The organism is Streptomyces sp. TLI_146 (assembly GCF_002846415.1).
Lineage (GTDB): Bacteria > Actinomycetota > Actinomycetes > Streptomycetales > Streptomycetaceae > Streptomyces.
The window spans coordinates 1-54,395 of record NZ_PJMX01000002.1; the positions used below are offsets into that span (position 1 = coordinate 1).

At 71.9% G+C, this 54,395-nt stretch carries 61 protein-coding genes (1 of these 61 running past the window's edge); 28 read left to right on the forward strand and 33 right to left on the reverse strand.

Annotation, left to right across the window (positions count from 1 at the left end):
• Positions 1-266 precede the first annotated feature (266 nt).
• From BX283_RS38935 to BX283_RS38950, 4 genes are all read left to right on the forward strand, one after another.
• Entirely contained in the window at positions 267-1,217 is a 951-nt protein-coding gene (locus BX283_RS38935; RefSeq protein WP_180357517.1) for a DNA-binding protein, read from the forward strand.
• Between the two features lie 189 nt (positions 1,218-1,406).
• A complete protein-coding gene (locus BX283_RS38940) occupies positions 1,407-2,123 on the forward strand; it encodes a TnsA-like heteromeric transposase endonuclease subunit (RefSeq protein WP_306822872.1) in 717 nt (238 codons plus the stop codon).
• The gene (locus BX283_RS38945; RefSeq protein WP_101392871.1) at positions 2,120-4,312 is read left to right on the forward strand and encodes a Mu transposase C-terminal domain-containing protein; all 2,193 of its coding nucleotides are present in this window, start codon (positions 2,120-2,122) and stop codon (positions 4,310-4,312) included. The genes BX283_RS38940 and BX283_RS38945 overlap by 4 nt, the downstream gene beginning before the upstream one ends.
• Positions 4,306-5,352, forward strand: a complete 1,047-nt coding sequence (locus tag BX283_RS38950; RefSeq protein ID WP_101392041.1) for a TniB family NTP-binding protein — start codon at positions 4,306-4,308, stop codon at positions 5,350-5,352. Before BX283_RS38945 ends, BX283_RS38950 begins: the two co-directional genes overlap by 7 nt.
• Before the next feature lie 532 nt (positions 5,353-5,884).
• Here the strand turns inward: BX283_RS38950 and BX283_RS38955 are convergent.
• The 3 genes from BX283_RS38955 to BX283_RS38965 all read right to left on the reverse strand — a co-directional run bounded on the left by BX283_RS38955 (position 5,885) and on the right by BX283_RS38965 (position 6,869).
• Positions 5,885-6,079 (reverse strand): hypothetical protein, encoded by a 195-nt coding sequence (locus tag BX283_RS38955; protein ID WP_101392873.1) that lies wholly within the window; start codon positions 6,077-6,079, stop codon positions 5,885-5,887.
• A gap of 263 nt (positions 6,080-6,342) precedes the next feature.
• Positions 6,343-6,684, reverse strand: a complete 342-nt coding sequence (locus BX283_RS38960) for a hypothetical protein (RefSeq protein WP_101392875.1) — start codon at positions 6,682-6,684, stop codon at positions 6,343-6,345.
• Positions 6,681-6,869, reverse strand: a complete 189-nt coding sequence (locus tag BX283_RS38965; RefSeq protein WP_101392877.1) for a hypothetical protein — start codon at positions 6,867-6,869, stop codon at positions 6,681-6,683. The genes BX283_RS38960 and BX283_RS38965 overlap by 4 nt, the downstream gene beginning before the upstream one ends.
• 433 nt (positions 6,870-7,302) lie before the next feature.
• Here BX283_RS38965 and BX283_RS38975 point away from each other — a divergent pair, with 433 nt between their 5' ends.
• A complete protein-coding gene (locus tag BX283_RS38975) occupies positions 7,303-7,725 on the forward strand; it encodes a hypothetical protein (protein WP_257584499.1) in 423 nt (140 codons plus the stop codon).
• A 198-nt stretch (positions 7,726-7,923) separates the two neighbouring features.
• On the opposite strand, the gene BX283_RS38980 is transcribed toward BX283_RS38975, so the two are convergent.
• The 5 genes from BX283_RS38980 to BX283_RS39000 form a co-directional block, all read right to left on the reverse strand.
• On the reverse strand, positions 7,924-8,262 hold the full coding sequence (locus BX283_RS38980) for a MerR family transcriptional regulator (protein WP_101392880.1): 339 nt from the start codon (positions 8,260-8,262) through the stop codon (positions 7,924-7,926).
• A gap of 930 nt (positions 8,263-9,192) precedes the next feature.
• Positions 9,193-9,510 carry a hypothetical protein gene (locus BX283_RS38985; protein WP_143676649.1) on the reverse strand — a complete coding sequence of 106 codons (318 nt, stop codon included), beginning with the start codon at positions 9,508-9,510 and terminating at the stop codon, positions 9,193-9,195.
• Positions 9,511-9,782: 272 nt separating this feature from the next.
• Positions 9,783-9,989 carry a hypothetical protein gene (locus BX283_RS38990; protein WP_373979813.1) on the reverse strand — a complete coding sequence of 69 codons (207 nt, stop codon included), beginning with the start codon at positions 9,987-9,989 and terminating at the stop codon, positions 9,783-9,785.
• Between the two features lie 163 nt (positions 9,990-10,152).
• Complete coding sequence (locus BX283_RS38995) at positions 10,153-10,560, reverse strand: DUF2178 domain-containing protein (RefSeq protein ID WP_101392886.1); 408 nt, start codon at positions 10,558-10,560, stop codon at positions 10,153-10,155.
• Positions 10,550-10,741, reverse strand: coding sequence for a helix-turn-helix transcriptional regulator (locus BX283_RS39000; RefSeq protein WP_101392888.1), 192 nt, complete (start codon positions 10,739-10,741; stop codon positions 10,550-10,552). Before BX283_RS39000 ends, BX283_RS38995 begins: the two co-directional genes overlap by 11 nt.
• 185 nt (positions 10,742-10,926) lie before the next feature.
• Here BX283_RS39000 and BX283_RS42270 point away from each other — a divergent pair, with 185 nt between their 5' ends.
• Complete coding sequence (locus tag BX283_RS42270) at positions 10,927-11,970, forward strand: MBL fold metallo-hydrolase (RefSeq protein ID WP_306822873.1); 1,044 nt, start codon at positions 10,927-10,929, stop codon at positions 11,968-11,970.
• Positions 11,971-12,049: 79 nt separating this feature from the next.
• Here the strand turns inward: BX283_RS42270 and BX283_RS39010 are convergent, their stop codons facing one another.
• The 5 genes from BX283_RS39010 to BX283_RS39030 form a co-directional block, all read right to left on the reverse strand.
• Positions 12,050-12,592, reverse strand: coding sequence for an acetyltransferase (locus tag BX283_RS39010; protein ID WP_101392891.1), 543 nt, complete (start codon positions 12,590-12,592; stop codon positions 12,050-12,052).
• A 280-nt stretch (positions 12,593-12,872) separates the two neighbouring features.
• Complete coding sequence (locus tag BX283_RS39015) at positions 12,873-14,138, reverse strand: ParB/RepB/Spo0J family partition protein (protein ID WP_257584503.1); 1,266 nt, start codon at positions 14,136-14,138, stop codon at positions 12,873-12,875.
• The gene (locus BX283_RS39020; protein ID WP_101392893.1) at positions 14,135-15,418 is read right to left on the reverse strand and encodes a ParA family protein; all 1,284 of its coding nucleotides are present in this window, start codon (positions 15,416-15,418) and stop codon (positions 14,135-14,137) included. The genes BX283_RS39015 and BX283_RS39020 overlap by 4 nt, the downstream gene beginning before the upstream one ends.
• Before the next feature lie 352 nt (positions 15,419-15,770).
• Entirely contained in the window at positions 15,771-16,001 is a 231-nt protein-coding gene (locus BX283_RS39025; protein ID WP_101392895.1) for a hypothetical protein, read from the reverse strand.
• Positions 15,998-16,834, reverse strand: a complete 837-nt coding sequence (locus BX283_RS39030) for a helix-turn-helix domain-containing protein (protein WP_101392897.1) — start codon at positions 16,832-16,834, stop codon at positions 15,998-16,000. The genes BX283_RS39025 and BX283_RS39030 overlap by 4 nt, the downstream gene beginning before the upstream one ends.
• A 464-nt stretch (positions 16,835-17,298) precedes the next feature.
• Between BX283_RS39030 and BX283_RS39035 the strand changes: the two genes are divergently transcribed.
• The 5 genes from BX283_RS39035 to BX283_RS39055 all read left to right on the forward strand — a co-directional run bounded on the left by BX283_RS39035 (position 17,299) and on the right by BX283_RS39055 (position 23,526).
• Positions 17,299-18,294, forward strand: a complete 996-nt coding sequence (locus BX283_RS39035) for a hypothetical protein (protein ID WP_101392899.1) — start codon at positions 17,299-17,301, stop codon at positions 18,292-18,294.
• A gap of 431 nt (positions 18,295-18,725) precedes the next feature.
• On the forward strand, positions 18,726-19,571 hold the full coding sequence (locus BX283_RS39040; RefSeq protein ID WP_101392901.1) for a DUF4344 domain-containing metallopeptidase: 846 nt from the start codon (positions 18,726-18,728) through the stop codon (positions 19,569-19,571).
• Between the two features lie 876 nt (positions 19,572-20,447).
• Positions 20,448-21,497, forward strand: a complete 1,050-nt coding sequence (locus tag BX283_RS39045; RefSeq protein WP_257584504.1) for a bifunctional DNA primase/polymerase — start codon at positions 20,448-20,450, stop codon at positions 21,495-21,497.
• A complete protein-coding gene (locus BX283_RS39050) occupies positions 21,494-23,128 on the forward strand; it encodes a phage/plasmid primase, P4 family (protein WP_101392905.1) in 1,635 nt (544 codons plus the stop codon). The genes BX283_RS39045 and BX283_RS39050 overlap by 4 nt, the downstream gene beginning before the upstream one ends.
• Complete coding sequence (locus BX283_RS39055; protein ID WP_101392907.1) at positions 23,125-23,526, forward strand: DUF6009 family protein; 402 nt, start codon at positions 23,125-23,127, stop codon at positions 23,524-23,526. The genes BX283_RS39050 and BX283_RS39055 overlap by 4 nt, the downstream gene beginning before the upstream one ends.
• 66 nt (positions 23,527-23,592) lie before the next feature.
• Here BX283_RS39055 and BX283_RS39060 read toward each other — a convergent pair whose 3' ends face one another.
• Together BX283_RS39060 and BX283_RS39065 are read right to left on the reverse strand one after the other, a co-directional pair.
• Entirely contained in the window at positions 23,593-24,075 is a 483-nt protein-coding gene (locus BX283_RS39060; RefSeq protein WP_257584505.1) for a carboxymuconolactone decarboxylase family protein, read from the reverse strand.
• 201 nt (positions 24,076-24,276) lie between these two features.
• Complete coding sequence (locus tag BX283_RS39065; protein ID WP_101392909.1) at positions 24,277-24,684, reverse strand: rodlin; 408 nt, start codon at positions 24,682-24,684, stop codon at positions 24,277-24,279.
• A gap of 179 nt (positions 24,685-24,863) precedes the next feature.
• Between BX283_RS39065 and BX283_RS39070 the strand changes: the two genes are divergently transcribed.
• Positions 24,864-25,067, forward strand: coding sequence for a hypothetical protein (locus BX283_RS39070; protein ID WP_101393045.1), 204 nt, complete (start codon positions 24,864-24,866; stop codon positions 25,065-25,067).
• A 117-nt stretch (positions 25,068-25,184) separates the two neighbouring features.
• Here the strand turns inward: BX283_RS39070 and BX283_RS39075 are convergent, their stop codons facing one another.
• Together BX283_RS39075 and BX283_RS39080 are read right to left on the reverse strand one after the other, a co-directional pair.
• The gene (locus BX283_RS39075; RefSeq protein ID WP_101392911.1) at positions 25,185-25,595 is read right to left on the reverse strand and encodes a rodlin; all 411 of its coding nucleotides are present in this window, start codon (positions 25,593-25,595) and stop codon (positions 25,185-25,187) included.
• Between the two features lie 147 nt (positions 25,596-25,742).
• A complete protein-coding gene (locus BX283_RS39080; RefSeq protein WP_101392912.1) occupies positions 25,743-26,150 on the reverse strand; it encodes a hypothetical protein in 408 nt (135 codons plus the stop codon).
• Between the two features lie 194 nt (positions 26,151-26,344).
• Between BX283_RS39080 and BX283_RS39085 the strand changes: the two genes are divergently transcribed.
• From BX283_RS39085 to BX283_RS42275, 3 genes are all read left to right on the forward strand, one after another.
• On the forward strand, positions 26,345-26,755 hold the full coding sequence (locus tag BX283_RS39085; protein ID WP_101392914.1) for a rodlin: 411 nt from the start codon (positions 26,345-26,347) through the stop codon (positions 26,753-26,755).
• Between the two features lie 258 nt (positions 26,756-27,013).
• Entirely contained in the window at positions 27,014-27,238 is a 225-nt protein-coding gene (locus tag BX283_RS39090) for a chaplin (protein WP_101393046.1), read from the forward strand.
• A gap of 175 nt (positions 27,239-27,413) precedes the next feature.
• A complete protein-coding gene (locus BX283_RS42275) occupies positions 27,414-28,787 on the forward strand; it encodes a chaplin family protein (RefSeq protein WP_373979774.1) in 1,374 nt (457 codons plus the stop codon).
• Between the two features lie 222 nt (positions 28,788-29,009).
• On the opposite strand, the gene BX283_RS39100 is transcribed toward BX283_RS42275, so the two are convergent.
• On the reverse strand, positions 29,010-29,633 hold the full coding sequence (locus tag BX283_RS39100; protein WP_101392916.1) for a hypothetical protein: 624 nt from the start codon (positions 29,631-29,633) through the stop codon (positions 29,010-29,012).
• 182 nt (positions 29,634-29,815) lie between these two features.
• Here BX283_RS39100 and BX283_RS39105 point away from each other — a divergent pair, with 182 nt between their 5' ends.
• The 5 genes from BX283_RS39105 (at position 29,816) to BX283_RS39125 (ending at position 33,347) form a co-directional block, all read left to right on the forward strand.
• Entirely contained in the window at positions 29,816-31,192 is a 1,377-nt protein-coding gene (locus BX283_RS39105) for a glycoside hydrolase family 26 protein (RefSeq protein WP_107503704.1), read from the forward strand.
• Between the two features lie 68 nt (positions 31,193-31,260).
• Positions 31,261-31,440 (forward strand): ribbon-helix-helix protein, CopG family, encoded by a 180-nt coding sequence (locus tag BX283_RS39110; RefSeq protein ID WP_101392918.1) that lies wholly within the window; start codon positions 31,261-31,263, stop codon positions 31,438-31,440.
• Position 31,441: 1 nt separating this feature from the next.
• Positions 31,442-31,801, forward strand: coding sequence for a glyoxalase (locus BX283_RS39115; RefSeq protein WP_101392920.1), 360 nt, complete (start codon positions 31,442-31,444; stop codon positions 31,799-31,801).
• Between the two features lie 26 nt (positions 31,802-31,827).
• A complete protein-coding gene (locus tag BX283_RS39120; RefSeq protein WP_101392922.1) occupies positions 31,828-32,697 on the forward strand; it encodes a class I SAM-dependent methyltransferase in 870 nt (289 codons plus the stop codon).
• 71 nt (positions 32,698-32,768) lie between these two features.
• Entirely contained in the window at positions 32,769-33,347 is a 579-nt protein-coding gene (locus tag BX283_RS39125) for a GNAT family N-acetyltransferase (protein ID WP_101392923.1), read from the forward strand.
• A gap of 15 nt (positions 33,348-33,362) precedes the next feature.
• Here BX283_RS39125 and BX283_RS39130 read toward each other — a convergent pair whose 3' ends face one another.
• Genes BX283_RS39130 through BX283_RS39165 form a run of 8 tightly spaced genes read right to left on the reverse strand, consistent with a single transcriptional unit; the run spans position 33,363 to position 43,044 of the window.
• Positions 33,363-34,478 carry a GNAT family N-acetyltransferase gene (locus BX283_RS39130; protein WP_101392925.1) on the reverse strand — a complete coding sequence of 372 codons (1,116 nt, stop codon included), beginning with the start codon at positions 34,476-34,478 and terminating at the stop codon, positions 33,363-33,365.
• Complete coding sequence (locus BX283_RS39135; protein ID WP_101392926.1) at positions 34,475-35,119, reverse strand: lipopolysaccharide biosynthesis protein; 645 nt, start codon at positions 35,117-35,119, stop codon at positions 34,475-34,477. The genes BX283_RS39130 and BX283_RS39135 overlap by 4 nt, the downstream gene beginning before the upstream one ends.
• Positions 35,116-36,285: a glycosyltransferase gene (locus BX283_RS39140; protein WP_101392928.1), complete on the reverse strand. Its 1,170-nt coding sequence runs from the start codon at positions 36,283-36,285 to the stop codon at positions 35,116-35,118. Before BX283_RS39140 ends, BX283_RS39135 begins: the two co-directional genes overlap by 4 nt.
• A complete protein-coding gene (locus BX283_RS39145) occupies positions 36,282-37,073 on the reverse strand; it encodes a polysaccharide deacetylase family protein (RefSeq protein ID WP_101392930.1) in 792 nt (263 codons plus the stop codon). The genes BX283_RS39140 and BX283_RS39145 overlap by 4 nt, the downstream gene beginning before the upstream one ends.
• A 22-nt stretch (positions 37,074-37,095) precedes the next feature.
• Positions 37,096-39,084 carry a lipid II flippase MurJ gene (locus tag BX283_RS39150; RefSeq protein ID WP_257584509.1) on the reverse strand — a complete coding sequence of 663 codons (1,989 nt, stop codon included), beginning with the start codon at positions 39,082-39,084 and terminating at the stop codon, positions 37,096-37,098.
• Entirely contained in the window at positions 39,081-40,433 is a 1,353-nt protein-coding gene (locus tag BX283_RS39155; RefSeq protein WP_101392932.1) for an O-antigen ligase, read from the reverse strand. The genes BX283_RS39150 and BX283_RS39155 overlap by 4 nt, the downstream gene beginning before the upstream one ends.
• Positions 40,434-40,435: 2 nt before the next feature.
• Positions 40,436-41,923, reverse strand: coding sequence for an exopolysaccharide biosynthesis polyprenyl glycosylphosphotransferase (locus BX283_RS39160; RefSeq protein WP_257584510.1), 1,488 nt, complete (start codon positions 41,921-41,923; stop codon positions 40,436-40,438).
• Positions 41,920-43,044 (reverse strand): glycosyltransferase family 4 protein, encoded by a 1,125-nt coding sequence (locus BX283_RS39165; protein WP_373979779.1) that lies wholly within the window; start codon positions 43,042-43,044, stop codon positions 41,920-41,922. The genes BX283_RS39160 and BX283_RS39165 overlap by 4 nt, the downstream gene beginning before the upstream one ends.
• A gap of 415 nt (positions 43,045-43,459) precedes the next feature.
• On the opposite strand from BX283_RS39165, the gene BX283_RS39170 reads away from it, so the two are divergent.
• The 5 genes from BX283_RS39170 (at position 43,460) to BX283_RS39190 (ending at position 46,429) form a co-directional block, all read left to right on the forward strand.
• Positions 43,460-43,699: a chaplin gene (locus tag BX283_RS39170; RefSeq protein WP_101392938.1), complete on the forward strand. Its 240-nt coding sequence runs from the start codon at positions 43,460-43,462 to the stop codon at positions 43,697-43,699.
• 105 nt (positions 43,700-43,804) lie between these two features.
• Complete coding sequence (locus BX283_RS39175) at positions 43,805-44,044, forward strand: chaplin (protein ID WP_101392939.1); 240 nt, start codon at positions 43,805-43,807, stop codon at positions 44,042-44,044.
• A 284-nt stretch (positions 44,045-44,328) separates the two neighbouring features.
• Complete coding sequence (locus BX283_RS39180; protein ID WP_101392941.1) at positions 44,329-45,051, forward strand: hypothetical protein; 723 nt, start codon at positions 44,329-44,331, stop codon at positions 45,049-45,051.
• 307 nt (positions 45,052-45,358) lie between these two features.
• Positions 45,359-45,658, forward strand: coding sequence for a hypothetical protein (locus BX283_RS39185; protein ID WP_306822875.1), 300 nt, complete (start codon positions 45,359-45,361; stop codon positions 45,656-45,658).
• A gap of 270 nt (positions 45,659-45,928) precedes the next feature.
• Positions 45,929-46,429, forward strand: a complete 501-nt coding sequence (locus BX283_RS39190; protein ID WP_101392945.1) for a DUF5949 family protein — start codon at positions 45,929-45,931, stop codon at positions 46,427-46,429.
• 94 nt (positions 46,430-46,523) lie between these two features.
• Here BX283_RS39190 and BX283_RS39195 read toward each other — a convergent pair whose 3' ends face one another.
• The gene (locus tag BX283_RS39195; protein ID WP_101392947.1) at positions 46,524-46,817 is read right to left on the reverse strand and encodes a hypothetical protein; all 294 of its coding nucleotides are present in this window, start codon (positions 46,815-46,817) and stop codon (positions 46,524-46,526) included.
• Positions 46,818-47,249: 432 nt separating this feature from the next.
• Here BX283_RS39195 and BX283_RS39200 point away from each other — a divergent pair, with 432 nt between their 5' ends.
• A complete protein-coding gene (locus tag BX283_RS39200; protein ID WP_257584512.1) occupies positions 47,250-47,897 on the forward strand; it encodes a tyrosinase cofactor in 648 nt (215 codons plus the stop codon).
• 36 nt (positions 47,898-47,933) lie between these two features.
• Positions 47,934-48,812 carry a tyrosinase family protein gene (locus tag BX283_RS39205; RefSeq protein ID WP_101392951.1) on the forward strand — a complete coding sequence of 293 codons (879 nt, stop codon included), beginning with the start codon at positions 47,934-47,936 and terminating at the stop codon, positions 48,810-48,812.
• Positions 48,813-48,889: 77 nt separating this feature from the next.
• On the opposite strand, the gene BX283_RS39210 is transcribed toward BX283_RS39205, so the two are convergent.
• The 6 genes from BX283_RS39210 to BX283_RS39235 form a co-directional block, all read right to left on the reverse strand.
• The gene (locus BX283_RS39210; protein WP_101392953.1) at positions 48,890-49,156 is read right to left on the reverse strand and encodes a chaplin; all 267 of its coding nucleotides are present in this window, start codon (positions 49,154-49,156) and stop codon (positions 48,890-48,892) included.
• A 110-nt stretch (positions 49,157-49,266) separates the two neighbouring features.
• Positions 49,267-50,007, reverse strand: coding sequence for a hypothetical protein (locus BX283_RS39215; protein WP_101392955.1), 741 nt, complete (start codon positions 50,005-50,007; stop codon positions 49,267-49,269).
• Positions 50,008-50,189: 182 nt separating this feature from the next.
• Positions 50,190-51,491 carry a cytochrome P450 gene (locus BX283_RS39220; protein ID WP_101392957.1) on the reverse strand — a complete coding sequence of 434 codons (1,302 nt, stop codon included), beginning with the start codon at positions 51,489-51,491 and terminating at the stop codon, positions 50,190-50,192.
• 165 nt (positions 51,492-51,656) lie between these two features.
• Positions 51,657-51,866, reverse strand: a complete 210-nt coding sequence (locus tag BX283_RS39225; protein WP_143676651.1) for a hypothetical protein — start codon at positions 51,864-51,866, stop codon at positions 51,657-51,659.
• Positions 51,867-51,990: 124 nt separating this feature from the next.
• Complete coding sequence (locus BX283_RS39230; protein WP_101392961.1) at positions 51,991-52,638, reverse strand: HAD-IA family hydrolase; 648 nt, start codon at positions 52,636-52,638, stop codon at positions 51,991-51,993.
• 126 nt (positions 52,639-52,764) lie between these two features.
• Positions 52,765-53,586 (reverse strand): sigma-70 family RNA polymerase sigma factor, encoded by an 822-nt coding sequence (locus tag BX283_RS39235; protein ID WP_257584546.1) that lies wholly within the window; start codon positions 53,584-53,586, stop codon positions 52,765-52,767.
• A 317-nt stretch (positions 53,587-53,903) separates the two neighbouring features.
• Between BX283_RS39235 and BX283_RS39240 the strand changes: the two genes are divergently transcribed.
• A protein-coding gene (locus BX283_RS39240) for an SDR family oxidoreductase (protein WP_101392963.1) crosses the window boundary here: on the forward strand, positions 53,904-54,395 show its 5' portion. It continues 273 nt past the right edge of the window; the window shows 492 of its 765 coding nt (coding positions 1-492); it begins with the start codon at positions 53,904-53,906; the stop codon falls past the right edge of the window.

The following is a 54,395-nucleotide window of genomic DNA, read 5'->3' on the forward strand; positions in this document are numbered from 1 at the left end:
CAGGCCGGCGCGCGCTAGCGGGACTGTCCGGAGTCGGCGAGGGGACGCTGGCGCGGGCGCTGCCGTCCTGGGGGCACCAGGCTCCCGAGCTCGATGGACCGCAGGACGGTCGGGGGCGAGGGCTGTGGCGGGTCGGGGGTGCGCTGGTGGGGCCCATGGCGTTCGGGTGCCGCCTGTGTACGGCACGGCGTACCGGGGCCGCAGTGCGTGTGGTGCGGTACGCGCAGCGGTGGGAGCGGGTGTGTGTCCGGCACGGGCGGTGGGCCATGGACGCGGATGCCGACCAGCCTCTCGAGCACCTGGATCTGCGCGGGATGCCGGGGGCGGTGGCGGCGCAGCGCCGGTGGACTGGGGTGGCCCGGCGTGCGGTGCGGGCGGGAGCGGAGCCGGGCGAGGTCTTCGCGCTGGCGTATGCGGTGGTGGCCCGGTGGTGGGAGGGGGCGTACGGGTGGGAGCGGGAGGAGATCTGGCCGCGTCGCCTGCACCAGGTCGCGGGCGGCAACGCGGGGACCGATTTGGAGCGTTGGCGGATTGTGGGGCGGGACGCGGTCATCTTCCCGGAGGTGGTGGCCGTCGCGGACGCGCTGCTGGACCCTGCCATGGCGCAGCGGGTATGGGCCGACAGCGGCGGTGAACGGCCGCGGCCGCTGCCTGCGGACGGGGAATTCTGCCGCCGCCTCGGGGAGCGGGTGGAACGTCCATGGCTGGGGCCGCTGGTCGCAGTCGACCACGGGGGCCCGCTGCTCGCGTGGATGGGGACGGTGATCCGCCGGCGCCGCCACCCTGAGGGGCGGTCCGGGCCGTATGCACGGTTCGACGAGAACCCGTGGTGGGTGCGCCAGGAACACCAGCCGTCGACCATGGCCGCCGGGCTGCGTTCCCTGTCCAGGGAGAAGATGACACCCGGTTCCGGCACGAACTGGCGCTCCACGGTGCCCGCCGAACAGCGCTTCCTGATCGAAAACCTGATCAGTGACGCGGAGGAGCAGCTGCAGCAGTTGCGCGGCGCGCAGTACGGCAAGAGCGTCGATGCCGCGCGGCAGCTATTGAGTAACCTCGGCCGTGCCGCCACGCTGGTCGACCAGGCCCTGATTGAGACCGTTTGGGCAGCGGCGAGTGCCGGGGTGCCCCTTGAGGAAGTGTCCCAGTGGGCAGGGCTGCCTGCAGAGGCAGTGGTGGAAGTGCTGGCTAGTGGTCCGCAGGATGACGATGGCTGACGCCCGCGGTCAAAGGCGCAAGTTGTCGGGGATGTGGGCCGTTCGGCATGCAGACCACGGTTCCTGGTTGATCGCTAGGGCGCGTTCGCTCGTTGGGGTGAGGCCGCCGGAATTCTCCCTCCCTGGCCGCCACCGCTGTTCTTGGCTGCCGGTGTGGGACTCCATGGCAATGCGGGGCGTGCGGAAGCAGTGTTCGTCGACGAGTCGGGGCATCTGACGCAGAGACCCTGGACCGCGGCCGCGACCGAGGTGCGTTTTGAGCATGCGCCGCCGGTGTCCGCGTTCCCGATCATGCCGGGTCGGCGGTGGGGCCCTGGCTGGTGGTGGTCGGCCACCATGGGCCGGCATGTGGCACACGGGTCGGCTGCGATGCGGGCGCAGTTGATGCTCCTGGACCGCAACCGGCGGGTCGTGGGGTTGTCGGCGCGTCCGGTACGGGTGGTGTGGCGCGATGAACGCAGCCGCGTACGGTCATGGATCCCGCAGCTGTTCGCCCGGTACACCGACGGGACCGGGCTGCTGGCTGACTGCCCCGCCGCTGAGGACGCCGGCGGGGTCCGGGCGCAGCACGCCCAGGCGGTGCTGGACGCAGCATGTGGGCTGGTGGGGTGGCAGTACCGGCGCCTTAGGCCGCCGGATGCGGTGATGGCGTCGAATGTGGCCTGGCTGGCCGGCTACCGGCATCCGCGCTACCGCGGTCACGGTGACCTGGAGGAGGCAGTCCTGGACGCCTTCGCGCAGCCTCGGCCGCTGATCGAGGGGGCGGTCATGGTCGGGGATCCGCTGCAGGTCTTGCCGGTCGTGTATCACGCGCTGTGGGCGGGGCGGCTTGAGACGGCGCTCGAGGTGCCCCTGCACGAGCAGGTGCTGGTCCGACGCACAGCGGCTGGGGAGCGGGAGCGATGACGGAGGCGTCCGGGGGCTGGCGGGCCGAGGTCGGGGCCCATGTCGTGTTCGAAGCCGTCACATGGCAGATCGTCGCTCTGGTAGGGCAGGCGGTGCGGCTGGTCGCCGAGGACGGGACGACCGCGTCGGTGCTGGCGGCGCACCTGTGCGCCGATCCCGGCTTTCGCGTCGTCAGAGACGATGCGCGTCCCGAAGTGCCGCAGTGGGGCCTGTTCGAAGGCATTGACGCAGCCGCGCGGGAGCGCGCACTGGCCTGGCAGCGGCACATCCGTGAGATCGAGTACGGTCTCCCCGCAGGTCCCGGCAGCCCAGGAGCACCTCGGCCGCAGTTCGATCCCGAGCGATACTCGCTGGCCGAGCGGGAGCGGGCCAAGGCCGAAGAGCTGGCCGCACTGGGGTGGGCGAAGGCGAGTGTGCCCACGGTGCGGCGGATGCGGGCCCGCTACCGCGACGGCGGGCTGTGGGGGCTGGTCGACGGACGCAAGCGGCGGCCGACGAGAGCGACCGGGCGCGCGGACGAGCGGGTCGTGGCTGCGGTGCTGGAGGCGGTGCGGCGCCAACGGGGGCGTTCCAGGGGGACGCGGAAAGGGCTGCGGACCTTGACCGGACAGATCCTGGACGACGCCCACGGAGCAGGCCGGGTGAAGGTGCCTCCCGAGTCGACGTTCAACCGGCTGGTGAACGCACTGGTCGATACCCGTGAGCTGCCCGGGCGTCCGGCCGGTGGCGCGGCGGTGCCGACGGGGCCGTTCACGCCGACCCGGGCACTGCGGCCGGGCGAGATGGTACAGGTCGACACCACCCGGCTGGATGTGATGGCCATCAACGACGACGGGCGTCCGGCGCGGCCGGAACTCACCATCGCCGTCGACGTGGCCACGCGCTCCATCCTGGCCGCCGTGCTGCGCCCGCAGGGGACGAAAGCGGTCGACGCGGCACTGCTGCTCGCCGAGATGGCCGTGCCCCACCCGATGCGGCCCGGATGGGACACCGCGCTGCGGCTCGCGTACGCGGCGGTGCCCTACGAGCGGCTGCTGCCACTCGATCACCGGCTGGACGGGGCGGCAGCGCGGCCGGTGGTCGTACCCGAGACCATCGTCGTCGACCGCGGCAAGGTGTTCCTCTCCCAAGGGTTCTCGGCCGCGTGCGAAACCCTGGGGATCAGTGTGCAGAGCGCCCCACCCCGCCGGCCGAGTGCGAAGGGCTCGGTGGAGCGGACCTTTGGTGCGATCAACACGCTGGTCGCTCAGCATGTCGCCGGCTACACCGGATCCGACGTCACCCGCCGCGGACCGCGCGTGGAGAGCGAGGCCTGCTGGAGCGTTGCGCAGCTCCAGGACCTGCTGGACGAATGGATCATCTGCGGGTGGCAGTCCCGTCCCCACGACGCGTTGCGTCATCCCGTGCTGTCCCGGACGGTGCTGTCACCGAACGAGATGTGGGCCGCGCTGCTCGGCGTGTGCGGATACGTGCCACTGCCGTTGTCCGGGCGGGACTACCTGGCGCTCCTGCCGGTGCGCTGGTGCGCCATCACCGGCCGCGGCATCCGCATCGACCACCGCACCTACGACGATGCGGTGCTCAACGAACACCGCGGCCAAAGCTCCGGCATCCCGCTGCGCGGCGGAAAGTGGGAGGTCCACCACAACCCCCACGATCTACGGCAGGTCTGGGTACGGCTGCCCGACGGCAGCCTGGCCGAAGTGCCGTGGATCCACCGCGACCACGTCCACGAACCCTTCGGCGAACAAGCCTGGAGGCTCGTGAAAGCAGCCGTGGAACAGCGGGCCGGGCGGGAGCAGCACGAGGCCGACCTCGCCGACTCCCTCGATCAGCTCCTGCGCCGCGCCCGCACCACCGCAGACGCCGCGCCGCTTCCGCCGGGCGCAGCGGGGCAGAAAGCCGAACAGACCGGCGAGGAAAGGGCGGGCGTCCAAATCGCGGCATCCGCCCCAGACAGGAGTGAAGGAGTCCTCCTCTCCGCTGGTTCCCTGACGCATGCGCTTCCCCAGCAGCACAGCGGCACCGCGGTCGATCACGACGCAGCCAAGGGCATCGAATGGGAAGAAGCAGACAGCCTCGACGACCTGGCCGCCCAAGGCGACAGCGACACAGAGCCGCCGGGCGGCAGCCGGCCCGATCGTGGGTTCGCGTTGTGGAACGCCTACGAGGAGGCACAGCGATGGTGAGTGGGCAAGAAGCCGTTCCGGTTTCCGCCGAACCGGCAGCGGTCACTACCTGGCAGGGATTCGAGGCGTTCGCCACCACTGCCCCGCCCGCCCCGCCGACGGCAGGGGCACCACAGCGCAGCGTGGACGAACGCCTCGCCTACCACTCGGCGTTCGTCACCATCCGCACCCCAGCCGTCGATGCCCTGGCCCGCAACGTCCGCACCCTGATGATCCTCGGACAGCACCAGCACATCACCGCACGCCCCAGCCTGATCGTCACCGGCCCCGCCACTACCGGCAAGACCACCGCGCTCCTCGAAGTCGGTCGCGTCTGCCACCTCGCCCACACCGCACGCAGTCCCCACCCCGGCATCAATCACACCGCTTCTGTGCCGGTCGCCTACGTCCTGGTCCCGCCCGCCGCCAGCGCGAAAACCCTCGCCGCCGAATTCGCCCGCTACCTCGGCATCCCCACCACCATCCGCATGACCCAAGCCCAGATCACCACCGCCGTGTGCACCACCTACGCCAAAGCCAGCGTAAAACTCGTCCTGATCGACGAAATCCACCGGCTCAACCCCCACACCACCACCGGCGCCGAAACCGCCGACCTCCTCAAAGACCTCACCGAACGCATCGGCGCGACGTTCGTGTACGCGGGCATCGACGTGACACGCAGCGAGCTGTTCAGCGGGGTACGTGGTGCCCAACTCGCCGGTCGGGCCAGCCTCATCGACTTCAGCGCCTTCCCCGCCCGCCTCGGGGAACAAGAGCCGTTCAAAGAACTGATCACGTTGATGGAACAAGCCCTCGACCTTGAGAACCACAAGACGGGCAGTCTGCCCCGCCTTGCCTCATATCTTCACGAGCGCACCGGTGGGAAGATCGGCAGCCTCTCGCGCCTGATCCGCCACGCCGCGATCGACGCGATCTGCGACGGCAGCGAACGCATCACCAAAACATCCCTCGAAGCCATCCAGCTCGACCACCTCGCCGAGGAACACTACCGACCCCACACCCGCCACTCCCCCACGCCACCCGGGCGGTCACGCCGGTGACAGCGCTACCGCGCCGACACTGAGTACACAGACCGGGACGGCACCCGCGACGTGCACGCAAGCCCCGGCTGCCTTACGGCCCACCAGTGCAACTGCACAGACAAGCCATACCCGCCCAACCAACCTGCACAACACCCGACAATGCCCAGGCCACGACAACAGCGACCCCCACCCAGCTCAGCAACATCCAGGCCCCGAACCGGACTTGAACCCCCGCTCCGAACCAGAAGATCACCCAGCCAAACCGCGAAACCCCACCTCAAAGGACCACTACCTACGCAGACTCACCGCCCCGCGACACTTGCTCCGCAATCCCCAGCAGAATTCACTCCGTGAATTCCCTTGTCTGGCTGAGAAGTTGGGGGCCCTCGGATTCCTGACTACCTTTCACTCATTGACCTGACAGGTAGTCAGGTCAATGAGTGAAAACCCACCCACTCCTCTTCCCCCGCTCAAACCCTCAACGCCTCCACTCACGCATCAGCTCTACGATCCCAGCTGCCGTACAGCGAGAGCTGTTCAACCCAGAGTGTCAGGAGCGGAAGCGCTCACGCTGGCAGTGCAGACACATGTAGCCCGTGCGCAGCACCAGCTTCATGGCGACCGGGTCCTTGTGGATCTGGCACAGCCATGACAGCTCGGAGTTCTTCGGCAGATCGCGTTTCAGGAACTGGCGGGCTGTCGCGCGAGCGCTCCCGTCGCCTGAGCGGGGGGTGTTACTGGTCATCTCCGTTACCGTTCTCGTCGGGCTCCGGCTCCGGCTCGGTCGGGGTGATGATCTCTTCGCCCGCCACGTCGTAGCCGTTCACTTCATCCCTGCCGTGGACCTCCATCGCTGTGAACACACGGGGTTGTGCCGAACCGCCCCGCCCTGGGCGGCTTAGGCCCCCGGGGCGGGCCTCTCGCCGTTCCGGGAATGGACCTCATCCCTAGACCGGAATGGGAGCTGAACCCGCCCTCAGCCCGGGGCGGGAGTCTGGGGGTCGGGGTCTACAGGCCGTGGGCCCGCGTGTGCTCGATACTCTCCGTGCCGCCGACCGACCGCTGCCGGGCAGCGTGATCCATCCGGTGGGCCTGGGCCCGGCGGTCCTGTTCCTGACGGCTGCTCAGCACCACACACGCCATGTCTTCCACCGCGCGGGTGAACAGGCCGTGCCCGGTCGCGGCCGCGTGCTCGATGATCGCGACGCCCCCGGCGCCCAGGTCGCTGATTGCGTCCAACATCCATCCGCAGCCGTCGCCGGACAGGCAGTGAGCGGTCATGGTCACCTCGCTGTCAGAGTGCCGCAGCAGCCGGTAGACCACGCCCCGCAGCGTGCTCCTGATGCTCACCGGGCCACCACCTCCCCACCGGGCCATGTGCGGTGGGCCGGGTGGCGGATGATCTCCGTGTTCGCCTGCCGCACCCTCCGCTGCGCCCGCCCCTCGCGGGCCACCTCCCGCTCCGTGCGCCACGCGTCGCACAGATCACAGCCCGGCGGGCCCTCCGGTTCCAGGCCGTAGGCCGCATCCCGCACACTCGTGATCCCTGGGCCACACTTTCGCTCCCGGGGCGGTCCCACCGGCGGTGCCCACATCAGCACCGCCCCCGCACGGGCACCGGGATATCGAGGACGCGGGCTCGCACCAGTTCCTCGGGGCGTGCGTCGCGCAGGGCCTCCGGCGCCGTGGCCCACTGCCGGCCACCTCCTGGCGGGCGCAGGTAGACACTCCCCTCATAGCGCTCCACCACCCCCAGCCTCCCGCTGGCGGTATCCACTACGTACTGCGGGCTGCTTTCCACGCCGTCCCGCCATCCTCTCTGCTGGCCATGGCCCGCGCCCGCCTCAACACGACCGCAGTGCCTCTTGCCAGCAGTCAACGCCCATAGCCGCAGGGGGCCTTGCACACTGTTTGCACAGATGCGGTGCGGGTACGCAGACGGCTTGCGAACAAACGCGGCTCCTGGCCGTGCTCCCCGACCTGCTCAGGGACGCCACCACACATGCCCACCGCGCGAACACGCCCGAAGCGTGGATGATCCTGGCGGAGGCGTACAGCATCACCTACTGGCTCGCGGCGCGGCACCAGTGGATGGACACGGCTGAACTCGCCGTGACCCGCCAAAGGTGGGCCGTCGAGCAGCAGCCCAACCCCCTGGGCGCCGCCGTCGCGTCCCGGGACCGCGCCGGGACCTACCTGAATTTCGGGGACACCGAGCGCGGCCTGACCCTCGTGGACCGCGCCATTGCCGACGCGCAGCAGAGACTCGACAGCACCGACCGCGACCTAGCCGTCTGCATCCTGAACCTTCGCGGAATGACACTGGCAGGCAGGCTACGAGACAAGCGCGAGGTAGCCCGAGAGGCCGGCTTAGCCGACCGTGATCAATAGCAACCGACACTTTCGGTACCGCGACTACTCACGAATATCCAAGCCGAGCCGTCCACCCCATCTTCGGTGGAACGTCCTTCATGCGAGACCAGCTGCCCGCGCCCTTCCACGACGACGCCCCGAAGTGCTCGGGCAGGTCCATCCACGGGGTGCCGATACGGTGACTGAGATTGGCTGGTCACCCGCTGATCAGCCCGTTCAAGTGGTGGCCGTGGGGTTCGAGGGTTCGGCGGCCTTGCGGTATTCGGCGTTGATCCGCTGGGCCTCTTCGAGCTGGTCTTCCAGGATGATGATGCGGCAGGCGGCCTCGATGGGAGTGCCCTGGTCGACGAGTTCGCGGGCGCGGGCGGCGATGCGCAGCTGGTAGCGGGAGTAGCGGCGGTGTCCGCCGGCCGAGCGCAGTGGGGTGATCAGGCGGGCTTCGCCGATGGCACGGAGGAAGCCCTGGGTGGTGCCGAGTATCTCGGCGGCCCGGCCCATGGTGTAGGCGGGGTAGTCGTCGTCATCGAGACGGCTGAAGGAGTCGTCTGCGGTCATTGCACCTCTCTATGAAACACGTTGAGGGGCCCGGGAGCATGTGGCTCCCGGGCCCCGAAGGAACAGCTACACCATCTGCCGGCTCCGATACTGCGCCGGCCTTCTGTTTCCGCCCGCCCGGCCTGAACTTCGCCGGGGTCGCGGGGATCGCGGATGCGTGACCGGAGACCACCTCACTATCGATGTCCTGCGGTACCCGGACCCGTGTGGCGTCCGGGCGATCCTGATGGGGCTGGTTCCTCCGTTCTTTCCTCTGGGTCAATCACTTACGGGAACTGCGTACTGCTGTTACTGCGTACTGCTGGTGTTGCGTACTGCTTGTGGCCTCTCACAGCGCCACTTCGGCAGCCAGCCCCGTCGCCCGTCCTGCATCTGCTCTGGCTTGGAACCCCACTGCCGAACCACCCGGGTGCGCGCGCCCGCAGCCGACGCCTTCACCGAGGTACCACTCACTGACTTCACTGCTGGGTACTGCGAACTGCACTTACTGCGGGTACTGCCACTGCGGTACTGCTCACGGCGGCCCCTGATCACTGCGGGCCACCCGGTCCGGTCACCAGTCCCGTCGCCGTCCTGCAACCAACCTGGCTTCGAAACTCCGTCACCGCACCGTCCTGCGTACTGCAACTGCGGGTACTGCGATCCTGCTGCCCGGCAGTTCGTCTCTGCCGGCCCTTTTGACCTCTTCGGGCTACGACAGAAACCATAACCACACCACCGCCCAATGTCTACTCCGGCCGATATAGATTTTCGTCTGCCGTGTGGAGAGGTAGTCGGTCCTGGACAGGAGGGGCGGGCTACCTACCGGCAGTGCCCTCCACGTTCCGGCGCCTGCGGGTGAAGGGGCCCTCCGCGCCCGCAACGCGGAACCGGCCCGCCCCCCACCGCTGCACGCGGGGGGAACGGGCCGGTCCATCAGGCCGTAGCGGCTCAGCCGTACGTCTCGACCCACATGTTCACGGCGCCGCCGCCCATCCCGCATTCGAGGATGGACGCCCACTCCTTGCCCATCGAACGGCCGCCCTCGGACCCGGTGTACGGGCCGCGCACGCCGCCGACATTGGCGCAGTAGCCGTGGACGCGCCAGCGGCCGTTGCCGCTGTCGCACCAGCCCACACCGGCGCCGTCGTTGCGGTTGTAGGCGTGGCAGCTGCTGGACGCGCTCGCGGACGGCGCGGCCAGGAGCATCGCCCCGGCCGCCACCGCCAGCGCGGTGGACACGGTCCCTGCCATGCGCAGTCGCTTCATGACATTCCCCCTTCTGGAACGGCCTCCGCGTCTCCCCGCGGTCACCCGGGGCACGCGGAACCAACGGAATCGGTGCGGCCGAAAGAGCCGGCCGCACCGATAGACAACGTCGGGAAACCCAACGGGAACAGCGTGGCAACATCCCCTAACAACCGGCTAACAGGTTGGCGGAGGGGGCCCTTCCATCGGCCCGGCGCCTCGCCGCCCGCCCGTCTTCGTACCCCGCTCCCCCAGCCGCTCCCCCGCTTGCCGTCCGAGTTCCACGGGAGCGGTCAGTGCTTCGGCGGCTTGACCCAGCCCTTCTGGACCAGTTGGTCGCAGTGCCACTTGCCGTGCGCCTTGGTCTCCCCGTGCTGCGCCGTCGCCTTGATGCAGTCGGCGTACGGGAACGGGGGCCCCTGGACCGGGGCGGCCTGGGCGGTCGCGGCCGCCATACCGAGCCCGCCGGCGGCCATCGCCAGGGCCAGGGCCATACTCATTCGACGCACAGAGTCCTCCTCTTCTCGCGCCGGAGCGGAACGCTCCGGAGATCCTGCCGCCTTGCGCGGTTCAACCACCGAACCGCCGGACAAGAGCGGCTATCTCTCAACGAGCCGGGCCATCCGCGCGACATCGGCCATCCGCCGTAATCCCCCGGCCGTGTCAGCCGCGGCGGGAGAAGAAGATGGTGGACGCGACGTATACGAAGCCGGTCACGCCGCACAGGACGTCCCAGGGGTGGCCGCTGTTGCCGCGGATCAGCTCGGTCACGAAGCCCGTCAGGAGCACCAGCACGAGTACGTTCATGGTGAACGCGGATGCGCGCTGGTTGATGGAGTGGCGGCGCTCGTCCGTGGCCTCGCCGCGCAGCAGGGCGGCGGCCTCCGACCGGCGGGATGCCATGACGAGGATCAGTACGTAGACGGCCATGACGACGAAGCCGGCGACCGCCATTCCCGGCTCGTGCCGGGCCAGGAAGATCGCGATGTAGCCGACACCTATGGCCAAGCCCAGGGCCGGAACGCCCCAGCGCTGGCCGCGGGTGGCCTCGGGCTTGTGGTCAATCGACATGAAAGATCTCCTCCACCGTCTTGGCGAAATAGCGGGCCATACGGATCGCCAGGGGCAGCGAGGGGTCGTACCGGCCCTGCTCGATGGCGTTGATCGTCTGCCGGGACACGCCGAGCGCCTGCCCCAACTCCTGCTGCGACAGGCCCTGGGCCGCGCGTAGCTGACGTAGATCGTTCCGCATGCATGGAAAGTAAGCTTTACATCTGGGGGATGTCAAGCGTCCTTTACATCGCGTGGGTGGGGGTGGGGGACTCGTTGCTGGTCAAGTGGGCTTGTGCAGTGGCTAGTTGATGGTTCGTCATCTCTTTCTGGCTTACGTCGGACCCCGCTCGGGCGCGCCCGGGCCGGCCCGCGCAGAATGCGGGCATGCGTATTCCTTCCGAACTCGTCCGGCTCGACGATCAAGTCCACGCGTGGCTCCCGCAGTTCCCCGGCACCTGGGGCATGGCGAACTGCGTCGTGGTGGCCTCCGGCTCCGAGGTCCTGCTGGTGGACACCCCGTACACGGCCGATCTCACGCGGGCGCTGACCGCGGCGGCGCGGCGCGTGACGGCGCCGGGCGCGCGGGTGTCGACCGTCGTCAACACGCACGCCAACGGCGACCACAGTTACGGCAACGGCCTGTTCCCGGATGCGGAGATCATCAGTACCGACGCCAATCTGACGCATCTGTGCGCCGAGCCGACGCCGGGGCAGTTGCAGGCGATGCTGGACGGGTGCCGGGACGAGGTCGCCTTCGAGCGGTACCTGCTGGCGCACTTCGGGCGGTACGACTACGGCGGCCTCGAAGTCGCGCCGCCGACGCGGACGTTCAGCGGGCGGCTGGATCTGCTGGTCGGGTCGACGCCGGTGGAGCTGTACGAGGTGGGGCCCGCGCACACCGCCGGGGACCTGGTGGTGCATCTGCCGCAGAGCGGTGTGGTGTGTGCCGGGGACGTGTTGTTCGTCGGGGATGTGCCGGTGCACTGGGCCGGGCCGCTGAGCGGGGTCGTCGACGCGTGCCGCCAGATCCTCGAGCTGGATCCGCGGGTGGTGGTTCCGGGGCACGGGCCGGTGGTGGGGCAGGCGGAAGTGCGCGCGTACATGGCGTACATGGAGGAGCTTCGGGGGCGGTTGCACGAGCTGTACGGCGCGGGGGTGGACGTCGAGGAGGCGTCGGGGGTGCTGTTGCGGGAGCACCGGCGGCCGGGGCTGGGGCTGTGGGAGCGGCTGGGGGTGCTGGCGGCGGTGGAGTACCGGCATCTGGGCGGCGTCGAGGAGCCGCTCAGCCTGGTCGAGGTGCTCGCGTCGGCGGTGCGGCTCGCGCCCGACTGCGTACCGGCGGTGGTGGCGTCGCGCGGGGAGTTGACGGCGGGGCTCGCGGAGCTGGGGGTGGCGGCTGTGCCGCCTGGGCCGCGGGCGGCACCGTAAGGGCGGATGGCCTGTGCAGACGGCCTGTGCGGACGGCCTGTGCGGTGGGCCGGTCAGGCGGGGCGGTCAGGCGGGGCGGTCAGGGGCGGTGTACGGGGCGGATCATCGCCGTGTACACGGTGGGGTCGCCGGGGGCGCGGTGGTTGGCCACGCTCCGGTAGCCCCATTTCTCGCAGACCCTCTGGAGGGCTCCCCCGCCGATGGTGGAGTCCACCAGGAGCGTGACCCGCTCCTCCGGGCGGAGTGAGAGCCAGATGTCGTGGAGCTGCGCGGCCACGCCGGTGCCGCGCCAGGGCTTGCGGACGACGATCTCGCTGAGGACGGCCGTCCGCCGCCCGCTCTCCCTGGTGACGTACTCCGGCAGCGGCACGATCACGTTCGACCACCAGTCGGTGTCCGCCGGGAGGGAGAAGCCGTGGCAGTAGCCGACGGCCCGGCCCGCCTGGTAGCCGATGGCTGTCGTCCAGCCGGGGTGGGCGGCGGCCGTCTGGAGGCGCGCCTCGAAGTGGTTTTCGGCATCGGACGGCCCCGACTGCGTGTGTACGTCGAGGTGTACGTCGAGCAGGCCGTGCCTTACGTACGGGAGGTGTTCGGCGTCGGCCAGGCTGTACTCGACCGTCACGGATGTCGTCCTCTCGCCTGCGGGCCGCCACTCGGCTCCGGCGCGCCGGTCGCACCAGGTTAGCCGCAAACCAACCGGCTGGGCTGCTTCCGCCTCTCCCCCTCTCCCCCGCCTCTCGGTCCCTTACTCAGTAGATCGTGAGGGAGACGTGAGATGGGTGCGCGCTTCGTCGGTTATCACGGCGTGATAGGTCGGTTGCTCGGGCCCGGTGGGGCTGGTGTACCTATCACGCCGTGATAATCCGGCTGCTTCCCGCCCGTTCCTCGGGGAACGCTGGGGGTCAGTCCGCTGTTGCCGGTTCCGTTCGGGTGGCTTCTCTGGCCGCCTCCTCCTGGAGGCGTGCCAGCATGCGGCCTCGCTCGGCGGGGGTCATGCGGGAGATGGCGATTTCGGCGCAGGCGACGCCGTCGTTCCACGGCATTTTGACGACGGGGCGGGCGCCGGGTCCCGAGTGGGCCTCGGGGCGCGGGGCCGGGAGGTCGCTGCCGTGGACGGGGTCGGGGTCCCCCGCCGACTTATCACGGCGTGATAGGTCCGCCTCGGGCGTGGAGTTATCACGGCGTGATAGGTCGGTGTCGCGTGCGGGGCTGGGGCGGTGTGCGGGGGCGGTCTCGGTCCGGGGGGTATCACGGCGTGATAGGTCCGCCTCGGGTGTCGAGTTATCACGGCGTGATAGGTCGGCTGCCTCGTCGGGGTCGGGCTGGGGGTACAGCTCGGCCTTCTGGCCGCGTGCCAGGGCGACGATCGCCGAGGTGCTGTCGCTCGGCGTGAGGTCGGGGAGCATCGACGAGCTATCACGGCGTGATAGCTCGGCCGCTCGTCGGGTCGCCTCCCGGCGTTCCTCGGCGGCGGCTGCGCGGGCGTCGGCCTGTTCGCGCTGCTGGTCGCCGGTGTACTTGGACAGGTTCCGTACGTGCTCGACCTTGCGGCGGCCCTCGACCAGGTCGGCCTGGAGTTCGGGGGTGAGGTCCAGGACCGACAGCTTGGAGGAGATCGTGGACTGGGCGATGCCGAGGCGCTTGGCGGCGCGGTTCTGGGAGCCGTAGAACTCGACGAGCTTCTTGAGCGCGTTCGCCTGTTCCAGCGGGTTCATGTCGTCGCGGTGGACGTTGGCGACGAAGGCCGCTTCGAGGAGCGCCTCGTCGGTGGAGACGAGGGCGTTGTCGACGCTGACCCGGATGGTGGGGACGCCGGCGAGTTTGGCGGCGGCCAGGCGGCGGTGGCCGTCGATGACGATGTAGCGGGTGTCGGGGTCGAGGTCGTCGGCCCGGTCGGGGCGTTCGCGCAGGTAGGCCTCGACCGAGGCGATGGTGATGGCGTTGACGAGGCCGATCTCGCGGATGCTGTCGGCGAGGCCGTCGAGGTCGCGCAGTTGCTCGCGGGGGTTGTCGGGGTTCTGGCTGATGCGGCCGACGGGGAGTTCGGTCGGGTCGGGGACGCCGGCGGTCGGGGCGACGGTCGCGGCGCCGATGGCCGCGCGCCGGGCGGAGACGGGCCGGGCCTGGCCGAACGACGAGCCTGCTCCGAGGTCCTTGGCTTTGCTCACTTGCTGATCTCCCGGGCGAGGGCGCGCAGCCCGACGGACTGGTCGCAGCGCGGGGCGTACGACAGGAGGGGGCGCTTGACGCGTACCGCTTCCTTCTGTTCTTTCAGGTCTCCGATGACGCCGACGACGCGCGGGTCCTTGATGTCCATCCAGGACTGGAGGGAGGAGGTGGCGATGTATCCGCGCCGGGCGTCGTAGTGGTTGACGACGATCCCGAGGTAGTCGAGTTCGAGGGCGAGGTCGGTGCGCATGTCCTCTATCTGCGACGTCAGCAGGTCGTAGGCGTCCGCGCTGCTGTCCTCGGCCTGGACGACGATGAGGGTGCCGGAGTTGCCGGGTACCTCGTCGGGGCGGCGGCGGCCGTAGTAGGCGGCGGCGTCCATGCTGAGGCCGAGGCTGGGCGGGCAGTCGATGAGGATGACGTCGTAGTCGGCTTCGACGGGGGCCAGGGCGCGTTCGAGGGCGGCTTCGCGGGCGCGTACCGATGCCAGGCGTACGTCGAGGAGGAAGGCGTCGGTGCAGGCGGGCAGGAGGTGGAGGCGGTCGCCGAAGCGGTCCTCGTCGATGGCGACGATGACATCGCGCAGGTCGCCCTTGGCGTCGCCGGCCATGTGGTTGGTGAGCGAGTCGCCGCCCATCGGCAGCGGTTCCTGGCCGAGCTGCTTGGTCAGGTGGCCCTGGGGGTCGAAGTCGACGAGCAGGACGCGCTGGCCGAGGCCGGGCAGGTCTTCGAGGGCGAGCGGGTCGGTGCGCACGCCGCTGGCGGCCGCGTCGGAGCCCTCGTTGCCGTCCTTGCCGTCGTCGAGGAGGGCGGCGAAGTGCTTGGAGACGCGTACGGGCATGAGGACCGTGGGGTCTTCGGCCAGGGCCTCGCCCGTCCCGGCGGTGATGGCGGTCTTGCCGACGCCGCCCTTCTGGTTGCAGACGACGATGCGCCGCACGATCGCGGGCCGCCGTACGGCCGGGGCGGGGTGGTGGTCGAGCCATACCTGTACGGACTGGGCGAGGCCCTGGATGAGGGAGACGCCCCGGTCCTTGCAGTCGGCGCGGAAGCCGGTCCACTGGGTGGTGGGGAGGAAGGTGGCGAACGATTCGGCGCCGGAGGTGTCGATGGGGGAGAGGTTCGAGCCGAGGCTGCGCCAGGTCGTGATGCCGGTCTCCACGGCTTCCTGGATGTCGACTCCGAGCTGTGCCGCGCGGATCTTCAACTCCTGGCGGAGCCGCAGGGGGAGCTTCGAGACGACCTTCTCCCGGTCGCTTCTGGTGGCAGGTGAGGTCATGAACGTAACTCTACTAACGCCGGAGATCGTTTGATGGACCGACACGTTAGCTTTCTGGCCCAAGGGGTGGGATTTCAGGGAGGTAACGGGGTGAATGGGGCGAAGAGGTGGTGAAGTGGGTGGTGGGGGAGGGGAGTTATCACGGCGTGATAGCCCTCATAGCCCGAAGTCGTCGCAGCGGACCTATCACGCCGTGATAACCCGGCTCATGCCACGTGGTTGCGGCCGCGACCTATCACGCCGTGATAGGTCGGCGTCGGTCTCGCTTCACCGTGTGCGCGGCTTCCGCCGCCCCGGCCGGGTTATCACGGCGTGATAGGTCGGGCCTCGTGTTCGTCCGGGTGCTCGTGCGTCACGTCAGGGCGACGTAGAGGACGCCCAGCACTCCGTATACGCCCGTCACCACTCCACCGCAGGCGAACGCGGTGAGGATCCTGCTGCGGTGGCGGATCGCGTAGGGGTCGTTGCGGGCGCGGGACTTGCTGAGGCGGGTGCGCAGGGCGCGGAAGTCGGTGAGGAGGGCCACCGACGTCGACGTCCAGCAGACGAAGAGCAGGAGGAGGAACAGGTCCAGGGCGCTCATGGGTGCCTCGCGGGGTCTGCTCGCAGCATCGGGGTGCAGGTGTGGCGGCGGCGTTCGCCGGGGTGGAAGACCAGGATCATCATGCGGGCGCCGGGGGCGGCCATCGGCTGGGCCGTGCAGAGGGTGACCCAGCCGGGGCCGAGGGCCAGGTGGTGCAGGGGGCGTTCGTCGCCGTCGAGGTGGATGTGGGCGCCGGCCCGCTCGTACAGGGGGGAGGAGACGGGGTCGGCGAGGACTTCCTTCTCGATCTGTTTGAGCGTCTCGTCGTGCGGGTCGGCCGCGAGCGCGCCGCGCAGGTGGGGGAGGGCGAAGGGGGCCCAGGCGTTCTCCCAGTCGGTCAGCACCGAGCGGGCGCTGCGGTCGAGGGCCATCCAGCGCATGGTGTTGTGCGGGGCGCGGCCGTCGGGGAAGAGCGCGGCGAAGGCGGAGTTGTGGGCGAGGAGGTTCCAGGAGCGGTCGTGGACGTACGCCATGTGCGCGATGCCGTCGACGGCTTCCTGCCAGACCCCGGGGATCTCCTCGCCGGAGCGCGAGTTGAGGGGGTGCGGGGGATCCTGGCCGAGTCCGTACCGCCACAGGGCGATCCATTCCTGCTCGTTCATGCCGAGCAGGCGGGCCACGTCTTCGAGGAGGTCGGCGGGCGGGTTGCCGTAGCGGCCGGACTCCAGGCGCCCGTAGGTGTCGGGGGCGCGGTGCAGCAGCTGGTCGATCTGGGCCTGGGAGAGGCCGGGGGCGCGCCGGCCCTGGCGGGTGGGCCGGCGCAGGCCGTGGCTCTCGGGTGTGATGAGTGCGCGGCGTTCGCGCAGCAGGCCGCGCAGAGCAACCTTGTCCATGAAACGTGTTCCCCATGCGTGGGCGGCCTGCGGCAGGGTGGGTGGCGGCCGCCTCGGTGAGCTGTGCCGGTGCGGGCGCTTACGGCCCGGGCCAGGGATCCCGGGGATCAGCAGCCCCAGGCGGAGTCCCGGCGCGCGCGGGCCGCGCGGGGCCGGGCGCTGTGGTCCGGCAGTGGTGTCGCCGTGTGTGCCTCGCCGTGCTGCATCGGTGCTTCCTCTCGTACGCCGTGGTGGGGGCCCCGCTGAACGGGCGCCTCCACGAGCGCCCTTCGCGCGGAACGGGCTCGAACATCGGCCGTCCGTGCGAGCGGTTTCGGCCGGGACCGGGGAGGGCGTCCCCGGCGGAGCCGGTTCCGTACAGGCCCACCGGTACGCTGCCTGGTCGGACATACGGCGATCAAGCGGTGGCGGCTGCGTGTGTGCGCCGGGCGTACGCACGCAGCGCGCCGACGGGGGCGAACCAGGTGGAGAGCGACAATCCGGCGCGGCACGGGGACCGGCTGCCGCCGGAGGCGGTCGAGTTGTACGGGCGGATCACCCGGCACGAGCCCGTCACCCCCGAGGACGGGCCGGTCCTGGAGCGGCTGCGGGAGCGCGGCCTGGTGGCGGTCGACGCCGATCTGCCGGACATCCCGATCGCGCTCGACCCGCAGGAGGCGGCCCGGCGGCAACTGGACGCGGATCTGCGGGAGATGGCGGCCCGGGCGGCGCGGATGGCGGCGATACCCGAGGACGCGGACGAGCTGAGCGTGCACTTCGAGCGGGCCAAGTGGCGTTCGGGGCGCGGTTCGGAGTTCCTGACGGAGCCGGGGCTGGTCAACGCCCGTATCGAGCAGGCGATCAGCCAGGCGCAGGGCGAGCTACTCACGGCCCAGCCGGGCGGGCCGCGCAGCCGGGAGCTGCTCGCCCTCGCGATGGACCGCGACAGCCGGGCGCTGGAGCGCGGGGTGAGCGTACGCACGCTGTACCGCGACAGTGTCCGCGACGACGAGGCGACGCGTGAGTGGGCGCGGGTGATGACGGGCAAGGGGGCGCAGTTCCGTACGCTCATCGGGCCGTTCCAGCGGTGCATCATCGTGGACCGGCGGACCGCGTTCGTCTCCGACCACATCGTGAACTCGGTGCCCAGTCACGCGGCCTGGCATGTGCTCGACCGGGCGGCGGTGGCGTACATGGCGGAGGGTTTCGACCAGGAGTGGCGGCGGGCGGAGATCTGGCACGGGGATCCGCGGGTGTCGGACGTGGCGGCGGGGGCGCGTACGACGCGGCTCCAGCGGGAGATCCTGCGGGACACCGCCGCGGGGATCGAGCAGCGGATCACGGCGCAGCGCCTGGGGATCGGGCTGCGTACGCTCTCGAAGGAGATCGGCAAGCTGCGTGAGCTGTGGCAGGTGTCGACGCTGGCGGAACTCACGTACCGCTGGGCGCTGTCGGCGGAGCGGCTGATCGACGACGAGTGACGGCGCCGGTGGGGGAGTGGTGGCGTCGACTGGCCCGACGGGTTTTAGGCAGAAAAATCATCGGGGGAAAACGCGGTCGGGCTGTTGCATGCTGGGCCCGGCCGATCGAAGTGGCCCGCGGCCTGGGGCGACTTCGGTCCGTACGTCCGCTGTCACGGGGGACTGCCATCCGTGCGCATGCCAGAACCGGCAGTGCAGGGCCTGTCGTCGGGCTCTGCCGGGCATCGCGCGGGGCCGGGTGTCCGAGCCGGGATGCCCGGACGCTGCCGAGTCTCGGCACGCCTCCGTGACGGGCGCCGGCGTGCCCGGCGCCCGTCACGCCCTCGTGTCCCGGCGCGGACGGTCGCCCGAGATCCCCGAAATCCCCGCACTCGGCCGGGAGTCTCCCGGAGGCGCTGACGAAACGTTCCGTCGGCGCCTTTAATGCGTCCATGCGCAGACGGGGGAGCGGTGGAGGCGGCCCGGTCCGGGGCGGCCGTTCCCGGATCCAGCTCTACGCGGGGATCGCATCGGCCCTCCTGACGCTGAGCATGGCCGCCTGCGGCTCCCCGGGCGCCTCCTCGTCGCCCGGGGACGACGAGGCCCGCCCAGCGCCCCGTACGGGCTTCTCCGTCCGCTACGAGCCCCCCTCGGCCTCCGACCGGACCAACGCCGCGTTCCTGCGCGGGCGCAGGGTCCTGGAGCAGGGCTCGGCCGAGGCGAACGCGTTCGGCCGGGCGGGCGCGTTCGCGGTGGTCGGCCGCTCCTGTGGGGGAGAGGGCTCGGCCTACGATCCCGGGGCGCGGCGGATCGAGATCTGTTACGACGACGTGGCGCAGGAACGCGAGCTGTTCGAGGGCGCGGGGGTGCGCCCGGCCGACGACGAGGTCGCCGCTGTGCTGGCGGAAACGTTCTTCCATGAGGCCGGGCACGCCCTCGTCGACCGCCTCGGCCTGGACCTCGGCGACCGGGCGGAGGAGGACGCGGCCGACCAGTTCGCCGCGCTGATGCTGATCCGCCGGGGCGAGGCGGGGGAGCGGCAGCTGCGGGTGGCGGCCCGGGAGTACGAGCTGTCGGCGGCGGCCGGGGACGCGGGCGCAGCAAGCGGGGAGGAGGCCCGGGATGCGCACACCTCGGACCTCGTGCGCGCCTCCCACCACCTCTGCTACCTCTACGGCGCCGATCCCACCCGTAACACCGACCTCGTCGGCACCAAGCTGCTCTCCCGGGAGAGGGCCAGTCGCTGCGGGGAGGAGTGGCGCGGGATGCGGGCCGCCTGGCAGAAACGTCTCGCTTGAGTCGCTGGGCGCAGCGACTCAAGCGACCGGAGCGACTGAAGGCCCGAGACGGCCGAAGCAGGGCCAAGCGTCGGCAGCGGTACGGGCCGAGCCGCAGCCTGCAGCGACCCTGCAGGAAAAGACCAAAGACGGCCCAGCAGCGCGGAGGCGGGTGGGGGGTACGGCTGTCGTAGCGACTGGAGCGACCGAAGCGACTGAGACCCGGAGTTCTTGGCGTGTCCCGGACCAGTCGCGGGGGCAGGTGCGGAACTCGGTCGCTTCAGTCGCTCCGGTCGCTGGGCTCGCAGGGCTTCAGTCGCTGCCGTTCAGTCGCTGCCAAGGCCTTCAGTCGCTGTTACGCGCGGTAAGGGTGACAGCGTTTTGGGCGTTTTGTGACTGCAGCTACTGAACCCGAGCGACCCTGAGGCTTCGGTAGCTGTTCAGTCGCTGCCACAAAACCCCAGGTCAAGGTGGGTTGGCTCGCTCAGACAGCGACTGAAGCGACTCTGGCTCCTATGTTAGTTACGGATTTTGCGTTTTTTCCTCGTGTGCGCGTTCCGTTGATAAGAGGGGCAATTGAGTCGCTGTCAGTCGCTGTTGGATCTTCAAAGCTGCTCTGACCTGCAATGACGTGCAGCACCGAAGGCAGCGACTGAAAATTTTTCGGTCGCTGTCCTTCGGTCGCTGCCGCTCGTTGCGTAGCTGGGCCTGTATCCGACACGGAGGAGCCCTTTTCGGGGGCCTGCGCTCACCTCGCCGGAAGCTTCGCTAACCTATGTCCGTCGTTGAGTCGCTTCAGTCGCTGAGTAGGGGAACCACATGACTGCTGAGCTGCGTTTTTCACGCAGCGACTCAGAGCAGTCAGCATCTGGGCCGACGCTTGCCGAGCTCGCCGGGATGGGGCCGCTCGCCCTGGCGCGGGGCTGCGCCGCCCGGGCCTGGGCCGTGCACCCCCTCGGGCCGGGACGGAAGACGCCCGTGGCCAACTGCTCGCGCTGCCGCCGCCCGGGCCATCACTACGACGGCTGTGCCTGCATCGCGGCCGGCCGCTGGTGCCACGGCTTCCAGGCCGCCACCATCGAGCCGGAGTTGGTCGACCGGTGGTGGGGCAGCGACCCGCACCTCGGCGTAGGGGTCGCCTGCGGAGCCTCGGGCCTCGTCGTGATCGACGTCGACGTGCACTCCCAGCCGCTCCCGGGCCGCGACCGCATCCTGCCCGGCATCCCCATCCACGACGACGTCGATCTGATGGGCATGTCCCATGGCTTCCACACCCTGGCCGTCCTGGCCGCTCTGCGGGGCGAGAAGAGCCCGGCGGACGACGCCTCGACCCTGCGCGTACGCACCCCCTCGGGCGGGCTGCACATCTGGTACGAGGCCGTTCCCGACGGCCGGCGCTGGTACTCCTCCGTGGGCCAGGGTGGAGGCTGTTCCCTGGCCTGGCAGGTCGATGTGCGGGCCCACGGGGGGTACATCGTGGCGCCCGGGACCGTCACCCCGGCAGGGACGTACCAGCCCCTCGAAGGGGCCGGGGACCCCGCCCCGCTGCCGTCCTGGCTGGCCGACGAGCTGGCCCGTACAGGGCATCTGAGGACCGCTCAGCGCGTTGCGCGCCAGCCCCGCCCCAACCGTGCCCGCCAGGCCGTCATCGCCGCAGGAGCCGGGCGGGAGCAGGCGACGCGGGTGCTCGCCGCCGCGCTGGCCGAGGTCGCCGACTGCGCGGCCGTGGCCGAGGGCGCGGGCTTCACGGACAAGCTGAACCGGGCCGCGTACACGGTGGGCGGGCTGGTCGCCGCCGGGTACCTCGGGCAGGACGCGGGGGAGCGGGTGCTGCTGGAGGTGGCCGAGTACGCGCGGCCCGGCCAGGAGCGCCGGGCCGCCCCGATCGTGCGCGGCGGCATGGCCGCCGGGTCGCGGCGCCCCCTGGAACTGCGGAGCCGCCCATGACCGCCTCCGGCAAGGGCAGCGGCGGCCGTGGCCGGGGGCACGAGGACGTGCTCTTCGACTTCGACCCGCAGACGGTCGCCTCACAGATCCTTGCGCACTCCCCGGCCCCAGGGGCCGGGGAAGCCCTGCTGCCCGCTCAGACGGGCAGCCAGGGCCCTTCTGAGGCCCGTCCGGGATCGGCGCAGGAGCCGGTGACGCACGGGGCGGCAGCGGCCGTTGGGGACGCGGAGGCGCCCGGCCACACCTCGACGCACGCCGGCCTGCTGCCCGACACGCTCACCGACCGGGGCAACGCCAAGCTGTTCGTGAAGCTGTTCGCGGACGACTACCGGCATGTGCCGGGCCTGGGCTGGTACCGCTGGGACACCACCCGCTGGCAGCTCGACGAGGACGACACGGTGATGTGGGCGGCCGGCGACCTGGCCGAGAACATCGCCGACAGCGACCCGCGCGGCCTGTACACGGTGCAGTCGCTGCAACAGCACCGCCGCCGGGCCCTGTCGACGGCCGGGATGAACGCGATGCTGGCGCAGGCACGTTCGGCGCCGGGCATGGTGCTGAACGCGGCGCTGCTCGACGCCGACCCGTACGCGCTGTGCACGCCCGCCGGGATCGTCGACCTGCGCACCGGGCTGCTGCGCACGCCCGACCCGAACAAGGACTTCCACTCCCGCTCGACGTCGACCGGGCCCCGGCAGATGCCGACGCCGCGCTGGAACCGGTTCCTGACCGACACGTTCGGCGAGGACGCGGAGTCCTCCGAGATGATCGGCTTCCTGCATCTGCTGCTGGGCTACTCGATCACCGGGGACGTGGGCGGGCAGATCATGCCGTTCCTGTTCGGATCGGGCAAGAACGGCAAGTCGGTCCTGCTGGACGTGGTGATGAAGCTGCTCGGCGACTACGCCGACGCGGGTCCCCCCGGTTTCCTCATGGCGCGGCCCTTCGAGGGGCACCCCACCGACCTCGCCGAGCTGCACGGGCGGCGCGTCATCGTCTGCTCCGAGGTCAAGCCCGGCGACAAGTTCGACGAGGCCCGCGTCAAGCTCCTTACCGGCGGCGACCGCATCAAGGCCCGCCGGATGCGGCAGGACTTCTTCAGCTTCCAGCCGACCCACAAGCTGTGGCTGCTGGGCAACCACCGCCCCGAGGTCGGCACCGGCGGCTTCGCGTTCTGGCGCCGTATGCGGCTGATTCCGTTCGAACGCGTCGTCTCCGACGAACGCAAGATCGACAACCTGGCGGACGTCCTGGTCACCGAGGAGGGCCCGGGCATCCTGAACTGGCTGATCGAGGGCGCCCGCCGCTATCTGGGCGGCGACAAGGACCTCACCGGCCCGGAGCGGGTGCGGATCGCCACGACCGTGTACGCGGAGACCGAGGACCACACCGGGCGGTTCTTCGAGGAGACCTGCGCCCTGCACCCCGACCACCGGGCGGAGCAGACCCGCCTCTACGCCGCGTACCGGGCCTGGTGTCAGAATGAGGGGGCACCCGTCATCACCTCCCGCGCGTTCGCCGCGCGCGCACGCGAACTGGTCGGGCTGGCCTCGCCCAAGGAGATGATCTTGTCCAATTCGCGGAAGTACTACCCGGGCATCGGACTGCTCGCCGACGAGGAGAGGGCATGAGCTCCCTGATCACCGACGACGAGATCAGCCATGAGACCGAGCTGGTCTGGCTGGAGGACATCTCCGGTCTCGACTACGTGCGCCAGAGCCTGGACCGGCTGCCGACGCGCCGCAGCAAGCCCGCCTACCACCGCGACGGGCGCATGGTCGGCTACGCGCTGCTCGGCCCCAAGGCCAAGGCGTCGCCGTCCTCGGGCACCTGGCGCAGGCGGGTCTTCTGGGTGCTGCCGCACGACCGCGACAGCGAGCCGGACGGCCTGTACGCGACGGGCGCGCCCGCCGAGGCCATCGACCCGCGCACGCTCGCCCCGGGCAGCAAGGGCCGCAAGACGGAGCGCTCGGAGGGCGGTCCGCCGTCCTCGGCGATGCGCGAACTCGGGATAACGCTGCCGCTCTGAGACCCGCGTACGCGCAGCGAGGGCATGGGCGTACGAAAACTCCGTCAGCGGTAGGAGTGGCCCTGCCTACCAGGTCGCCCCCGCCGGCTGTCGCGTCGTCGCGTTGAGCCGGTTGAACAGGTTCGTCAGGGCGATCATCAGGGTCAGGGCGGCGAGCTGGCGTTCGTCGTAGTGGCGCGCGGCCTCGTCCCAGACGGTGTCCGGTACCGGGTCGGGGCGGTCGTTGAGCCGGGTCGCGGCCTCGGCCAGGGCCAGGGCGGCCCGTTCGGCGTCGGTGAAGCAGCGGGCCTCGCGCCAGGCCGCCACCGCGTGCAGCCGCTCGTCGCTCTCCCCGGCGCTCTTGGCGCTGAGCACGCCGCCGTGGACGCAGTACGAGCATCCGTTGATCTGGCTCGCCCGCAGGTGCACCAGTTCCAGCGTCGCCTTCGGCACTCCGCCGTTCTCGGCGGCCTCGAAGGCGGCGAGCAGGGCCCGGATCGCCCGCATCGCCCCGGGCAGCACCACGGCGGGGTTGCGCATCCGGGGCGCGGGTGTCGTCGCGGCGGTCATGGTGTGCCTCCTTGTGCTCGTCCGGTGCTCGTCTCACGAGGACCAACGAGCCAGTACGGCAAACGGGACGACCCCGGTACGGGGAAACCGCGCGGGAGCGGAAAAACGGCCGGGCTGCCGGCACCGTCCCCGCAGGGGGAGGTGCCGACAGCCCGGTGTGCCCGGAGCCGTTCGGCGCGGGCCGAGCCCGGAAGGGGCGGCTCAGCTCTCGCTGGCGCCGTTGCCCGACAGGATCGGGATGTTGTCGATGACGTGCGAGAGCGGCTCGTCCTTCTTGGCCTGGGTCGAGTTCTCCGTGCACTGCTGGTTCTGCTGGGCCGACAGGATCGGGATGTCCTGCACGCCGACGTTGAGCAGCGCGACGAGGGACTGCGCCTGGACCTTCTGGAGCAGGCCGATGCAGGGCTTGTTGAGCGTGCCCTGGATCACGCTCATCTGGCCGCTCATGTCGCCCTTGGTCTTGGCGTTGCCGTACGACTGCACGGAGTCGTTTCCGCTGAACGACGTGGAGCCGTTCTCGTTCCCGATGGCCATGGCCTGGGGCGCCACCATCATCGTGACACCGGAGACGGCTGCGGCGACGGCCGCGGCCGACCACACCTTCTGCATGTTGGCTCCTTATTGAGTCCGGCTCCACGGGCGGAGCTCTGTGGTCATCAACGGCCGGACACCGCAAGCGGTTGCTGTCCGTGAGGTTTGATGGCCCGAATGGCCTATCCGGGCCGTGAACGGGCGCGTCGCACGGTATGGGTGTCAAGGACCCCTCCCGCGAATTCGAGGTGACAGACATGCCGGAGCCCGAACGCACCTGGCACCGACAGGCGTTCATCCCCGCCAGCCGCAGGGAGAGCGCCCCGCCGCCCGCACCGGTCGCCGGGCCGCCCATCTACCAGGAGCTCGCCGAGGCCTGGGCCGCCCGGGGCCGCACCCTGCCGGGCGGCCCCGACCGCGAGTGGAAGGCCGTGATGGCCCGCCCCTGCTGGCCCGCGTGAACCTCGTCCGTACGGGCGGGAGTACGCGCGTACGGACGGGAGTACGCGAAAGGGCCGGGCCACCGATGACGGTGGCCCGGCCCTTTGCGTTCGCGCGGGCGGTTCTCGCGCGGCCGGTCAGCTGTGGCGGGCGCCGTTGCCCGACAGGATCGGGATGTTGTCCAGGATGTGCGAGAGCGGCTCGTCGCCCTTGGCCTGGGTCGAGTTCTCGGTGCACTGCTGGGTCTGCTGCGAGGACAGGATCGGGATGTCCTGCACGCCGATGTTGAGCAGGCCGATGAGGGACTGGAGGTTGGCCTTCGCGGGCAGGGCGATACACGGCTTGTTGAAGGAGCCCTGGATGAGCGCGATCTGCGGGCTCATGTCGCCGTAGGTGGCGGAGTTCCCGTACGCCTGCATCGCGTTGTTCCCGCTGAACGTGGTGGTGCCGTTCTCGTTCCCGATGGCCAGGGCCTGGGGCGCCGCAGCCGCGGAGACTCCGACGACGGACGCGGAAACGGCAACTGCCGCCATAGCCTTCTTGAGCACGCTGGTCCCTTCCTCATGGATGCCCCGTCCGGAATGGATGCCCCGACCGGAGCTGTAGGAGCTGTCTGGTCAACTGACTTGTCGCGCTTTGGTTTCCCTCCCTCACCCATACGGCCGATCGGCGGCGGGCCGTCGGGAAGAGGGAACTCAACTGCGTTTCGCCGTGGACATGTTGGGGCGGCGGTGCAGATGGAGGAAGGAGAGCCGGGTGTTGGTCTCGGCGGTGCGCAGGTGGGGCGGTGTGCGGTCGCCGGGGGCGGCCGGGCCCTCGCCGAGCCCGGCGAACAGATGCCAGTCGTCGGGCGCCACCCGCCACGACAGCCGGCCCGCCGCCGTGTGCACATGCACCAGCGACCAGCCCGTACGCTCCGCGGTGACATCGCCGCCGTGCAGCCGCGCCACGTACGAGATCAGGGCGGCGCGTTCCTGGTGCAGTGCGTCCAGTTGATGGTGCAGGGCCGCCAGGCGCTCGACCAGCCTGAGTTCCCTGTCGCTCCAGAAACCGCGGCGCCGCCGTCTGCCGGCACCCGCGTCAGCCGCGCTCGCGCGCTTCAAAGGACCTCCTGTTGATGAGAAACGAAACGGAATGATAAACGGCCTGCATACGTCCGCCCCCGTGGCGCGCCGCATGGCAGCCTGAATTCCGTTCCCCACCGATCGGGTGAATGGGCGTCACTAAAACCTCACCAAGGCAGTTGATCGGAGTGCGGTAAACGCGTGAACTCCTCTCTCCAGAAAAGGAACACCCTGTGATCAAGAAGGTTATGGCGGCCACGGCGGTCACCGCGTCCATCCTCGGTGCCGCAGCCGCCGCCGCTCCTCAGGCCATGGCCATCGGGAACGAGAACGGCGCCACGGCGTACAGCGGGAACGACGCGAAGCAGGCCTACGGCAACCAGAAGACTGAGGGCGACATGAGCCCCCAGCTCAGCCTGGTCCAGGGCTCGCTGAACAAGCCGTGCATCGGCCTGGCGCAGAAGCTGCAGGCGCAGTCGATCCTTGCCCTGATCAACGTCGGCGTGCAGGACATCCCGATCCTGTCGGCCCAGCAGAACCAGCAGTGCACCGAGAACTCGACCCAGGCCAAGAAGGACGAGCCGCTCTCGCACATCCTGGACAACATCCCGGTTCTGTCGGGCAACGGCGCCAACGGCAGCTGAAACGCGCCCGCGACTTCGCCTGAGTGACGGCTGTCGGCACCTCCGTTTTTCCGAGGTGCCGACAGCCTCATTTCTTTGTGGTGCCGTGCTACGGGCGGGGCGGCTGCCAAGAGAGTGAATATACGGCGTACGCCTCCTGGCCGGTTTCCTTTACCCCGCGCAATCGTTACCAATTCGTCAGCGGTGCCTCTCCTGTGCGCCGCGCGCAACAATTCGTTGCGCGGCCTTTCTCAAAGGAAAGAGAAACAAGTGAAGTACATGAAGACCGCCACTGTCCTGGCCGGCCTCGTCATGGCCGCGGGTGCGGCCACCCCGGCCCTCGCCGACGCCGGTGCCCACGGTGACGCTGTCGGCTCCCCGGGTGTCCTGTCGGGCAACGTCATCCAGGTCCCGGTCCACGTGCCGGTGAACGTGTGCGGCAACTCCATCAACATCATCGCGCTGCTGAACCCCGCGTTCGGCAACGTGTGCAAGAACGACTGACACCGCACCAGGGATTTCTCCCGCCGGCTTCGGGACGTGCGGCGGCATATCCCGGAGCCGGCTCCCGAACCGAGAGCGCGAGCAGACCGTGAGCCCCCAGGAAGGCAGCACCGCATTGCGACAGGTCATCAAAAAGACGCTGTTCACCGCCATGGCGGCGTCCAGTGTTCTCTCCATGAGCGGCGCCTGCGCTCACGCGGCGGATGCGAATTCCGAAACCGGTGATTCCCCGGGCGTCCTGTCCGGCAACTCCATTCAGGCCCCGCTGGACGTTCCGGTGAACGCCTGTGGCAATACGGTCGACCCGGTGGCCGCGCTCAACCCGTCGTTCGGCAACACCTGTTCGCACGGGGAGCGGGACGACGAGCGTGCGCACGAGCGGTACGAGCGGTATGAGGGGCGCGACTCGTACGACGACGAGGACGACGCGTACCGCGGGCGCGGCGGGGGTCACGACTACGGGCGTGGTGACGGCTACGAGCGGCGCCACGAGTACGGCGGTTACGGCGACGACCGCGACCGCGAGGGCTCGTACGGACGTGAGCACGGACGCGGTTACGGCGACGAGTACGGGGACGAGTACGGCGGTCGGGACGACTACCGCCGGGACGAGCACCGCCACGGGGAGCACCGCCACGGCGGTTCCTCCGGCAGCCACGCCGTGGCGCACGGCTCGCCGGGTGTGCTGTCCGGCAACGCGGTCCAGGCCCCGGTCAAGGCGCCGGTGAACCTGTGCGGCAACACGGTCAACATCATCGCGCTGCTGAACCCCGCGTTCGGCAGCGAGTGCGCGACCAAGGAGGGTGGCGGCCCGCGCCACGCCCGGCCGCACGCCCGCCCGCCGCACGTCACGCACCGCGCGCACCCGCCCGTGCCGGTGGCCCCGCGTCCGGTGACGCCCGCGCCCGAGGCGAAGCCGCCCGTACCGCACACGCCGGTGGTCCACGCGCCGAAGCCGCACCACCCGGCGCCCCACCACCCCGTGACGCACCCGCCGGTCGCGCACACCCCGGTGACGCACGCGCCCGCGCCCCAGCCGCCGGTGCACCACGTCCCGGCCGCGAAGCCGCCGGTGCACCACGAGCATGTGACGCCGCCGGTCCACCATGAGCACGCCACGCCGCCCGTGCACCACCGTCCGGCCGCACCGCAGCCCCCGGCTCCCATGCCTCCGGCCCCGCAGCCGCCCGTGGCTCAGCCCCCGGCCCCGCAGCCGCCCGTGGTCGCCCCGCCGAAGGTGACGCCGCCGGTGACGGTTCCGCCGAAGGCCGAGCGGCCGCCCGTGCAGGTGCCGCGGCAGACGCCTCCGGCGGCCAGGCCCGAGGTGCCCGCGCGGCACGTGGTGCCGCCGGTGAACCGGGCGATGCCGCCTCAGCACGTACGTACGTACACGCCCCGGCACGCGGCCCCCGCCGCGCCGAGCCGTCCGCAGCTCGCGGCGACCGGTGGGGACGCGGACCTGCTGGGCGCGGCCGGAGCGGCCGCCGCGGCGCTCCTGATCGGTGGCGGGATCCTCTACCGCAGGGGCACGGTCGCGGCGCGCAGGTAGCAGCAGGAGGCCGGGAGAGCCGGAGGGCGCTCTCCCGGCCTCGGGGGACGGTGACGTACCGTCACATCGGGGCGCTCGCCCACGGCAAGGGAGAGCCGACGGCTGGCGGACGGGCGCCGTTCACGCACCTTTCAGTGGAGCACACCGGCCGCGCCGGGCCCGCCCGCGTTCACCCGATCGGCGAGGACTTCACACGGACGGGGCCCGGAGCGGCGCGGGCCGTCAGCGCTGTTGTCTGCCCAGCCGTCGGTGCACACCCCTCAGCACCCGCCGCGCCGTGAACTCCGCCCCGTGCGCGGACCGTATCGCCGGGCCGAAGAACGCCGCCGTCAGCAGACCCGCGAAGAACAGCCCCGGGTGGGCGGATTCGAAGCGGGTGTCCACCCAGGGGGGTGCGTCGGGGGTGCGGCTGAGGCGGCGGCGTACCGGCATCGACAGGACGGTGACGCCGTCGGTGGCGGCGCCCGTGGGGTCGGTCAGCCGGTCGGTCAGCAGAAGGCGTACGACGGTGGGCAGGCGGCGGAACAGGGCCGGGTGCGTGGCGCCGAACCGGCTGGGGCGGGGCGCCCCGCAGGGCAACTTGCCTGCTGGGGCCGGGAGTTCGGTGAGCGGGGCGGGGCCCAGGGCCAGTACCACCGTCCGGGTGCGCATGCTCTCGCCGTCCTCGGTCACCACCTCGAAGCCGTCACGGCCGTAGGGGCGGACCGCCGTCACCGTCCGGGCGTCCGCGGTCCGCTGGGCGCGGCGGCCGAGCAGGCGCAGGCGCAGGCCCGCCGCGGTGGCGTGGGCGGCGATCGAGCGGCCGTAGGGGCCCGCGCCGACGACGATCAGGTCGTACTCGTACATCGCGCGCGTCTCCTCAAGGCCGTCCTGGCGATGTCCTTTCCCCGGTGCCGGTTTCGGTCACCGTGTGCGTACCCCAATAGAGGGATCAACGTACCCAACTGATTATCTTCCCGATCAGCGTAATAAGAATATTTTCCGATCGGGTATATCGGGTATGGGGGATCCGTCGTGGAGGAGTGGGCATGCGCCAGGGGAAGCACGGCAGCGGGAAGAGCGGCGACGCCACGCGTGGCAGAGGAAAGCACCGGCGGAAAAGCCGGGCGGCCACGGCAACCTATAAAGCGGCGTGCGCGGTTGTGGCCGCCGGGGCTCTCGTCTCCTGTCTCGCCGTCGCCCCGCCCGGACGCGATCCCGGACCCCTGGGCGGCGCCGAACCTGGCCCGAAGCACCCGTCCACCACCTGGTTCGGTGCGTTTCTGGAGTCCGACGACCGGGGTGTGGAGCGGATCGGGGAGCTGGAGAAGTGGCTGGGGGGAGCCGATCTGAGGGTGGGTCATACGTATCTGCCCGGGGAGACCTGGGGCGATATCGAGGGCCGCGCGGAGTTCCTGGGGAGCTGGGCGCGCTGGCGGCGCCAGCGCGAGGACCGGCTTTTCGTCCTCAATGTGCCGATGCAGGCCCACAATGAGGCGGGCGTTTCGGACAACGGGGTCCGCAGGCTGCTGCGGCAGGGCCAGGAAGGCCGTTTCGACGAGCATTTCAGGAAACTCGCCGAACGGCTGGTCGCGCTGAATATCCCGGACACGGTCGTCGTGCTCGGCTGGGAGATGAACGGCACCACGTACACCCATCGCTGCGGGCCGGACCCGGAGGCCTGGAAGGCGTACTGGCGGCGTGCCGTCGCCGCGATGCGGTCGGTGCCCGGCCAGAAGTTCCGGTTCGATTTCGCGCCGAGCCGGGGGCGGGACGCCGTGCCGTGGACGGAGTGCTATCCCGGTGACGACGTCGTGGACGTCATCGGCATGGACTCCTACGACCAGCCGCCGGGCCAGAGTTTCGACGAAGAGGTCAAGGAGCCGTACGGCCTGCAGCAGCACGTGGACTTCGCCGCCGCGCACAAGAAGGAGATCTCCTATCCGGAGTGGGGTCTTTTCCGTAACGGCGACAACCCGGAATACATGCGGCGCATGCTCGAGTGGATGGACGCGCACAAGCCGCTCTACAACACCATCACGGATTACTGCCCGCACGGGGTGTGGCAGTGCGGGGCCAATCCGCAGGCGGCGCGGGTGTACCGGTCGGTGCTGTTCGGCCGTACGGATCCGGCGCCGGTGCCGACGCCCGTGCCGACGCCGAAGCCGCCGGTGGTGCCGCCCGTAACTCCTCCGGTCACTCCGCCGGTGACACCGCCCGTGGTGCCGCCGGTCACTCCGCCCGTCACCCCGCCCGCGCCGACCCCGGCCGTGCCCCCAGCCGTGCCCCCGGTGAAGCCGCCGACCAACCCGCAGCCCACACAACCCCCGGCCAACTGCCGGCCCATGGACCTGGGTCCGTGGATCGAGTACTGGCTCGGCGGCAAGCTCTGCCTGCGGTTCGACTGGTACTCCCGCAGCAGATGAGCTCCCGCATCCTAGGGGCCCAGCATGACCTAGCTTGCTAGGCCCCTAGGATGCTAGCATCGCGTCTCGTGGGTGATGAGGAAGTCAAGCAATTCAACGTGTATCTGCCGATCTCGCTGATCAAGCAGGTCAAGTTCCGGGCCATCGAGTCGGGCACCTCCTTGTCGGCGCTGGTGGCCGACGCGCTGCGTGCCTACCTCGACGACGCCCACGAGACCGCACGGCAACCGACCGAGGGGGAGAGCTGACATGGCGACCGAGGGCAGGGCGACCGAAGGCATCGAGGCCGTTTTCCTGACGACCCACAACTGGGGCAGGGAGGCGAAGTTCTTCCAGGCGCTCGGCTACGAGCTGGAGTTCGCGACCGACCACAACTCCGCGCTGCTGCGCAACGGGGACGGCGCGTACGTGTTCGTCGCCGAGGTCCCCGAGGACCAGGAGCCGCAGACGCGGCTCGTGCTGAGGGTGCCCGACGCGGACGCCTTCGTCCCCGGCCCGGACCTCGAGGTGATCACGCCGTTCGAGGACACCCACTACGGGACCAGGGAGATGACCGTACGCGACCCCGACGGGCGCGTGTGGAGCCTCCAGGCTCCGGCCAAGAAGTAACCCGGCACCGCAGGAGGGGGAGCACCATGAAGGACGCGACAGCGCGCGAGCAGGTCGCCGCGCCCGACAACACCGCCGTACGGACCGCCCTGTGGCGGGCGCTGCACCTGCGGGTCGACCCGGCGCCCCACATCGTCGAGGACGAGGTCGGTCTGCGGATCGCGGACCCGGGCGAGGGCTGGCGCGAGCGCCCGGACATGGACCCGGAGCGCACCAGCGGGCTGCGCGCGGCCATCGCGGCCCGCGCCCGTTTCGTCGAGGACCTGATCGCCGAGCAGGCCGAGCAGGGCGTCACCCAGTACGTCGTGCTGGGCGCGGGTCTGGACACCTTCGCCCAGCGCAGGCCGGAGATCGCCTCCCGGCTGCGGATCTTCGAGGTGGACCAGCCGGGCCCGCAGGCCTGGAAGCGCCGGCGCCTGGCCGAACTCGGCTACGGCATACCCGAGTGGCTGCACCTGGTGCCGGTCGACTTCGAGGCGGACGAGGACTGGTGGGAGCGGTTGGCCGCCGCCGGTTTCGACCGTTCCCGGCCCGCGGTCGTCGTCTCCACCGGCGTCAGCATGTACCTCACCGAGGACGCCACCGCCGCGACCCTGCGCCGGATCGCCTCGCTCGCCCCCGGCTCGACGCTCGCCATGACGTTCCTGCTGCCGGTCGACCTCGTCGACGAGCGCGACCGCCCCGGCCTGCTGGCCAGCGAGGCGGGCGCGCGGGCCGCGGGCACGCCGTTCCTCAGCTTCTACGCCCCGCAGGACATGCTGCGCCTGGCCCGCGAGGCCGGTTTCCGCGACGCCCACCACGTGTCGGCGGCCACCCACGCCGCACGCTACTTCGCGGGGCGCACGGACGGCCTGCGCCCGTCCAGCGGGGAGGACGTGCTGGTGGCCACGGTCTGACCGGGTACGGGCACGTGCCGCGGCCGCGAACGCGGCGAGCGGATCCTCGAAACCGTCCGGGAGGGCGCCATATGACACAGCGAGCAACGATCACCATAGAGCGCGTCGACGGGCCGGCGGCCGCGCGAGCCGAGGACGCGTTCAGGCTGGTCTACGCCGAGGCGTTCGCGGAACCGCCGTACCACGAGACCGCGGACGACGTCGCGGCCGCCTTCCGGACTTTCCGCTCCCGGACCCGCGAGGGGACCTTCCGCGCCTGTCTGGCCCGTACCGGGGACGGCGAGCCGGTCGGCATGGCGTACGGCTACCCGGTCGGGCCCGACTCGGCATGGTGGGACCAGCTGACCGAGGCCGTTCCCGACGACATGCGACGCGAGGACGGGCGCCGGACGTTCGGCCTGAGGGAACTCGCCGTGCGCGGGCCGTGGCGCGGGCAGGGCGTCGCGCGCCGGCTGCACGAGACGCTGATCGACGGTCTGGAGGCCGAGCGGGTGCTGCTCAACGTCCACCCGGGCAGCGAGGCGGCGTCGGCCGCCTACCGGGCCTGGGGGTACCGCAAGGTCGGCGAGGGGCGCCCGTGGGAGGGTGCGGACCTGCGGGACGTGATGGTGCTCGGCCTGCGCACCTCGCCCACGGGGCTGGTGGGATGACGTACGGACGGCGGCTCAGCGCCCGCCGTCCCGCCACCTCCGTACATACCGCGCCGCCCACCTCCGCCCCCGCGCATATCCCGCGCACCACCACAGCAGCGGTGCCGCGCGGGTGCCTCGGGCCAGCAGGAAGCGCTGGTTGTGGAGCGTGTCGGGGCGCCAGTGGTGTTTGTACGGCTCGTCGCCGCGCAGCAGGCTCAGTACGGTGCGGCCCGTGCCGTCCAGGCGGCGGGTCGCGGCGCGCATCAGCAGGGCCGCCACATCCACCTTGCGTGCGCGCAGGGCGGGGTGGGCGCCGTAGAGGTAGCCGCCCGCCAGGGAAGGGGACTGGAGGGTGAGGTCGACGGCCACCACCTCGCCGTCGAGCACGAACTCCGTCAGGGCCGCCTCCCCCTGAGCCGTCATCAGGCACACGGCGCGGGTCAGGTGCTCGGCGAACCGGGGGCGGACATGCTCCGGGGTCACTCCGCGCCCGCTCCACTGCAACCGGTGCAGGGCGAGGAGGGAGGTGAGGGTCTTCTCCACCTCCTCGGGGGGGACCTGTCGTTCCGTCACCCCCAGTACGTCGATCTTGCGCAGTTTCGCCCGGACCCGCTGGGCCGGTTTCGCCGGCAGGCGGGTCAGGAGGTCCTCCAGGGGGGCCGCCGGGAGTTCCAGGCACGCCGAGTCCGCCAGGCAGGCCCTCGCCCCCGGCCACAGCTCGTGCAGCTGCTGCGCCGCGCCGCCCGGGCGCACCTCGCGCAGGTCCACCAGCGCGCCCCCGGCCGCCGCCCGCACCGCCGCCGCCAGCGCCCGCGCCGCCTCCCGCGCACAGTCGTCGTCGAGCAGGACGTCCGTGAAGTCGGAGATCGGGCCGCCCAGCGGCACCAGCGTGCGGAACGGGCGGAAGACCAGCATCAGCGGGGCCGCCGCGACCAGTTCGCCGCCCCGGCGCACCAGGACCACCCGCAGCCGCCCGCTCACGCCGTACGACGTCCACCACGAGTGCAGCCAGGCGTGGCTCTGGAACGGGGTCGCCGTGCGGCAGCGGCCGTGCAGGCGCCGCCACTCGTCGGCGAGCGCCGCGAACCGGCCGGTGTCCGTGCACACTTCGCCCACCAGAGCGGCGGTGTGGGATACGACCGTGGTCATCGGGGGCCTCCGTACGGCGACCCGGCCGGCAGGGCCGGTGCGGGCACCGGCGCGGGCTCGCGCCTTTTGGGGCGTACGAGCAGGATCAGGCCGCCCGCCAGGCCCCCGGCGCAGCCGCCCACCAGAGCGGTGAGCGAGGCGGGCGCCGACGACGGGTCGGCGGGCCTCGCGGCGCGCGAGAACTGGACCAGGCGCACCCCCGTGCTCTCCTGCGTGTGCTCGCCGTTGACTGTGAGCGCGCGCGCCACCGCGTTGGCGATGTCGGCCGCCTCGTCCGGGCGCCCCGAGGTGCCCGTGATGGCGATCATCGGCGCGTCCGGCGAGGTCGCCGTCTGCACGTTGCGGCGGATCGTGTCGGCGGGGACGCCCGCCCACGCCTGCGCGTCGCCGATCACCGCGACCTGGGTGGCGACCCGCCCGTACGCCTGGGCGAAGCCGAGGGCGGTGGCGGGGTCCGACTTGCCGGTGGGGGTGACCACGACATAGCTGGTCGCGGTGTACTCGGCCGGGCGCGCCAGCCCGTACACACCGCCCGCCGCCGCGCCGAGCAGCGCGCACACGGGCAGCGGCCACCACCTCGGCAGCGGCCGGTTGCCGAGGCGGGGCCGCACCGGGCGCCACCCCCTGCGGGATTCGCTCATCGCGCGTTCACTCCTGACGTGACTGAGGGGTCTGTGGGAACTCGCTGGTCGAGTACGGGAGTCGTGCCGTGCAGGGCCGCCCGGTAGACCGCCGCCAGGCGCGCCGCCGACGTGGTCACCGCGTAGTGCTCCACCGCCGCAGGGACGGGCAGGCGGCCGCCCGCCGCCTCGCGCACCGCCCGCAGCGCGCCGGTGAAGCCCGCCGCGTCGGCCCGTACCGCGCCCGGCGCCTGGCCCGGCGCCAGGTCGTCGACGGCGGGGCAGGTCGTGTACACGACCGGCAGGCCCGCCGCCAGGCCCTCGACCACCGCCAGGCCGAACGCCTCGTCGGCGGAGGGGGAGGCGAGGACGTCCATCGCGGCGAGCAGGGCGGGCAGGTCAAGCCCCCCGCCCGCGCCGTCGTACGCGCACTCGCCCGCGAAGCACACCCGCCCGGCCACCCCGAGCCGCGCCGCGAGCGCCCGCAGCGCCGCCTCCTGCACGCCGCCGCCCACCAGCAGCAGCCGCGCGCCGGGAAGGTGGGGCAGCGCCCGGACGAGGGTGTCGAAGCGTTTGCCCGCGACCAGGCGGCCCACCCCGCCGATGACGAACGCGTCCTCGGGCAGGGCGAGGAGGGCGCGGGCGCGGGAGCGCAGCAGCGGATCGAAGCGGAATCGGGCCGCGTCGATGCCGTTGGGCACCACATGGATGCGGCGGGCGGGCACCCCCCACTCCCGCAGCCGCCGCGCGATCGTCGCGGACACGGCGACCGTGGACGTGCCGAGCCGTTCGGACGCCAGGTACAGGGCGCGCACCCCGGCGCCGAGCGGGCGGCCCTCGATGGTGGCGGCGCCCAGCGAGTGCTCGGTGGCCACGACCGCGCGCACCCCGGCGATCCGGGCGGCGGCCCGCCCGTACAGGCAGGCGCGGTAGAGGTGGGTGTGGACCAGGTCGTAACGGCCCTGGCGGATCAGGCGGGTGAGGCGGGGCAGGGCGCTCAGGTCGCGGTTGGTGGCCATGCCCAGGTGTTTCACCTCCACCCCGTCGGCGGCCAGGCCCTCGGCCACGGCGCCCGGATTGGTGAGGGTCACCACGTCGCAGGTGGCGGGCAACTGGCCGAGCAGCAGGCGCAGTTGCTGTTCCGCGCCGCCCACGCCCAGGCCGGTGATGATGTGCAGGACTCTCACTGGGCCTCCGGGTCCGGTACGGGCGTGGTGCTCGGCTCGCTCGCCTCGCGCGGCGGGCCGAGCACCGGCGGGCGGTCCTCGGGGACGAATCCGTTGCCCGGGCCGTCGCCGGGCGAGCGGCGCCGCCAGCGGTGCAGACGGCGTTTGAGGTGCAGGCGCGGGGCGGTGTCGCGCTCGCCGATGTGGACGCGCGGCAGGGCGTAACGGCCGGTCAGAGGGCCGGGGTCGATGGCGCAGGCGTAGCTGTAACCGGCTGTGCGGACCGCGTCCATGGCCCGCTCGTCGACCGTTCCGTACGGGTAGCAGAAGCCCAGCACGTCCCGGCCGGTCAGGTCGCGCAGCAGGGCGCGGCTGTGTTCCGTCTCGTGGCGCAAGGTGGTGTCGTCGGCGGTGGTGAGGTCGGTGTGGAGCAGGCCATGGGAGCCGATCTCCATGCCCCAGGTCAGGGCGCGGCGGATACCGTCCTCGTCAAGGAGGGGGCGGCGCGGGCCGATCGGGTCCCAGTCGTTGACGCCGCCCAGGCGGCCGGGCAGGGCGAACACGGTGGCCGTGCAGTCGTAGCGGCGCAGCAGCGGCAGCGCCTCCTCGGTGAAGTCGGCGTACCCGTCGTCGAAGGTCAGACCCACCAGGCGGGTGCCGCCGCCCGCCGCGCGGGCCCGCAGCAGCCGGGCCATGCCGACGCCGAGCAGCCCGCGCCCGCGCAGCCAGCGCAGTTGCCGCTCCAGCCGGCGGGGGGTGACGGTGATGTGGTACGGGTCGTCGGCGCGGGCGCCGACCGAGTGGTACATCGCTGCCCACAGGGCAGGGGTGTCAACGGGCATGCCTCGGCCTTCGGGTCAGGGGGCGGGACAGCAGTCGGAGCAGGGCCAGGAGCAGGAGCAGCGGGGCGAAGCCGCGTACGCGGGCGGCGCGGGCCAGCGCGAGGAAGGCGGCGACGGCCGCGAGCGCGCCGGTGGCGAGCGCGGCCAGAGGGTCGGCCACCTGGGCCGCGCACCACCAGCAGGCGGCGCTCGCCCCGGCCCCGGCGGCGGCCAGTTTCAGCAGTTCGCCGCCGACCCGGCGCCGGGCCAGGCCCACCGAGCGGCGGCCGGTGCCGGCGAGCAGCAGCAGGGCGCCGCTCGCGATGCCGAGCGCGTTGGCGGCGGCGATGCCGCGCGCGCCCCACACCGGCGCCGCCCACGCCCCGGCGGCGGCCGTCACCGCCAGGCACACCAGCATGGTGACGGCCGGATACCAGGTGGGGCGGGCCGCCGAGAAGTACGAGCGGACCAGGACGCCGACCACGGTCTGGGCGAGCAGGCCCAGCGCGTACACGCGCATCACGGCGGCGGTGGCGGCGGTGTCGGCGGGGCCGAACTCGCCGCGCTGGAACAGCACCTCGACGATCTGCGGGGCGCAGCCGATGACGACGGCGGCGCCCAGCAGCACGATCGCCCCCGCCACCATCAGATCGCCCTCGACGCGCCGCCGGGCCCGCTCGGTCTCGCCCGCCGCCAGCGCCCGCGCGACCACGGGGAAGGTGACGGTGCACAGCATCAGGGAGAGCACCATCGGCATCTGCGCGACCTTCTGCGCGTAGTTGAGGTGCGAGATCGCCCCGGCGGGCAGCGGGGCGGCGAGGTGGCGCTCGACGAGGGTCTGGCACTGGCGGCTGAGCGCGAAGACGACGACGGGGGCGACCATGGCCAGGCGCAGGGCGCCGGTGGGGTGCTTGCGCGGGGCGCCGGTGGGCTGCCTCGGGGCGGTGGAGTGTTTCGGGGCGCGAGGGGTTTCGGGGCCGGACAGTGCGCGGGGAGCGGGGAGTTCTGGGGCAGCGGGGAGCTCTTGGGGGCCGGGCGCCTTCTGGGGGTTGGAGAACTCTTGGGGGCCGGAGAGCCCTTGGGGGCCGGGCACCTCCTGGGGGCCGGGGAGCTCTTGGGGCCCTGGGGCCGCAGCTCGGCCGCGCGCGGATCCGCCGGGCCTGCCCGCGCCGCGCGGGCTCACGCCGGACTGGTCCGCGCCGGACGGGCCCATTCCGCGCGGCCCCCCGACTGACCCCAGCAGCCCGTGCAGCCATCCTTCGCCCCACGGCGCTCCGCGCCGCCGCCGCATCCCCCGCCACAGCGACGGCGCCTGCGCCGCCACCATCAGGGCGCCGCCGGCCGCGACCCCGGCCGCCGCCGCCCGTACGCCCCAGTGGCCGCCGAAGGCCAGCAGCACCGTGATGATGCCGACGTTGTACGCCACGTAGATCGTCGCCGGGGCGAGGAAGCGGCCGTGGCCGCGCAGGGCGGCGCTGCAGTATCCGGCGAGGCCGAAGGTGAGCGCGCAAGTCGAGGTCAGGCGGGTGCAGTCGACGGCCACGCCCGGCTCGGGCAGGCCGGGGGCGAGCAGGTCCACCAGGGCGGGCGCGGTCGCGATCAGCAGCGCCGAAAGCGCCGCCAGCGCCAGCATCAGCCGGGGCAGGGTGGCCGCGACCAGGGCCCGGACCGGGTCGGGGCCGCCGCGCCCGCGCCGCAGGGCCGCCAGGCTGAACGCCGGGACGAGCACCAGCGCGAGGCCGTCCTCGATGAGGAGGGTGGCCGCGACCTCCGGGACCGTCCACGCCACCAGGAACGCGTCGGTGTCGGTGTCCGCGCCGAAGACATGCGCGAACGTCTGGTCGCGCAGCAGCCCGAGCACCGCCCCCGCCACCGTCAGCGCGGCGGTGACGGCGGCCGCCTTGGCCAGGAACCCGCCGGAGGGGGAGTCGGGGCGGCCCGCGGCACGGCGGCCCGTCGGTGCGGGGCCCGGCAGCGTCGTACGGGAGGCGTCGCTCATCGCCGCGCGGCCTCCCCGTCGCCTCGGCGCCCCAGCGCCCACCACGCGGCGAGGCCCAGCGCGAGGGCGGTCAGGACGGTGGAGGGGCCGCCGATGTCGCCGTAGAAGAAGTCAACGAGGAGCCACAGCAGCAGACCGGTGGCGGCGAGGCCGCAGTCCCGCTCGCCGGGGCGGGCGTACAGCCGTCGCAGCGCGCACACCAGCAGCGCCGCCCAGCCCGCGACCAGCGTGCACACCCCCACCAGGCCCTGTTCGCTCAGGATGAGGAGGTACATGTTGTGCGGCGACAGCAGCGGCTGGCGGCGGAAGGCGGCGCCCGCGCCCGCCGTGTCGCTGCCCGACGACAGGGCGAGCGGGGCGTGGCTGTCGCGGTGGGCCGGGAAGCCCTTGAGGCCGACGCCGGTCAGCGGCGACTCGCGCCACATCCCGGCGGCCGCGCTCCACAGGGTGTACCGGTCGGTGACCGACTGGTCGGGGGCGTCCGCGACCTGCGTGATGCTGGACAGCCGCTCCTGGAGCAGCGCGGTCCCGGCGCCCGCGCCGCCCACCACGACGACGGCGAGGGCGACGCCGGTCACGGCGACGCGCAGGGCCCGCCGGACGCCCGCGAGCAGCAGCAGCGTCACGCAGGTGAGAGCCGTCGCGATCCAGGCGCCCCGGCTGAACGACAGCGCCAGCGGCACCAGCAGCAGGCCCGCGCACACCAGCGCGCCCGGACGCCGGGCGCGGCCCGCGCCGCTGTCGGGGGCGAGCGCGAAGGCGACCGCGGCCACCACGCCGTAGGAGACGACGGTCGCCATGCCCATGATGTCGGAGGCGCCGAAGGTGCCGACGGCGCGGATGTCCTCGCCCATGTACGAGGCGCCGGTCGCGGTGAGGTACTGGCGCACCCCCACCGCGCCCTCGACCAGGGCGAGCGCCACCAGCGCGGCGGCGACCACCGTGAAGTCCCGCCGGTCGCGCACCAGGAGCAGCACCGAGAGGGGGACGAGGACGAAGATCTGGAGGTAGCGGGCCATCCCGGCGAGCGCCTCGCCCGGGTCGCCGGCCCCGGCCGCGGCCACCGCGATCCCGGCGGCCGCGACCGCGAACAGCCCGGCCGCCGCCGGTGTCAGGGGCCGGGCCCCGGACCGCAGCGACGAGCCGAGCGCCCACAGGACCAGGACGCCGGAGGCGGCGTCGGCGAGCGTCCCGGTGCCCGAGCCCTCGGCGCCCGCGCCGCCCGGCGGCGGCACCGCGAGCAGCGCGAGGACGGCGAGCAGGGGCAGCAGGTGTACGTGGCGGCGCACGGCCGCCGCTAACGCGGGCGGGGCCGTGGTGCGGGGTGTGGCCGCCGTGGTCTGAGCCATCGTCAGCTCCCGGTGGGACGCACCAGGGACGCCGCCGTGCGCAGCAGCACGCACACGTCCTGCCAGGGCGACCAGTGGTCGATGTAGTAGTTGTCGTAGCGGGCCCGGTCCTCGATGGAGGTGTCGCCGCGCAGCCCCTCCACCTGGGCGAGGCCCGTGATGCCGACGGGCATGCGGTGGCGGGCCCGGTAGCCGGGGTGGCTCTGGCCGAACTGGGCGACGAAGTAGGGCCGTTCGGGGCGCGGCCCCACCAGGCTCATGTCGCCGCGCACCACGTTCCACAGGTTGAGCAGCTCGTCCAGCGAGGTCAGGCGCATGACGCGGCCGGTGCGGCTCATCCGCTCGTCGTCGGCGACGCTCCACCGGGTGGCGGCCTCATGGGCGTCGGCGGGGCGCAGCGTACGGAACTTGCAGAGCGTGAAGGAGCGCCCGTCGCGTCCCACCCGCTCCTGGCGGAACACCACGCCGGGCCCGTCGCTGGCCCGCAGCAGCACCGCGCACACCGCGAGCACGGGCGCGGCGAGCAGCAGCGCGGGCAGCGCCACGCACAGGTCGAGCGCCCGCTTCACGGCGAACCCGGGGCGGCGCACGCCGGCCGTCTGCACCCGGCGCACCGGGAACCCGGCGAGCTCGGCGCCCGCCGCCGCCTCGGCGCCCGCCCCGGGTGCGCGGGTGTCGACGTACCACAGGGCGCAGCCCCAGCCCTCCAGCTGGCCCAGGAGCACGGAGTGGGAGGGGTGGTCGGCGGCGTCGGCGTCGGTGAACAGGACGTCGCGGACGCTGTTCTGGATGACCGCGCGCTGCACCTCCTCGATGGTGCGCAGGACCGGCACGGCGGCCGGCTCGGGCACCGGTTGCAGCACCGGGACGACCACGCCGACGGGCCGGATCCCGACCTGCGGGCGCCGCCCGAGCGCCGCCGCCACCCGCAGGGCCGCCGTCGCCGGGCCCACCACGAGCGCGGAGCGCGGCGAGCGCGCCGCCCGCCGTCTGCGCACCCCGTACGCCCCCGCCCGCGCCGCCACGCTCACCGCCGTCTGCACGCCGCAGCAGGCGGCCAGGACCGGCAGCGCGAGCGCGGGCCCCGGCCGCACGGCCGCGAGCACGCACCAGGCGACGGCCGCCCGGAAGAGAAGCGCGGGCACCTCGTCCAGGACTCCGCGCGCCACGGTGATCCCGCCCGGCCGGTACAGCCCGGCGTGCCCGTTCAGCACGAGCACGCACACCACCAGCGCGGCGGCCGCCGCCCGCGGCAGCCCCGCGCCGCCCGCCGCCGCCCCGAGCAGCACCGCGCAGCCGTCCGCGGCCATCAGCGCGGTGTCGGTACGGGGCCGGGGCGCGCGCCGCGGGGGCAGCGGCGGCGGGGCGGCGGGTGCCCGGCCGGGCGCCACCACCGAAACGGCCCCCGCCGCACCCCCGCCGCCCCGGCGCGGACCCGCCGGGGAAGGAACGCCCCCTCCTGGGGAGGGGACGGTGTTGTCCGCAGTCACTTGAAGGTGGGTTCCCTGCACTCGGAGCGCCGGGCGCCGGACAGTTCGCGGTAGAGGTCCGCGATCGCTTCCGCCGTCTGGCGCACATCGTGGGTGGTGGTCACGTGCTGGTGGCCCTGGTGGCCCAGGGCGCTGCGCAGCGGCGCGTTGACGAGCAGCGCGCCGACGGCCCGGGCCAGCGCCTGCGGGCTGTCCGGCGGGACGAGGCAGAACAGCGCGTGCCCGGGCGGCAGGCTCTGCGACGAGCCGCCCACATCAGTAACGACGACGGGTTTCTGGCAGGCCATCGCCTCCAGGGGCGCCAGTGCCATGCCCTCCCAGCGGGAGGGCAGCACCACCACGTCGGCCGCCCGGTACCAGGGGGTGACGTCGTCGACGGCCCCGGCGAACAGGACGGACGCGGGCGCGGCCGCCCGCAGCGCCGCCTCGTCGGGGCCGTCGCCGACCAGGACGAGGCGGGCGGCGGGCAGTTCGGCGCTCAGCGCGCGCCAGGCGTCGAGGAGCACGTCCTGGCCCTTCTGGCGGCACAGCCGCCCCACGCACACCACCAGCGGCGCGTCGGCCGCCACCTCCCGCAGCGCGGCCAGCGCGGCGCGCGGGTCCTCGCCCGGGGCGGGCGGGCGGTAGCGCTCCAGGTCGACGCCGTTGGGGACGACCACCGCGTCCATACGGATCCCGGCGCGTTCGCCGGTGGCGCGCTCGCCCTCGCTGACGCACACCACCCGCGCGGTCCAGCGCACCGCGGCCCGCTCCCACGCGCGCGAGGCGAGGGCGACGGGGCCGGTGACGGCCTCGAACGACCAGGCGTGCGGCTGGAAGACGGTGGGGATGCGGCCGCGCACGGCGAGCCGCGCGGCCACTCCGGCCTTGGCGCTGTGCGCGTGGACGACGTCGGGCCGCAGGCGGCGGATGAGGCGGGCGGCCCGCAACGTCTCCGCGACCAGGCCCGGTCCGGGGGCGCGGGTGGCCTGCCAGGTGTACGTGTCGGCGCCGAGCCGGGCCGCCTCCGCGCCCAGGCGCCCCGAGCCCGGGCAGGCCACCGACACCCGCAGCCCGCCCAGGAGCTGATCCCGCACCAGGTCGGCGACGACCCGGGCCACTCCGCCGTCGACGGGCTGCACGAGGTGCAGGACGTGCGGCGCGGAGCCGGGTCCGGGCGCGCCATCGGGTCCGGCCTGCGGTCCCGGTCCGGCTTTCCGTCCGGTTTCCCTTCCGGTTTCCCGCCCGGCTTCGGGGAATTGCGGCTGCACGCGCAGTCACTCCGCTCATGTGAAGGTATTCGTATAAGCGGCCCGCCGAACGGGTGTGTTTCCCCCCGGGTCGGTCACGGAATTCCGCATTGCTGAGCCGGATGGCCGAGCCCCCGACTTACTGCTGTTTCACGTGGTCAATGGGTGGGCAGCAACTGTAGCCGCATTCGCCGCCGGGGATCGTCATGAATGTGTTTCGGAGTGTCCCATCGGGTGATCATCCGTATCCGATCGTAAACAGCCTCGTTGATGAAGTGCCTCATCTTTGGCGTGAAAGGAAAAAGTGATGAAGCGAATTGTCAAGTCCGTAGCAATGGTCGGTACGAGTGCCGCCGTCGTCGTGCTCGGCGCCGGCGTCTCGTCCGCCGACAGCCACGCGGACGGCAAGGCCACCCACTCCCCGGGTGTCCTGTCCGGCAACCTGATCCAGGTGCCGGTGCACATCCCGGTCAACGTCTGCGGGAACACGGTCAACGTGGTCGGTGTGCTCAACCCCGCCTTCGGCAACCACTGCACCAACAACTGACTTCACCCGGTCAGGCCACAACTTGCGGCCTTGACCTGCGTTGACCGGTAGGCCGGGCGACAACCGCCCGGCCTACTCCCCCCCCATCAAGAGGAGCGCTTCTCCATGTCGCGTACCGCCAAGGCCCTCGCCCTCTCCGCCGCTGCCGCCGCGGCCGTCGTCGGCGGTGCCGGCGTCGCCACCGCCGACAGTGAGGCGTCGGGCGAGGCCGCCCACTCCCCGGGTGTCGCGTCGGGCAACCTGATCCAGGTGCCGATCCACGTCCCGATCAACCTCTGCGGGAACTCGGCCCAGCTGATCGGCCTGCTGAACCCGGCGTTCGGCAACACGTGCGTGAACAACTGACGTTCCCTCACGCCGGGCCGCACAGGACCGCCGTACGCTGACCGCCCTTTCCCCGCGGGGGAAGGGCGGTTTCGCACGTCCGGGCCCCGCGCCGACTGGGCCGTACGGGGTGTCCCCGCACGATTGGCCGTACGGTCCGTCAGCTCGGCCCCACCGGTTCTCCCAGTTCAGGGACGTGAGGGGGAGTCAGTCGATCACCTGGTGTGATCATCCGGTTGCAGGCGTGTCGCTGCCCGCACATGGTGAGGGCAATCCTGTTGCCTCACCGAAGGAGACCCCCTTCCATGCGTGGTCGCGCCTCTCGTCGTCTCACCGCAACCGCCGTCTCCGCCGCGATGCTCTTCGGTGTCGCGGGTGCCACAGGCACCGCGATGGCCGCCGAACAGCCGCAGAAGCGGCCGGTGGTGGCCCCGGACGACGCCGCCCCCCTGCCCCCCGTACCCGGCCTCGACGCAGCGACGGGTCTGCTCAAGACGGTCGGCCCGGTCGCGGGGGTGGTCGGCGCGGCGACCGAGCTGCTCGCCGCGGTGCAAAAGGGCGGCCTGTCCCCCGAGGCACTCACCAAACTGGTGGACGCCCTCAAGGCCGCGATCGCCAAGCTGCCGGCGGCCGCGCCCGCGGCCCCGGCGACGCCCCCGGCAGCGGCGATTCCCGCGACACCCCCGGCGCCCTCCGCCGCGCTGCCGGCCCTGCCCGCGCTGCCCGCCCTGCCGGCTCTGCCGGGCCTGGGGGGCCTGACGAAGGCGGCAGCGCACGGCGCCCCGGCGGCCGCCGACCCCGTGGCGGACGCCGTGGCCACCCTGCAGAAGGCCGTGGACCAGCTGGTCAAGGACCTCACCGCAGTCAACCTCACGGGAGTCGTGGCCGATGCCACGGCGGTGGTCGGCGAGCTGCTCAAGCTGCTCCTGAGCGCCGTGCTCGGCAGCGGTCTGCCCGGCCTGCCCAAGCTGCCGGTGGAGCTCCCCAAGCTGCCCGTGCCCCTGCCCCTCCCGCTCCCGGTCTCCTGAGCGCACCACCCCGTACCGCGGGGCAGCACGCGTACGAAAGCGCCGGTCTCCCGGACAGGACCGGCGCTTCGTGCTGTCCGGCCGCGCGAGGGGACCGCCTGGATGCTGATACGAGGATCCTTTACGTACGAGTATCGGTGCGGCCCACTTCATCCGAGTGGTCCGGCAACAATTTCCCGACTGCTGGGTTTCCCTCGGGCGCGGAGGTCGTTACCCAAGAGGTAGCGCATGGAACTTCGAATAGCGCTTGCAGCGGACCGTAAACCGCGACGAAATGTCGCCACCGGAAGGAATGATGATGAAGCCGATGAAGGTTGCCGCGATCGTTGCCGGTTCCCTGGCAGTGGTGGGGGCCGCGACCCCGGCGTTCGCGTCGAGTGGCTTCGGCGCCGCCGGTATGCCCCCGACCAGCCTCAACGGCGGTCTGGAGACGCTGGCGAGCCAGGCGCTCACCAACCCCACGCCGACCATCGTCGAGACGCAGGCCCTCGACCCGAACTCCAGCGACTCCCTGATCCACACGGTCGGGCAGGCCACCGGCGGTCTGAACAAGACCAATGGCATTGCCCCGGCGGGACTTCTCGGCGGCCTTCCGGTCGGCCACTGATAAAGAGCGGCGAATTTCTTTACGGGGGTAAAACGGGGTTACGGGGGCAGGGGAATCCGGGAGTGCGCGGCCGGATTTCTCCATATTCCGTGAATCCCGGGAACGGGACAGGCGAAAGGCCCCGGTGTCCGGGTGACGGGTCCGGACGGGGGGCGGCGGGACGGCGCGGGGGCCGGTCGGCGGGCGCCCCCGGGGCCGGGCGGTAATCCGATTCGCCCTAACGAGTGGGCTTTGGTCCTGGTGTCGCCGCGATGTCGCTAGAGTCCCGGCATGACCTCAGCTTCCAGTGCCGTACGCCCTTCCAGGACCGCCCAGTTGGGCACCCTCGCCCTGCTCGCGTGGAGCGGCCCGCACCCCGAGGAGGACCGTGACGTGGCGTTCCTCATGGCGTACTCGCTGGGTGACGGCGAAGACGGCCCCGAGGGCGCCGAGGCGGCCGCCCGGGAGCTGCTCGACGAGATCGGCATGCCCGCCGGGACCGTCAACGACGCCGAGCACGGGGCGACGATGCCGATCACGCTCCTCCTGGAGGCCGGCCAGGTGAGCCTGACGATGCCTCAGCTCAAGGTGCAGTGCGCCACGCCGCCCGAGTGGATGGCGGCCGCGCAGGCCGAGGACGCCGCGCACTTCGTCTTCGCCACCCGTCCCTGGCCCGAGGCGGTCCCGGGCCGGCCGGTCACCGAGGACATGCTGCGGGCGTTCGCGGGCGACGCCGAGACGCTACTGAGTGCGGGCCACTGCGTCCTGCCGGTCCGCCGCCTGCGCAAGTAGCCGCCCGAGGCCCCCTGGGCGTACGGAAACGGCGTGTGCCGCGGACGGTGGAGTCCGCGGCACACGCCGTTCTCATGTGCGGACCGGCTGGGAGCTAGAGCACCCCGAACAGCAGGCCGAGCAGGCCTCCGCCGTGGTGGCCGTAGCGGCCGTCGTGGTCGTCACGGCCGTCGTGGCCGTAGCTGCCGTAGTTGTCGTGGCGACCGTTGTTGTCGTAGCGACCGTGTTCCCGGTGGTCCTTGTCCTTGCACTTCTCGCCGTACCCGCACGAAAGTGCCGCCGATGCCGGGGTACGGGCCGTCTGGGGCGCTGCCTGGGCGGCGCCGGCGACCGGAAGGATCGCCACGGCGGACAGGGCGGCGGCTACAGCTATCTGACGAAGCGTCATTTTCGGTGTCTCCTGATGTGGTGAACACGGACATCAAGGACGCTAATCCGACAAATCCGGATTGTCGCGCTGAGCGAGCGGCTGACTACTGCATGTGAGTGGCGGGGGCTGGCGGCCCGTCAGAAGCCGTCAGAAGCCGACGGTGCGGGGAGGGAAGAGGGAGGGGCGCAAAGGCGGCACACGGGCGGAACAAAGACCAAGGCCCCGGAATCGTGTAGACCTCCGGGACCCCAGCAGGCGTTCATTCTCCTCTGCCCTACCCGCACCAACGAGCGGCCGCCGGGAAGGTCACGGCTGCCCAGCGGATCCGACACCAAGTGATCAATGACGGCCGGAACGGTTTCGGGGCGGTCTCGTTGTCCCGAATGCCCCCTTGTGAACGATCAGCCCCGGGCGGTAAGTGATCGGCCCCGGGGCAGAACGGAGACCCGTGTGATCACCGAAGACCCGGTGCCGCGGCGGCGCGTCGGCCCGAAGCGCCTGCGCCTGCCGCGCCCCGGCGCGCTGTGGCCCGGCCGCCCCCGGTGGACGGCTCCCGCCTCCACCCGGCGCGGAGTGCTGCGCGGCCTGTTCACCCTGACGGTCGTCAGCTTCACCGGCGGCACCCTCGCCCGGATCAACGCCGCCCCACGCACCGGGGCCGATCCGACCGAGCCCTGGACCGGGACCGGCGAGGCGGGTTCGCCCTGGCTCGGGACCGGCGAGGCGGCCGCCGCCGGCACCGGCCTGCCCACCGCGTTCGACGAGACCTACCGGGGGCGCCGCATTCAGGGCCGCACGGTCCTCGCCGATATGCACGCGCAGGCGATGGCGGCGGCGGCCGGCCGGGCCCCGGAGCGCCCGCCCGGCACCGTCCCGGCGCTGCCGCACCCGGGACCGGGCGGCAGCAGCACGGCGGGCGCGGGGTTCGAGGCCCTCATCGACGGCCGCCATCTGCATCTGATGCGCCGCGCGGACGGCACGTACATCAGCTCGGTGGACCACTACACCTCGTACGCGACACCGCTGGAGGCCGTCCGCGCGGCGGTCGACGTGCTGGGCCCCGCCCGACTGGCCGCCAACCCGGTCCACGGCAAGTGACGCCCCGCACCCGACAGGCCAGGTGAGACAACCCGCATGGTGTACATCCGCAAGAACCAGAAGAACCTCACGAAGGCCGAGAAGCGGGCCTTCGTCAACGCCGTCCTGGAGCTCAAGCGCCGGGGCAAGTACGACCGGTTCGTCCGCACGCACATCGAGTACTTCGTCGGCGACGGGGACGACGGGCTGCGCGTCGCCCACATGGCGCCCTCCTTCCTGCCCTGGCACCGCCGTTTCCTGCTCGACTTCGAACGCGAGCTGCGGGCGATCAACCCCCGCGTCACCGTCCCGTACTGGGACTGGACCCGGGACAACTCGCCCTCGTCGTCGCTGTGGGCCGAGGACTTCATGGGCGGCACCGGCCGCAGCGAGGACTTCCAGGTGATGACCGGGCCCTTCGCCTACCGGAACGGCAAGTGGAAGATCGAGGCCGGGGTCACCGAGGACCCCTTCCTCACCCGCGACCTCGGCAACGCCTTCGGCCGCGGCGACCCGCTCGACCTGCCGCCGCGCGACGACCTCAACCGGGCGCTCACCGACTCCGTCTACGACGTCGAGCCCTGGAACTCGCTGAGCCCCACCGGTTTCCGCAACAAGATGGAGGGCTGGACGGACGGCGCCGGCGTCGACAAACTGCGCACCCACAACCGCGTGCACCGCTGGATCGGCGGCACCATGATCGGCGGCGGAGCCGTCAACGACCCGGTCTTCTGGCTCCACCACGCCTTCGTCGACCTCATCTGGTCGCGCTGGCAGACCCGCCACCCCAAGTCCGGCTACCGCCCCGCCCGGCCGCCCGGCGCCGACGACCCGCAGAGCGGCCGCGTCGCCGCCCTCAACGAGCGGATGCCCCCGTGGAACACCACCCCGGCGGCGCTCCTGGACCACCGCAAGATCTACAAGTACGCGGACTGACCGCGCCGCACACACGCGTACGGCCCCCGGGAGGACCCGGGGGCCGTACGCGAACGAACCGCCGTCGAGGGACGGGCTCAGCGCCCGTAGCCCCCGTGGTGGCCGCTGTTGTTCTCGCAGTGGTTGCCGAACACCGGGTTCAGCAGGCCGATCACGTTGATGGTGTTGCCGCACACGTTGACCGGCACGTGGACCGGGACCTGGATCAGGTTGCCGGACAGCACACCCGGGGAGTGCGACGCTTCGCCGTGCGCCCCCGCGTCGGCCGTGGCCATGCCGGCACCGCTCAGCGCCACCGCACCCGTTCCGGCGAGGACGGCGACGGTCTTCGCGATACGAGACATCAAGTTCTCCTTGTTTGTTCCAACGCTTCAGGGCCCCCGACGGCCGACGGCCACCGCGAAGCCGCAGTTGCCATGGCTAAACGCGCCCGGCGTGCAGAAGTAACGGAGGTTTACTGCGTCTGCTGGTGACGGGCCGCGCGCCGGCCCAGCGCCAGCACGGCTCCACCGGTGATCAGCAGCGTGCCGCCGGCCGCGCCGAGCATGAGCGGCAGGCTGTCGCTGCCGGTCTCCGCCATCTGCGGCGGCTTGCCGGGCTGCGGCGGCTTGCCGTGGTTCGGCGGCTTGTTGTCACCCGGAGGGGTGGTGTGACCGGGCGGGGTGGTGTGGCCCGGAGTGCCCGGGTGGGTGGGCTTGGGCCCCGGGTGGGTGGGCTTCCCGGTCGGCTTGGTGTGGGTGGGCTTGGGGTGCGGGTGGGGGTGCTTGGTCGGCGTGTGCGACGGCTTGGGGTGGTGCGGGGGGTGGTGCGGGTGGTGGTGGGAGGGGTGCGGGCGGGGGGTTTCGCCGCCGTGCTCCTCGCCGTATTCGCCGCCGGTGCTGTTGCCGTGGCCGTTGCCGTGCCCGTAGTCGGGGTGGTCGTCGTTGCCGTGGTGGTCGCGGCCGTAACTGTCGTGGTCGTCGTGACCGTCGCGGTGGTCACGGGGGCCTGACGCAAAGTCAGCACCCGTGCGGACGGGCGGCTGTCCCCCGTCCGGCTGCCCGGCGAACGGGGCCGACGCCGCGCCCGGCGGTGTGGAGGAGCGGTCCGCGGCGGGATCGCCGCTCGCCGCGGCCGCGCTGTACGCCGTACCCAGCGCGGTGACGAGGCCTGCCACCAGGGCGGCCCGTGCGACAGAACCAGAGATGTTGTGCATGCCGAACAAACCCTCCGACAGGAATGCGGGGAGAAGGACCAGATGGTCACCAGATGGTCTTAGGAATACTCCGGGCATCGCGGGAAGGGCCGTATCCACGGGCGTGTCCGTACGGGAGGGAGCACGCGGCAACCCGTCTAGCGCAAGTCGGATGATCTGTTCGGGTCTACGGCGCTACTGGTTTACGGGCGTGAGGCGAACGCACACCGCTGCGCGCGGACGCGGTTGTCGAAATTGGAATGCCCCAGGTCCGGTACGCCCACGGCGTTCAGGGCGAGCGGGCGAATCAGGAGTTCGCGCAGCAGGGCCTTGATCTCGACGCGGGCGAGATGGGCGCCGAGGCAGTAATGGGGCCCGCCGCCCCCGTATCCCAGATGGGGATTGGGCCGCCGGGTGATGTCGAAGGCGTCCGGGCGGTCGAAGACGGCTTCGTCGCGGTTGGCGGAGGCGTACAGCAGCATGACGCGGTCACCGCGTACGAAATCGTGCCCGCCCAGAGTATGGGGACGGATCACATGGCGCCGGAACTGAATGATGGGAGTGGAGAAGCGGACGATCTCGTCGACGGCGCCGTCGGCGTACCGCTCGAAGTCGCCGGTGAGCAGTTCGCGCTGGTCGGGGTGGTCGGTGAGCAGGGCGAGCGCGTGGGCGATGGCGTTACGGGTGGTCTCCACGCCCGCGACCATGAGCAGCGAGAAGAACGAGCCCAGCTGGCGGGTGCTGAGGGCCTGCCCGTCGACGTCGGCGGTGACCAGGGCGGAGATGAGGTCGCCGGTGGGCCGTCGGCGCCGCTCGCGCCCGAGCGCGGCGACGGTGAGCTGCATCCGGGCGAGCGCCCGCAACCCGCGCCCGGGCACCCGGATACGGGCCCGCAGCGTACGGGCGACTCCGGCGTTCTCGGAGGCCCGGTCGACCTGGCGGGCGATCTCGACGCGGCCCGGCTCGGGCACGCCGAGCATGTCGCAGATGACCTCGAAGGCCATCCGGGAGGCGGCGGCGGAGACGAACTCGTCGGCCCCGGTGGCCAGCAGGTCGTCGACGATACGGGCGGCGAGGTCGCGGATGCCGCTCTCGGCGTCGGCGAGGACGCGGGGGGTGAAGGCGCGCGAGACGACGCGCCGCAGCTGGGCGTGGCGCGGCCCGTCCAGGTTGACCATGGAGTCCCCGAACACCCCCCGCACCCAGCGGGGCGGCTCGGGGGAGGTGGCTCCCGGCGCGCTGGCGAACACGTCGGCCATCCGGCTCGCCTCGACGACGTCGGCGTGCCGCACGAGGGCGTAGAACCCGCGCTCGGGCCGCCGCCGCCCGGCCGCGGCCCGCTCGACGAAGTAGGCGGGCCGGTCCAGCTGCCGCAGCAGGGCGAAGGCCTCGAGGCGGCGGTCGCGGGGCAGTTTCCAGAACTGCGGATCGGCGAGATCGAGACCATGGAGATCGCGGAGATCACCGACGCGCTCACTGTTCGTACTATCCGTACCAACGGACAATGTTCCACCCGCCGTTGAAGTCGCATAAGTCGCATAAAAGGGAAGTCCGCCCCCGAGGATCAACTCCTCAGGGGCGGAAGGACAAGGCAGAGAAAACCAGAACCAGAACCGGCACCACTACCGGAACGAGAACTGGTTCGGGCTCCCCTCCCCGTGCCGGTGAACTCAACTGACCAGGTCGTGCCCGGCCTTCACGGCGTCGGTCCCGGCCTTCACGGCATCCCCGGCGGCCTTGACCTTCTTGTCGAAATGGGGACCGACAATCCCTTCGGCCACGGGCTTCGCCTTCTGCCCGGCCACGGCGGCCGTCTGCGCGGCGCTGCTGATGGTCCGGCCGAGGTCAAACGCCTGAGCAGAAGGTGCCATTGCGGCCACCAACGCCGACCCTGCCACGGCAGTACTGAGAACTCGACATACATTCATGCCCTTACAACGCAATAGGCGGGGAGAAGGCACGCCCGTGCCAAGCGCGCGCAATGCTCTGCCCTTTACGCACCGGTCAGTTGACGGTGATCTCCAGGCCGGTCGGTGTGACCCGTACGGATACGGCGGTGAGGTCGGTGGCCGTGGCGTCCGCGTCGAGTTCGTGGGGCCGGTGGGTGCTGGTGAGGGCGAGTGTGCTCATTCCGGCGGCGCGGGCCGAGGCCAGGCCGGCGGGGGCGTCCTCGACGGCCAGGCAGCGGGCCGGGGCGACGCCGAGGCGTTCGGCGGCCAGGAGGAACGGTTCGGGGTGGGGCTTGTGGTGGGTGATGTCGTCGACCGTGATCAGGTGGGCGGGGCGGATGCCGACCTGGGCGAGGCGGGCCTCGGCCACGCGCCGGGTGCCGGACGTCACCACGGCCCAGCGGTCCGGCGGGAGCGCGGCGAGGAGTTCGGGCGCGCCCGGTACGGGCACCACGCCGCCCCCGGCCGCGTCCGCGACCTCGGCGTCCTCCAGCCGTGCCACGGCCTCGGCGACCTGGGCGGCGGGCAGCAGCTCGGCCACGATCGCGGCGGCGGGCCGCCCGTGCACCTCGACGCGGGCGACGTCCTGGAGGGTCATGCCGTACGTCTCGGCCCACCGCGTCCACGCCCGTACGACCGAACGCATGCTGGAGACGAGCGTCTCGTCGCTGTCGAAGAGGATGGCGTCGGCCGACAGGTGCATGAGCGGGAGCGTAGTCGGCGTGTCGGTGCAGGTCGTGCGGGGGGTCGCAGCCCGTGGCGGCCCGTGGGCGTGTCCCTCGGCCCCGGCTTTCGTGGAGTCTGGCCGGGGCCGGGGGAGCGGTTGCCGTCAGATGGCGGGCACCGAGATGTCCAGGTCGTGCAGGCGTGCCGGTTCCGCGATGACGTCGATCTCGGTGATCGCGTCGTCGGCGAAGGTGAAGTGGAGCGCCACGCGCAGGCGGCCGTAGGGGGCCATGGTGAGGCCGGGGGCGCCGTCCACGAGGGCCACTCCGGTGAAGCGGGCGCGGCCCACCGCGGCCATCGCCGCCTTGGCGACGGTGACGGCGCCGCCCAGGAAGATGGGCTCGGGGCTGGGGACGACCGCCTTGTCCGCGCGCAGGACCACGTCGGGGTGGAGCAGGGTGACCAGGGCTTCGAAGTTCCCGCCGCGGGTGGCGGCCAGGAACGCCTCGGCGACCTGGCGGCGGCGGGACAGGTCGGGGTCGGGCGCGGCGGTGCCGCTCCCGACGCGGCGGCGGGCGCGGCTGGCCAGTTGGCGGGCGGTGGCCGGGGTCTTCTCGATCATCGGGGCGATCTGGTCGAACGGCACGGCGAACATGTCGTGCAGCACGAACGCGAGCCGCTCCGCCGGGGCGAGCGTGTCGAGCACCACCAGCAGCGCGTGCCCGACCGAGTCGGCCATCACCGCCTCCTGCTCGGGGTCGGGCCGCCCCTCCTCCTGGCCGGGGCCGCTCTCGACGTCCGGGACCGCCTCGTCCAGCGGGTCCTCGCCCCGGGTGCGGCGGGAGCGGAGCATGTTCAGGCACACCCGCGCCACGACCGTCGTCAGCCACCCGCCGAGGTTCTCGACGTCGTCGATGTCGGCGCGGCTCGCGCGCAGCCAGGCGTCCTGCAGGGCGTCCTCGGCCTCGGCGAGCGAGCCGAGCATCCGGTACGCCACCGCACGCAGATGGGACCGGTCCTGTTCGAAACGGTCCGTCAGCGTCCGGGTCTGCTCCGGCGCCTGCGTGCCCGTCCGCGTCGGCTCCTGCGTCCGCGTCGGCTCCTGCGTCGGCTCCGGCGTCTGCGTTATGTGCTCGTCCATTGGCCCCATTCCTCCGGTCGCCTTCCTCACGCGCGGTGTGTCTGAGAAGTAGATCACCGCCGACCTGCTCATCTTCTTCGGGGAGCCCACGCGCCCACCAGCCCACGAGCCCACGTACGTACGGCAATGGGCACGGCAACGAGTCGAGGAGAGCAGCCGCGATGGCGTCAACGATCCTGGTCACCGGTGGCACCGGCACGCTCGGCGGCCACGTCGTGCCGCTCCTGCTGGACGCGGGCCACCACGTACGCGTGCTCAGCCGCCACGGCCGCGACGGCGGCGGCGGCGCCGAGTACGTCGCCGCCGACCTGCTGCGGCCCGAGGGGCTCGGGCCCGCTGTCGAGGGCGCCGACACCGTGGTGCACCTGGCGGGCGGACCCAAGGGCGACGACGAGGCGACCCGCAACCTCGTACGGGCCGCCTCCGGCGCCGGGGTGCGCCACTTCGTCTACATCTCGGTCATCGGCGCGGACCGCGTGCCGCTGGGGTGGTTCGGGACGAAGCTCGCCTCCGAGCAGGCGGTACGGCTGTCCGGCATCCCGTGGACGATCCTGCGCGCGGCCCAGTTCCACGACCTGATCCTGCTGCTGGCGCGGAAGACGGCCAAACTGCCGGTCGTGCCCGTTCCGGCGGGCCTGCGCTTCCAGCCGGTC

Bases quoted from the DNA above. Each gene is read 5' to 3' on its own strand.
- BX283_RS38935 (WP_180357517.1), top strand. From the start codon at position 267: ATGGACGCGGATGCCGACCAGCCTCTCGAGCACCTGGATCTGCGCGGG.
- BX283_RS38945 (WP_101392871.1), top strand. From the start codon at position 2,120: ATGACGGAGGCGTCCGGGGGCTGGCGGGCCGAGGTCGGGGCCCATGTC.
- BX283_RS38950 (WP_101392041.1), top strand. From the start codon at position 4,306: ATGGTGAGTGGGCAAGAAGCCGTTCCGGTTTCCGCCGAACCGGCAGCG.
- BX283_RS38955 (WP_101392873.1), bottom strand. From the start codon at position 6,079: ATGACCAGTAACACCCCCCGCTCAGGCGACGGGAGCGCTCGCGCGACA.
- BX283_RS38980 (WP_101392880.1), bottom strand. From the start codon at position 8,262: ATGACCGCAGACGACTCCTTCAGCCGTCTCGATGACGACGACTACCCC.
- BX283_RS38985 (WP_143676649.1), bottom strand. From the start codon at position 9,510: ATGAAGCGACTGCGCATGGCAGGGACCGTGTCCACCGCGCTGGCGGTG.
- BX283_RS38990 (WP_373979813.1), bottom strand. From the start codon at position 9,989: ATGAGTATGGCCCTGGCCCTGGCGATGGCCGCCGGCGGGCTCGGTATG.
- BX283_RS38995 (WP_101392886.1), bottom strand. From the start codon at position 10,560: ATGTCGATTGACCACAAGCCCGAGGCCACCCGCGGCCAGCGCTGGGGC.
- BX283_RS39000 (WP_101392888.1), bottom strand. From the start codon at position 10,741: ATGCGGAACGATCTACGTCAGCTACGCGCGGCCCAGGGCCTGTCGCAG.
- BX283_RS42270 (WP_306822873.1), top strand. From the start codon at position 10,927: ATGCGTATTCCTTCCGAACTCGTCCGGCTCGACGATCAAGTCCACGCG.
- BX283_RS39020 (WP_101392893.1), bottom strand. From the start codon at position 15,418: ATGACCTCACCTGCCACCAGAAGCGACCGGGAGAAGGTCGTCTCGAAG.
- BX283_RS39025 (WP_101392895.1), bottom strand. From the start codon at position 16,001: ATGAGCGCCCTGGACCTGTTCCTCCTCCTGCTCTTCGTCTGCTGGACG.
- BX283_RS39030 (WP_101392897.1), bottom strand. From the start codon at position 16,834: ATGGACAAGGTTGCTCTGCGCGGCCTGCTGCGCGAACGCCGCGCACTC.
- BX283_RS39040 (WP_101392901.1), top strand. From the start codon at position 18,726: ATGCGCAGACGGGGGAGCGGTGGAGGCGGCCCGGTCCGGGGCGGCCGT.
- BX283_RS39045 (WP_257584504.1), top strand. From the start codon at position 20,448: ATGGGGCCGCTCGCCCTGGCGCGGGGCTGCGCCGCCCGGGCCTGGGCC.
- BX283_RS39050 (WP_101392905.1), top strand. From the start codon at position 21,494: ATGACCGCCTCCGGCAAGGGCAGCGGCGGCCGTGGCCGGGGGCACGAG.
- BX283_RS39055 (WP_101392907.1), top strand. From the start codon at position 23,125: ATGAGCTCCCTGATCACCGACGACGAGATCAGCCATGAGACCGAGCTG.
- BX283_RS39060 (WP_257584505.1), bottom strand. From the start codon at position 24,075: ATGACCGCCGCGACGACACCCGCGCCCCGGATGCGCAACCCCGCCGTG.
- BX283_RS39065 (WP_101392909.1), bottom strand. From the start codon at position 24,684: ATGCAGAAGGTGTGGTCGGCCGCGGCCGTCGCCGCAGCCGTCTCCGGT.
- BX283_RS39070 (WP_101393045.1), top strand. From the start codon at position 24,864: ATGCCGGAGCCCGAACGCACCTGGCACCGACAGGCGTTCATCCCCGCC.
- BX283_RS39090 (WP_101393046.1), top strand. From the start codon at position 27,014: ATGAAGACCGCCACTGTCCTGGCCGGCCTCGTCATGGCCGCGGGTGCG.
- BX283_RS42275 (WP_373979774.1), top strand. From the start codon at position 27,414: ATGAGCGGCGCCTGCGCTCACGCGGCGGATGCGAATTCCGAAACCGGT.
- BX283_RS39100 (WP_101392916.1), bottom strand. From the start codon at position 29,633: ATGTACGAGTACGACCTGATCGTCGTCGGCGCGGGCCCCTACGGCCGC.
- BX283_RS39105 (WP_107503704.1), top strand. From the start codon at position 29,816: ATGCGCCAGGGGAAGCACGGCAGCGGGAAGAGCGGCGACGCCACGCGT.
- BX283_RS39115 (WP_101392920.1), top strand. From the start codon at position 31,442: ATGGCGACCGAGGGCAGGGCGACCGAAGGCATCGAGGCCGTTTTCCTG.
- BX283_RS39120 (WP_101392922.1), top strand. From the start codon at position 31,828: ATGAAGGACGCGACAGCGCGCGAGCAGGTCGCCGCGCCCGACAACACC.
- BX283_RS39125 (WP_101392923.1), top strand. From the start codon at position 32,769: ATGACACAGCGAGCAACGATCACCATAGAGCGCGTCGACGGGCCGGCG.
- BX283_RS39130 (WP_101392925.1), bottom strand. From the start codon at position 34,478: ATGACCACGGTCGTATCCCACACCGCCGCTCTGGTGGGCGAAGTGTGC.
- BX283_RS39135 (WP_101392926.1), bottom strand. From the start codon at position 35,119: ATGAGCGAATCCCGCAGGGGGTGGCGCCCGGTGCGGCCCCGCCTCGGC.
- BX283_RS39145 (WP_101392930.1), bottom strand. From the start codon at position 37,073: ATGTACCACTCGGTCGGCGCCCGCGCCGACGACCCGTACCACATCACC.
- BX283_RS39150 (WP_257584509.1), bottom strand. From the start codon at position 39,084: ATGAGCGACGCCTCCCGTACGACGCTGCCGGGCCCCGCACCGACGGGC.
- BX283_RS39155 (WP_101392932.1), bottom strand. From the start codon at position 40,433: ATGGCTCAGACCACGGCGGCCACACCCCGCACCACGGCCCCGCCCGCG.
- BX283_RS39170 (WP_101392938.1), top strand. From the start codon at position 43,460: ATGAAGCGAATTGTCAAGTCCGTAGCAATGGTCGGTACGAGTGCCGCC.
- BX283_RS39175 (WP_101392939.1), top strand. From the start codon at position 43,805: ATGTCGCGTACCGCCAAGGCCCTCGCCCTCTCCGCCGCTGCCGCCGCG.
- BX283_RS39180 (WP_101392941.1), top strand. From the start codon at position 44,329: ATGCGTGGTCGCGCCTCTCGTCGTCTCACCGCAACCGCCGTCTCCGCC.
- BX283_RS39185 (WP_306822875.1), top strand. From the start codon at position 45,359: ATGAAGGTTGCCGCGATCGTTGCCGGTTCCCTGGCAGTGGTGGGGGCC.
- BX283_RS39190 (WP_101392945.1), top strand. From the start codon at position 45,929: ATGACCTCAGCTTCCAGTGCCGTACGCCCTTCCAGGACCGCCCAGTTG.
- BX283_RS39195 (WP_101392947.1), bottom strand. From the start codon at position 46,817: ATGACGCTTCGTCAGATAGCTGTAGCCGCCGCCCTGTCCGCCGTGGCG.
- BX283_RS39205 (WP_101392951.1), top strand. From the start codon at position 47,934: ATGGTGTACATCCGCAAGAACCAGAAGAACCTCACGAAGGCCGAGAAG.
- BX283_RS39210 (WP_101392953.1), bottom strand. From the start codon at position 49,156: ATGTCTCGTATCGCGAAGACCGTCGCCGTCCTCGCCGGAACGGGTGCG.
- BX283_RS39215 (WP_101392955.1), bottom strand. From the start codon at position 50,007: ATGCACAACATCTCTGGTTCTGTCGCACGGGCCGCCCTGGTGGCAGGC.
- BX283_RS39230 (WP_101392961.1), bottom strand. From the start codon at position 52,638: ATGCACCTGTCGGCCGACGCCATCCTCTTCGACAGCGACGAGACGCTC.
- BX283_RS39235 (WP_257584546.1), bottom strand. From the start codon at position 53,586: ATGCTCGGCTCGCTCGCCGAGGCCGAGGACGCCCTGCAGGACGCCTGG.